This window comes from Paraburkholderia sp. BR10954 (genome assembly GCF_040965775.1).
GTDB classification, from domain to species: domain Bacteria; phylum Pseudomonadota; class Gammaproteobacteria; order Burkholderiales; family Burkholderiaceae; genus Paraburkholderia; species Paraburkholderia youngii.
The window spans coordinates 1-54658 of sequence record NZ_JBFRCK010000032.1 but is presented as its reverse complement, the minus strand read 5'-3'; the positions used below and the strand labels follow the sequence as shown (position 1 = coordinate 54658).

General features: G+C 64.3%; 57 protein-coding genes, 1 other RNA gene, 2 pseudogenes and 1 riboswitch (1 of these 61 cut by a window edge). Of the genes and pseudogenes, 24 read left to right on the top strand and 36 right to left on the bottom strand.

Annotated elements, in window-relative coordinates:
- The 20 genes and pseudogenes from AB4Y34_RS32330 to AB4Y34_RS32235 form a co-directional block, all read right to left on the bottom strand.
- On the bottom strand, positions 1-199 hold the 5' end (the start) of the coding sequence (locus AB4Y34_RS32330) for an urease accessory protein UreF (protein ID WP_368718355.1). 482 nt of this gene lie to the left of the window's left edge; the window shows 199 of its 681 coding nt (coding positions 1-199); its start codon is at positions 197-199; its stop codon lies beyond the left edge, outside the window.
- Positions 186-794, bottom strand: a complete 609-nt coding sequence (gene ureE / locus AB4Y34_RS32325; RefSeq protein WP_176379155.1) for an urease accessory protein UreE — start codon at positions 792-794, stop codon at positions 186-188. The genes AB4Y34_RS32330 and ureE overlap by 14 nt, the downstream gene beginning before the upstream one ends.
- A 2-nt stretch (positions 795-796) precedes the next feature.
- On the bottom strand, positions 797-2503 hold the full coding sequence (gene ureC, locus AB4Y34_RS32320) for an urease subunit alpha (protein ID WP_176379156.1): 1707 nt from the start codon (positions 2501-2503) through the stop codon (positions 797-799).
- A gap of 88 nt (positions 2504-2591) precedes the next feature.
- The gene (locus AB4Y34_RS32315) at positions 2592-2897 is read right to left on the bottom strand and encodes an urease subunit beta (protein WP_013088655.1); all 306 of its coding nucleotides are present in this window, start codon (positions 2895-2897) and stop codon (positions 2592-2594) included.
- 25 nt (positions 2898-2922) lie between these two features.
- Positions 2923-3225 carry an urease subunit gamma gene (gene ureA / locus AB4Y34_RS32310; protein WP_008923043.1) on the bottom strand — a complete coding sequence of 101 codons (303 nt, stop codon included), beginning with the start codon at positions 3223-3225 and terminating at the stop codon, positions 2923-2925.
- Between the two features lie 109 nt (positions 3226-3334).
- Complete coding sequence (locus tag AB4Y34_RS32305; protein WP_176109350.1) at positions 3335-4147, bottom strand: transporter substrate-binding domain-containing protein; 813 nt, start codon at positions 4145-4147, stop codon at positions 3335-3337.
- Between the two features lie 215 nt (positions 4148-4362).
- Complete coding sequence (locus AB4Y34_RS32300) at positions 4363-5232, bottom strand: urease accessory protein UreD (protein WP_368718330.1); 870 nt, start codon at positions 5230-5232, stop codon at positions 4363-4365.
- A 71-nt stretch (positions 5233-5303) separates the two neighbouring features.
- Positions 5304-5501 (bottom strand): hypothetical protein, encoded by a 198-nt coding sequence (locus AB4Y34_RS32295; protein ID WP_176109348.1) that lies wholly within the window; start codon positions 5499-5501, stop codon positions 5304-5306.
- Positions 5502-5560: 59 nt separating this feature from the next.
- Positions 5561-5920, bottom strand: a complete 360-nt coding sequence (locus AB4Y34_RS32290; protein WP_176379158.1) for a hypothetical protein — start codon at positions 5918-5920, stop codon at positions 5561-5563.
- Positions 5921-6071: 151 nt separating this feature from the next.
- Positions 6072-6764 carry an urea ABC transporter ATP-binding subunit UrtE gene (gene urtE / locus AB4Y34_RS32285; RefSeq protein WP_176379159.1) on the bottom strand — a complete coding sequence of 231 codons (693 nt, stop codon included), beginning with the start codon at positions 6762-6764 and terminating at the stop codon, positions 6072-6074.
- A gap of 50 nt (positions 6765-6814) precedes the next feature.
- Entirely contained in the window at positions 6815-7678 is an 864-nt protein-coding gene (gene urtD / locus AB4Y34_RS32280) for an urea ABC transporter ATP-binding protein UrtD (RefSeq protein WP_176379160.1), read from the bottom strand.
- 10 nt (positions 7679-7688) lie between these two features.
- Entirely contained in the window at positions 7689-8879 is a 1191-nt protein-coding gene (urtC, locus tag AB4Y34_RS32275; protein ID WP_176109345.1) for an urea ABC transporter permease subunit UrtC, read from the bottom strand.
- A 1-nt stretch (position 8880) separates the two neighbouring features.
- Positions 8881-10515 (bottom strand): urea ABC transporter permease subunit UrtB, encoded by a 1635-nt coding sequence (gene urtB / locus AB4Y34_RS32270; RefSeq protein WP_176379161.1) that lies wholly within the window; start codon positions 10513-10515, stop codon positions 8881-8883.
- Between the two features lie 189 nt (positions 10516-10704).
- Complete coding sequence (gene urtA / locus AB4Y34_RS32265; RefSeq protein ID WP_176109344.1) at positions 10705-12003, bottom strand: urea ABC transporter substrate-binding protein; 1299 nt, start codon at positions 12001-12003, stop codon at positions 10705-10707.
- 1012 nt (positions 12004-13015) lie between these two features.
- A complete protein-coding gene (locus tag AB4Y34_RS32260) occupies positions 13016-13753 on the bottom strand; it encodes a LysM domain-containing protein (protein WP_368718329.1) in 738 nt (245 codons plus the stop codon).
- A gap of 456 nt (positions 13754-14209) precedes the next feature.
- Positions 14210-14290: pseudogene (locus AB4Y34_RS32255) on the bottom strand (sulfurtransferase); the annotation flags it as partial.
- Positions 14291-14306: 16 nt separating this feature from the next.
- Positions 14307-14732 carry an STY0301 family protein gene (locus tag AB4Y34_RS32250; RefSeq protein ID WP_368718328.1) on the bottom strand — a complete coding sequence of 142 codons (426 nt, stop codon included), beginning with the start codon at positions 14730-14732 and terminating at the stop codon, positions 14307-14309.
- Entirely contained in the window at positions 14726-14980 is a 255-nt protein-coding gene (locus AB4Y34_RS32245) for a BPSL0067 family protein (protein ID WP_368718354.1), read from the bottom strand. The genes AB4Y34_RS32250 and AB4Y34_RS32245 overlap by 7 nt, the downstream gene beginning before the upstream one ends.
- A 177-nt stretch (positions 14981-15157) precedes the next feature.
- Complete coding sequence (locus tag AB4Y34_RS32240) at positions 15158-15481, bottom strand: rhodanese-like domain-containing protein (RefSeq protein WP_018431735.1); 324 nt, start codon at positions 15479-15481, stop codon at positions 15158-15160.
- 89 nt (positions 15482-15570) lie between these two features.
- Positions 15571-16224, bottom strand: a complete 654-nt coding sequence (locus AB4Y34_RS32235) for a protein-L-isoaspartate O-methyltransferase (RefSeq protein ID WP_368718327.1) — start codon at positions 16222-16224, stop codon at positions 15571-15573.
- 287 nt (positions 16225-16511) lie between these two features.
- Here AB4Y34_RS32235 and AB4Y34_RS32230 point away from each other — a divergent pair, with 287 nt between their 5' ends.
- The 6 genes from AB4Y34_RS32230 (at position 16512) to AB4Y34_RS32205 (ending at position 23434) form a co-directional block, all read left to right on the top strand.
- The gene (locus AB4Y34_RS32230; protein WP_176379164.1) at positions 16512-17600 is read left to right on the top strand and encodes a LacI family DNA-binding transcriptional regulator; all 1089 of its coding nucleotides are present in this window, start codon (positions 16512-16514) and stop codon (positions 17598-17600) included.
- Positions 17601-17603: 3 nt separating this feature from the next.
- Positions 17604-19091 (top strand): sugar ABC transporter ATP-binding protein, encoded by a 1488-nt coding sequence (locus AB4Y34_RS32225; protein ID WP_176379165.1) that lies wholly within the window; start codon positions 17604-17606, stop codon positions 19089-19091.
- Positions 19072-20085, top strand: coding sequence for an ABC transporter permease (locus AB4Y34_RS32220; protein ID WP_013088671.1), 1014 nt, complete (start codon positions 19072-19074; stop codon positions 20083-20085). The genes AB4Y34_RS32225 and AB4Y34_RS32220 overlap by 20 nt, the downstream gene beginning before the upstream one ends.
- A gap of 100 nt (positions 20086-20185) precedes the next feature.
- Positions 20186-21148 (top strand): substrate-binding domain-containing protein, encoded by a 963-nt coding sequence (locus tag AB4Y34_RS32215; RefSeq protein WP_368718326.1) that lies wholly within the window; start codon positions 20186-20188, stop codon positions 21146-21148.
- Positions 21149-21216: 68 nt separating this feature from the next.
- Positions 21217-22266, top strand: coding sequence for a sugar phosphate isomerase/epimerase (locus AB4Y34_RS32210; protein ID WP_176379167.1), 1050 nt, complete (start codon positions 21217-21219; stop codon positions 22264-22266).
- 16 nt (positions 22267-22282) lie between these two features.
- Positions 22283-23434 carry a Gfo/Idh/MocA family protein gene (locus AB4Y34_RS32205; RefSeq protein ID WP_176379168.1) on the top strand — a complete coding sequence of 384 codons (1152 nt, stop codon included), beginning with the start codon at positions 22283-22285 and terminating at the stop codon, positions 23432-23434.
- Between the two features lie 39 nt (positions 23435-23473).
- Here AB4Y34_RS32205 and AB4Y34_RS32200 read toward each other — a convergent pair whose 3' ends face one another.
- Positions 23474-23734 (bottom strand): hypothetical protein, encoded by a 261-nt coding sequence (locus tag AB4Y34_RS32200; protein ID WP_176109336.1) that lies wholly within the window; start codon positions 23732-23734, stop codon positions 23474-23476.
- 157 nt (positions 23735-23891) lie between these two features.
- Here AB4Y34_RS32200 and AB4Y34_RS32195 point away from each other — a divergent pair, with 157 nt between their 5' ends.
- Positions 23892-24656, top strand: coding sequence for a hypothetical protein (locus tag AB4Y34_RS32195; protein WP_176379169.1), 765 nt, complete (start codon positions 23892-23894; stop codon positions 24654-24656).
- 12 nt (positions 24657-24668) lie between these two features.
- On the opposite strand, the gene AB4Y34_RS32190 is transcribed toward AB4Y34_RS32195, so the two are convergent.
- The 4 genes from AB4Y34_RS32190 to AB4Y34_RS32175 all read right to left on the bottom strand — a co-directional run bounded on the left by AB4Y34_RS32190 (position 24669) and on the right by AB4Y34_RS32175 (position 28160).
- A complete protein-coding gene (locus AB4Y34_RS32190; protein WP_176109334.1) occupies positions 24669-25433 on the bottom strand; it encodes a ParA family protein in 765 nt (254 codons plus the stop codon).
- A gap of 97 nt (positions 25434-25530) precedes the next feature.
- Entirely contained in the window at positions 25531-25941 is a 411-nt protein-coding gene (locus tag AB4Y34_RS32185) for a DUF302 domain-containing protein (protein WP_176379170.1), read from the bottom strand.
- 56 nt (positions 25942-25997) lie between these two features.
- Positions 25998-27167, bottom strand: coding sequence for an ABC transporter substrate-binding protein (locus AB4Y34_RS32180; RefSeq protein WP_176379171.1), 1170 nt, complete (start codon positions 27165-27167; stop codon positions 25998-26000).
- Between the two features lie 51 nt (positions 27168-27218).
- Complete coding sequence (locus AB4Y34_RS32175; protein WP_176109331.1) at positions 27219-28160, bottom strand: CysB family HTH-type transcriptional regulator; 942 nt, start codon at positions 28158-28160, stop codon at positions 27219-27221.
- Between the two features lie 228 nt (positions 28161-28388).
- Here AB4Y34_RS32175 and AB4Y34_RS32170 point away from each other — a divergent pair, with 228 nt between their 5' ends.
- From AB4Y34_RS32170 to cobA, 6 genes are all read left to right on the top strand, one after another.
- The gene (locus AB4Y34_RS32170) at positions 28389-30068 is read left to right on the top strand and encodes a nitrite/sulfite reductase (protein ID WP_368718325.1); all 1680 of its coding nucleotides are present in this window, start codon (positions 28389-28391) and stop codon (positions 30066-30068) included.
- 22 nt (positions 30069-30090) lie between these two features.
- Positions 30091-30636 (top strand): DUF934 domain-containing protein, encoded by a 546-nt coding sequence (locus tag AB4Y34_RS32165; RefSeq protein WP_368718324.1) that lies wholly within the window; start codon positions 30091-30093, stop codon positions 30634-30636.
- Positions 30633-31379, top strand: coding sequence for a phosphoadenylyl-sulfate reductase (locus tag AB4Y34_RS32160; RefSeq protein ID WP_368718323.1), 747 nt, complete (start codon positions 30633-30635; stop codon positions 31377-31379). Before AB4Y34_RS32165 ends, AB4Y34_RS32160 begins: the two co-directional genes overlap by 4 nt.
- Positions 31380-31478: 99 nt before the next feature.
- A complete protein-coding gene (cysD, locus tag AB4Y34_RS32155; RefSeq protein ID WP_176121134.1) occupies positions 31479-32441 on the top strand; it encodes a sulfate adenylyltransferase subunit CysD in 963 nt (320 codons plus the stop codon).
- A 24-nt stretch (positions 32442-32465) separates the two neighbouring features.
- On the top strand, positions 32466-33782 hold the full coding sequence (locus tag AB4Y34_RS32150; protein ID WP_368718322.1) for a sulfate adenylyltransferase subunit 1: 1317 nt from the start codon (positions 32466-32468) through the stop codon (positions 33780-33782).
- Between the two features lie 84 nt (positions 33783-33866).
- Positions 33867-34622 (top strand): uroporphyrinogen-III C-methyltransferase, encoded by a 756-nt coding sequence (gene cobA, locus AB4Y34_RS32145; protein ID WP_368718321.1) that lies wholly within the window; start codon positions 33867-33869, stop codon positions 34620-34622.
- Between the two features lie 59 nt (positions 34623-34681).
- Here cobA and AB4Y34_RS32140 read toward each other — a convergent pair whose 3' ends face one another.
- The 3 genes from AB4Y34_RS32140 to lptF are packed head-to-tail and all read right to left on the bottom strand — an operon-like array spanning position 34682 to position 37359.
- Positions 34682-35062 carry a sirohydrochlorin chelatase gene (locus tag AB4Y34_RS32140; RefSeq protein ID WP_368718320.1) on the bottom strand — a complete coding sequence of 127 codons (381 nt, stop codon included), beginning with the start codon at positions 35060-35062 and terminating at the stop codon, positions 34682-34684.
- A gap of 47 nt (positions 35063-35109) precedes the next feature.
- Positions 35110-36258: an LPS export ABC transporter permease LptG gene (gene lptG, locus AB4Y34_RS32135; RefSeq protein ID WP_176121137.1), complete on the bottom strand. Its 1149-nt coding sequence runs from the start codon at positions 36256-36258 to the stop codon at positions 35110-35112.
- Between the two features lie 3 nt (positions 36259-36261).
- Complete coding sequence (gene lptF, locus AB4Y34_RS32130; protein WP_176379179.1) at positions 36262-37359, bottom strand: LPS export ABC transporter permease LptF; 1098 nt, start codon at positions 37357-37359, stop codon at positions 36262-36264.
- A gap of 137 nt (positions 37360-37496) precedes the next feature.
- Between lptF and AB4Y34_RS32125 the strand changes: the two genes are divergently transcribed.
- From AB4Y34_RS32125 to AB4Y34_RS32115, 3 genes are all read left to right on the top strand, one after another.
- Positions 37497-39008, top strand: a complete 1512-nt coding sequence (locus AB4Y34_RS32125; RefSeq protein ID WP_368718319.1) for a leucyl aminopeptidase — start codon at positions 37497-37499, stop codon at positions 39006-39008.
- A gap of 52 nt (positions 39009-39060) precedes the next feature.
- Positions 39061-39477 carry a DNA polymerase III subunit chi gene (locus AB4Y34_RS32120; RefSeq protein ID WP_368718318.1) on the top strand — a complete coding sequence of 139 codons (417 nt, stop codon included), beginning with the start codon at positions 39061-39063 and terminating at the stop codon, positions 39475-39477.
- Positions 39478-39562: 85 nt separating this feature from the next.
- Entirely contained in the window at positions 39563-40381 is an 819-nt protein-coding gene (locus tag AB4Y34_RS32115; RefSeq protein WP_368718317.1) for a DUF2486 family protein, read from the top strand.
- A gap of 24 nt (positions 40382-40405) precedes the next feature.
- On the opposite strand, the gene AB4Y34_RS32110 is transcribed toward AB4Y34_RS32115, so the two are convergent.
- Both AB4Y34_RS32110 and ilvD read right to left on the bottom strand, forming a co-directional pair.
- On the bottom strand, positions 40406-40744 hold the full coding sequence (locus AB4Y34_RS32110; protein ID WP_176379182.1) for a c-type cytochrome: 339 nt from the start codon (positions 40742-40744) through the stop codon (positions 40406-40408).
- A 147-nt stretch (positions 40745-40891) separates the two neighbouring features.
- Positions 40892-42565, bottom strand: a complete 1674-nt coding sequence (gene ilvD, locus AB4Y34_RS32105; RefSeq protein ID WP_176379183.1) for a dihydroxy-acid dehydratase — start codon at positions 42563-42565, stop codon at positions 40892-40894.
- Between the two features lie 157 nt (positions 42566-42722).
- On the opposite strand from ilvD, the gene AB4Y34_RS32100 reads away from it, so the two are divergent.
- A complete protein-coding gene (locus tag AB4Y34_RS32100; protein WP_368718316.1) occupies positions 42723-43709 on the top strand; it encodes a LysR family transcriptional regulator in 987 nt (328 codons plus the stop codon).
- A gap of 58 nt (positions 43710-43767) precedes the next feature.
- On the top strand, positions 43768-44673 hold the full coding sequence (lgt, locus tag AB4Y34_RS32095; protein ID WP_176109317.1) for a prolipoprotein diacylglyceryl transferase: 906 nt from the start codon (positions 43768-43770) through the stop codon (positions 44671-44673).
- 102 nt (positions 44674-44775) lie between these two features.
- On the opposite strand, the gene AB4Y34_RS32090 is transcribed toward lgt, so the two are convergent.
- The 5 genes from AB4Y34_RS32090 to AB4Y34_RS32070 all read right to left on the bottom strand — a co-directional run bounded on the left by AB4Y34_RS32090 (position 44776) and on the right by AB4Y34_RS32070 (position 47281).
- The gene (locus AB4Y34_RS32090) at positions 44776-45498 is read right to left on the bottom strand and encodes an SIMPL domain-containing protein (protein ID WP_368718315.1); all 723 of its coding nucleotides are present in this window, start codon (positions 45496-45498) and stop codon (positions 44776-44778) included.
- A gap of 256 nt (positions 45499-45754) precedes the next feature.
- Positions 45755-46213, bottom strand: coding sequence for an EVE domain-containing protein (locus AB4Y34_RS32085; protein WP_368718314.1), 459 nt, complete (start codon positions 46211-46213; stop codon positions 45755-45757).
- 138 nt (positions 46214-46351) lie between these two features.
- Positions 46352-46533: non-coding RNA, 6S RNA (gene ssrS, locus AB4Y34_RS32080), on the bottom strand.
- Between the two features lie 77 nt (positions 46534-46610).
- On the bottom strand, positions 46611-46925 hold the full coding sequence (locus AB4Y34_RS32075; protein ID WP_013088698.1) for a cell division protein ZapA: 315 nt from the start codon (positions 46923-46925) through the stop codon (positions 46611-46613).
- On the bottom strand, positions 46922-47281 hold the full coding sequence (locus tag AB4Y34_RS32070) for an ATPase (protein ID WP_368718313.1): 360 nt from the start codon (positions 47279-47281) through the stop codon (positions 46922-46924). Before AB4Y34_RS32070 ends, AB4Y34_RS32075 begins: the two co-directional genes overlap by 4 nt.
- Before the next feature lie 220 nt (positions 47282-47501).
- Positions 47502-47766: riboswitch (cobalamin riboswitch) on the top strand.
- 91 nt (positions 47767-47857) lie between these two features.
- Here AB4Y34_RS32070 and AB4Y34_RS32065 point away from each other — a divergent pair.
- The 6 genes from AB4Y34_RS32065 (at position 47858) to cobC (ending at position 54266) form a co-directional block, all read left to right on the top strand.
- The gene (locus tag AB4Y34_RS32065; protein WP_368718312.1) at positions 47858-49789 is read left to right on the top strand and encodes a TonB-dependent receptor; all 1932 of its coding nucleotides are present in this window, start codon (positions 47858-47860) and stop codon (positions 49787-49789) included.
- Positions 49790-49828: 39 nt separating this feature from the next.
- On the top strand, positions 49829-50893 hold the full coding sequence (locus AB4Y34_RS32060; protein WP_176379924.1) for an iron ABC transporter permease: 1065 nt from the start codon (positions 49829-49831) through the stop codon (positions 50891-50893).
- Entirely contained in the window at positions 50890-51744 is an 855-nt protein-coding gene (locus tag AB4Y34_RS32055) for an ABC transporter ATP-binding protein (RefSeq protein ID WP_368718353.1), read from the top strand. Before AB4Y34_RS32060 ends, AB4Y34_RS32055 begins: the two co-directional genes overlap by 4 nt.
- 35 nt (positions 51745-51779) lie before the next feature.
- Positions 51780-52841, top strand: coding sequence for a nicotinate-nucleotide--dimethylbenzimidazole phosphoribosyltransferase (cobT, locus tag AB4Y34_RS32050; protein ID WP_368718311.1), 1062 nt, complete (start codon positions 51780-51782; stop codon positions 52839-52841).
- Between the two features lie 73 nt (positions 52842-52914).
- Positions 52915-53691 (top strand): adenosylcobinamide-GDP ribazoletransferase, encoded by a 777-nt coding sequence (locus tag AB4Y34_RS32045; protein ID WP_368718310.1) that lies wholly within the window; start codon positions 52915-52917, stop codon positions 53689-53691.
- Positions 53676-54266 carry an alpha-ribazole phosphatase gene (gene cobC, locus AB4Y34_RS32040; RefSeq protein ID WP_368718309.1) on the top strand — a complete coding sequence of 197 codons (591 nt, stop codon included), beginning with the start codon at positions 53676-53678 and terminating at the stop codon, positions 54264-54266. Before AB4Y34_RS32045 ends, cobC begins: the two co-directional genes overlap by 16 nt.
- Before the next feature lie 51 nt (positions 54267-54317).
- Here cobC and AB4Y34_RS32035 read toward each other — a convergent pair.
- Positions 54318-54658: pseudogene (locus tag AB4Y34_RS32035) on the bottom strand (cobalamin-binding protein); the annotation flags it as partial.

Sequence of the window (54658 nt, the reverse complement as noted above, 5' to 3'; positions counted from 1 at the left end):
TCTGCTGCGCAACGAACGGCAACTCGCCGCGCGCGAGCACGTCAGTCAGCCCGCACTCGATCCACGTGCGCGCGGAGTCGGCGTCGGTGACGAGTTGCGCTTCGATCGCCGCTTCGAGACCCTGCGAATAGCTGAACGCGCCGATCGGCAGCGCCGGCGACGCGAGATGCAGCAGCGCGGTGAGTTCAGCGATGCGCATGGTCATGCGAGTGGTGCCCATGTCCGCACGATTCGTCGTGCACGTGGTCATGGTCGTGGTCGTGCGAGTGCTCATGCCCATGATGTTCACCAAACACCTGCTGCGCGATCGCATAGTCCTCGGCGAACGTCTCGTCGTGCCCATGCTTGTGCCCGCCGCCATATGCACCGGCCTCAGGGTGGAACGGCAGCGACACCTGCTCGAGCGTCGCGCCGATGCGCTCGAGCATGTCGGCGAGCACCGGATCGTCTTCGAGCTTCAGATAATCGGCGCCCACTTCGACCGGCGTATGACGATTGCCGAGGTGATACGCGGCGCGCGTCAACGTCAACGCGTCCGAAGCGCGTACCACAAGCACGGCTTCGTCAGCAGCGACGACACGCACGAGCCCGCCATCATCGGCGACGAGCACGTCGCCATCGCGCAGCACGGTGCCGCGCGGCAACAGCAAGGCGATTTCCTCGCCGTTATCGAGCGTCGCGGCAAGACGGCTCTTGCGACGTTCATCGAACGCGAGCGTCAATGTCGGCGCTCGCTTGACGAGTACGGGCGCAATCTTCAGATGCGGCGCGAGAAGTTTGTTCAGTGTACGCATGGTCAGAACAGGAAATAGCGTTGCGCCATCGGCAGCACGGTGGCCGGATCGCAGGTCAGCAGCTGGCCGTCGGCGATCACCTGATAGGTTTCCGGATCGACGCTGATGTTCGGGCGCCACGCGTTGTGAATCATGTCGGCCTTCGTCACGCTGCGGCAGTTCTTCACCGCGACGATGCGCTTTTCCAAACCATAGCGTTCGGCGACGTTCGCATCGGCGGCGAGTTGCGACACGAAGGTCAGCGACGTGCGACCCAGCGCGCCACCGCGCGTCGCGAACATCTCGCGATAATGCACGGGCTGCGGCGTCGGAATCGATGCATTCGGATCTCCCATCTGCGCCATCGCGATCATGCCGCCCTTCAGGATCAGCGACGGTTTGATGCCGAAAAACGCCGGCTCCCAGAACACCAGATCGGCCCACTTGCCAGGCTCGATCGAGCCGACCTCATGCGCGATGCCGTGCGTGATCGCCGGATTGATCGTGTACTTCGCGACGTAGCGCTTCGCGCGGAAATTGTCGCGACGCGCGTTGTCCTCGGGCAGCGCGCCGCGTTGCACCTTCATCTTGTGCGCGGTCTGCCACGTGCGGATGATCACTTCGCCGACGCGGCCCATCGCCTGCGAATCCGAAGATAGCATCGAAAGCGCGCCGAGATCGTGCAGGATGTCCTCGGCCGCGATCGTCTCGCGGCGAATCCGCGATTCGGCGAACGCGATGTCTTCCGCAATCGACGGATCGAGGTGATGGCACACCATCAGCATGTCGAGATGCTCGTCGAGCGTGTTGACCGTGTACGGCCGTGTCGGATTCGTCGACGACGGCAGCACGTTCGCTTCGCCGCACACCTTGATGATGTCCGGCGCGTGGCCGCCGCCCGCGCCTTCGGTGTGATAGGTATGGATCGTGCGGCCCTTGAACGCTGCAACGGTCGTTTCGACGAAGCCGGCTTCGTTCAGCGTATCGGTGTGGATCGCGACCTGCGTGTCGGTATCGTCGGCGACGGAAAGACAGTTGTCGATCGCCGCGGGTGTCGTGCCCCAGTCCTCGTGCAGCTTCAGGCCGATCGCGCCAGCGGCGATCTGTTCGGTCAGCGGTGCCGGCTGGCTCACGTTGCCCTTGCCGAGAAAGCCGAGATTCATCGGATAACCATCGGCCGCTTGCAGCATGCGTTCGAGATGCCACGGCCCCGGCGTGCAGGTCGTCGCATTGGTGCCGGTCGCGGGGCCGGTGCCGCCGCCGAGCATCGTCGTCACGCCGCTCGCGAGCGCTTCCTCGATCTGCTGCGGGCTGATGAAGTGGATGTGCGTATCGATGCCGCCCGCGGTCACGATCAGCCCTTCGCCCGCGATCACTTCGGTGGCCGCGCCAATCGCGATCGTCACGTTGGGCTGAATGTCGGGATTGCCGGCCTTGCCGATCGCCGCGATGCGGCCGTCCTTGATGCCGATGTCGGCCTTCACGATGCCCCAGTGATCGAGGATCACCGCATTCGTCACGACGGTATCCACGACCTCGGCATGCACGCGCTGCGACTGGCCCATGCCGTCGCGAATCACCTTGCCGCCGCCGAACTTGACCTCTTCGCCGTAGGTCGTGAAGTCGCGCTCGATCTCGATCAGCAGTTCGGTGTCGGCGAGGCGCACGCGGTCGCCGGTGCTGGGGCCGAACATCTCCGCGTACGCGCGGCGGCCAATGCGTAGTGTCATGGTGTGGGTCCGGAGTGAGCTACAAGCGGGCTACAAGCAACGCATGGCGGAGCAGGGCGGTCGAAACACCAGGGGCGCGGGCAGCGCATCACAGCTTGCCCATCACCTTGCCGTTGAAGCCGTACACGACGCGCTCGCCCGCCAGCGCGACGAGTTCGACCGTGCGCTCCTGGCCGGGCTCGAAGCGCACCGCGGTACCCGCCGCGATGTTCAGCCGAAAGCCGCGCGCCGCTTCGCGATCGAATGACAGCGCGTCGTTCACTTCGTAGAAGTGGTAATGCGAGCCGATCTGCACGGGACGGTCGCCGGTATTCGACACGACCACCGTGACCGTCGCGCGGCCCGCGTTCAGTTCGTGCTCGCCGTCGTCGATGAGGAGTTCGCCGGGAATCATGGGGCCTGCCTTGACGAAGAGGACTTCAGGGAATCGGATGATGGACGGTGACGAGCTTGGTGCCGTCGGGGAACGTCGCTTCGACCTGGATGTCGGGGATCATTTCGGGGACCCCCTCCATCACGTCGGCGCGCGTGAGCAGCGTGGTGCCGTAGTGCATCACTTCGGCGACGCTCTTGCCGTCGCGCGCGGCTTCCATCAGCGCGGCGGTGATGAAGGCGACCGCTTCCGGATAGTTCAGCTTGAGGCCGCGCGCACGGCGCCGTTCGGCGAGCAGCGCGGCGGTGAAGATCAGCAGCTTGTCCTTCTCGCGAGGTGTCAGCTTCATCGGGTGTGGGTCTCGGCGTTGAGGTGTCGTGGCGGCGTGGTCGTCGCGCCATCAGCCGGTCAAGGTATCAAGCCCGGCTAACGGCGCGCTTACAACCGCGCTTGCAAGATTACAGGTCGGCGGGCAGTGGAGCGCCGAACCACTTCTTCGACATCGCACCGAGCGTGCCGTCGTGTTTGGCCTGTGCAATGGCGGCATCGACCTTCTGTTGCAGACGCGGCTCGTTTTTATTCATGCCGACGAAGCACGGCGAGTTCTTGATCACGAACTTCGGTTCCGGACGGCGCGGCGGATTTTTCGCGAGGATCGCGGCCGCGACGATGTTGCCGGCCGCGATCAGCTGCACCTGGCCGGACAGGAACGCGGCGATCGTCGCGTTGTTGTCCTCGAAGCGTTTGATCGTCGCGTTCGGCGCCATCTGCGTGAGACCGATTTCCTCGAGCGCGCCGCGCGTCGCGCCGACGGTCTTGCCCGTCAGATCGGCGGGACCGCTGACCTTGATATCGGCGGGACCGAACACGCCCTGGTAGTACGGCGCGTACGCGCTCGAGAAGTCGATCACTTTCTCGCGCTCAGGCGTTTTGCCGAGCGACGAGATCACGAGATCGACCTTGCCCGTTTGCAGATACGGAATGCGGTTCGCGCTGTTGACCGGCACCAGTTCGAGCTTCACGTTCATCGCTTTGGCGAGCAGCGCGGCCGTGTCGATGTCGTAGCCCTGCGGCTTCATGTCGGGACCGACCGAGCCAAACGGCGGATAGTCTTCGGGCACGGCGACCTTCAGCACGCCGGCCTTGGCGATGTTGTCGAGCGTGTCGGCGTGCGCGGCGCCCGCATGAAACGCGAGGTCGGCGACGATGGGCAGGGCGAGCAATGCGGCCAGCAAGGTGCGGCGCGCGGAGCGGGAGAGGGTGCGGGTCATCGGCGTGAGCGGTGGTGGTGTCGTTGGAGTCGGGTCGTCGCTGGCTTCTTCGTGTCCGGCCGCGAAGTGGCGAATCCAACGCAAACTGTGTGCCATCGCGCTGGGCTGTGGCTGGGCGGCACGCTACGCCGGTTCGCGCACATGGTTGGGGCGTGCGCGTGCGCCGGCTTGGTGCGCGAATAGGGTGATCAAGACGAAAGCGGGAAGCCGTGCGCTCAGGTCGACCAGATCCGCAACGGCACTGCCGCGACACCGTGCACGACCGGCCGCAATTGCAGCCAGCAGCGCGTGAGCGCGTGCTGCAGCGTTTCCATCGAGCGCGACACCGCGCGCACGAGCAGTACGCCGCTGGTCACGCACGAGGCTGCCGCTCGCAACGTGTCGTCGAACGGCAGTTGCGCGGTGAGCGACTCGGCGAGCGCGTCGTCGCAAGCGGCGCCTACGGCCCACAGCGTGCCGTAGGCCGGAAAGCCGGCGAGACCCTGCGGCGCGTCGCGCAGCGGATCGTCGGCGCTGAGAGTCGCGCGTTCGAACCACAGCAGCTCGCCATTCGCGCCGACGATGCGCGACACCGCCCGCAAGCTACCCGCCGACCAGCGTTCGCCGGCCGCCTGGCGTCCGAGCTGCGTCGCGTCCCAGCCGATCGCGCTCGCGCCGGCGCCGAGCGTCAGCGAAAAATCGAGTTGCGCGTTCGCGTGATCGAACACGATGTTGTTCTGCGGCAGCCAGTCGAGCTTCGCCTGTTCGCCGACCCTGAGCGCGATGCACTGCCGCGCCGCGCGGCCATTCGACTTGTACCACTTGGTTGCGCCCGGCGTCGTCAGCACCGCATGTGTGTGCGCGGCGAGCGTGATGTCGATGTCGAGCTGATCGCCACCCGCGACGCCGCCGGGGGGATGCACGATCACCGCGTGACAGATCGCCGGGCCTTCCGGATAGAGCGGCCGTTGCACGCGCAGCGGCCCATCGTGAAGCCGGTGGGCGAGCGTCGTGCGAGCGTCGCCGCCGACGAAGCCGAGCTCGAGTCGCGCGCACCACGAGGAGTGCGCGGCGGCGAGCGAGGCGTGATTTTCGTGGAGCGACATGCGGATGAAAGGGGAACCGGCGTGCGGCGAGGATAGCACGCGGTCGCGGCGCGAGAGCCGCGCGCTAGCGACTACGACGCAGTGCCTTCAGGCGAGGCCTCGGTCACCGACAGCACCTTGATGCCCTCCCACTGCGGATGCAGCAGCCGCAGCAACGCGACGATCGCGCGCGGGGTGTTTTCCTGGACGGTCAACGAGTCGCTGCCTGTCTCGATTGCTTTCTTGCCATGTCGGCAGTACTGATACTCGACGTGAACCGTCACGGACATGCTTTTCTCCCTTCTTTAACGATGTTGTGTTGCTAACGCTGGTTTTACCGCGGCAGTGACTAGCCCACGCGGGTCGGCGCGGCGTGATCGTCCACGCCGCGTTCCGCGCGATTGATGAACCCGCAGTCGAGCAAGAGCTGACAGAAGGCTTCCGGCGAACACGATGGACCGGTCGTCTCGGCCATTCTCGCGAGGACGTCGGGGAACGACGCAAGCACGTGCCAGCTGTCGTAGTACGCGTGCAGCTGGGGCGCGAGCTCGTTGCCGAGCTTCTCCCAGCGCACCGACAGCATGCCGACCGTACCGCCGCTGTGTACCTCGAATAAACCGAAGGTGACCGCCGACACCACGTTCATCACCCTGCAATAGGAGGCTGGGTTTCTGTAAAACTCGCGTCTGACCTGCTTGTTGTCGTCCATGGTGTCCACCTCGTCGAACCGTTGCGGCGCTGCCTAGCCTGTGTAACGGTTGCGCGGCGGATAACTTGAGCGGTGAGCTTCAGTCGCGTTAGATGCGGCCGACGGCGCGGGCCGCAAGCTTTCTAATGGCTGTTGCAGATTGAAAAAACGCTTACACGGCAATCAAGCCCCGCACTCCATCGGCATCCATGTTCGCCCCTTCACCGCCCGCGATGATTTCGCCGCGACTCATCACCCAGTAACGATCGGCGATCGCTTTGGCGAAATCGTAGTACTGCTCGACGAGCAGCACCGTCATGCCCATGTCCTCGACGAGCTGCCGCAGCGTGCGGCCGATGTCCTGAATGATCGACGGCTGGATGCCCTCGGTCGGCTCGTCGAGGATCAGCAGTTGCGGCTCGCTCATCAGCGCGCGGCCGATCGCGAGCTGTTGCTGCTGACCGCCGGACAGATCGCCGCCGCGCCGGTTGCGCATGTCCTCCAGCACCGGGAACAGCTCGTAGATGCGCTCGGGGATTTTCTTCGGCGACTTTCTGCTGGCGGCGCCCACCAGCAGGTTTTCCTCGACGGTCAAGCGCGGAAAAATATCGCGGCCCTGCGGCACGTAGGCGAGCCCCTGGGCGACGCGCGCATGCGTGGGTAGTTTCATCAGCGGTTCGCCGCGCCACGCGATCGCACCGCTTTTCGCGGGCACGACGCCCATCAGGCAGCGCAGCAGGGTGGTCTTGCCGACGCCGTTGCGCCCTAGCAGCACCGTCAGCTTGCGGTCGGGCACTGTGAGCTTCACATCGCGCAGAATATGGCTGCCGCCGTAGTACTGGTTCAGTCGGTCTACTTCGAGCATTGTTCAGTCATCCTGTCGGGTGGACGATGCGGTACCGCCTCGAGCTGCAATCAGCGGCCGAGATAAGACTCGATCACGGTCTCATCGCGCTTCACTTCGTCGAGCGTGCCGTGCGCGAGCACGCGGCCTTCGGCCATCACCGTCACCTTGCCCGTGTCGCCCGCGAGCGCCGCGACGAACTCCATGTCGTGCTCGACGACCATCATCGAGCAGGTGCCGCGCAGGTGGTTGAGCAATTCGGCGAGCTGCATCGTTTCGTCGTCGGTCATGCCGGCCGCGGGTTCGTCGAGCAGCAGCAGCGCTGGGCGTTGCATGAGCAGCATGCCGATTTCGAGGCGCTGCTTCTGGCCGTGCGATAGCTCGCCGGCGAGCCTGCGCGCTTCGCTTTCCAGCCCGATCAGCGCGAGCGTTTGCTCGATGCGCGCCTGCGCGTCGCGATCGAGCCGCGCGCGCAGCGACGCCCACCAGCCCTTGTCGGTTTTCATCGCGAGTTCGAGGTTTTCCCACACCGGATGCTGCTCGAACACGGTCGGCTTCTGGAACTTGCGGCCGATGCCGGCGCGCGCGATCGCCGGTTCGTTCATCCGCGTCAGATCGATCGACTGGCCGAGAAACACCTTGCCGTGATCGGGTGCGGTCTTGCCCGTGATCACGTCCATCATCGTCGTCTTGCCCGCGCCATTCGGGCCGATGATGCAGCGCAGTTCGCCCGCGTCGATCGCGAGCGACAATGCGTTGAGTGCGCGAAAGCCGTCGAAGCTGACGGTCACGTCTTCGAGGTACAGGATCGTGCCGTGCGATACGTCGATCTCGCCGGGCACGACCGTGTGCGCCATGCTCGCGACGCCGCTCAGCGAGTGTTCCGGCGGTGCTTCGGGCAAATCCAGATCGGGAACCATCGGGTTTTCGTTCATCAGCGGTTCCTCAGCGGTTTCTTTTGCGCGTCAGCAGATCGGCGAGACCCATGATGCCGTTCGGCAGCAGCAGCGGCACCAGCACGAAGATCAGGCCGAGAAAGAACAGCCAGTATTCGGGGAAGTTCGCCGTAAAGAAGCTCTTCGCGCCGTTCACCGCGAACGCGCCGATGATCGGGCCGATCAGTGTGCCGCGTCCGCCGACCGCCACCCAGATCGCCATTTCGATCGAGTTGCCCGGCGACATCTCGCCCGGATTGATGATGCCGACCTGCGGCACGTACAACGCGCCCGCGATGCCGCACAGCACCGCCGACACGGTCCATACGAACAGCTTGTACGCGAGCGGGCTGTAGCCGAGAAACATCAGCCGCGTTTCGCCGTCGCGCACCGCGGTCACGACACGGCCGAGCTTCGACGTGACGATTGCGCGCGCGCCGATGAACGCGGCGATCAGCACCGCGAACGTGATCAGCAGCAACACGGCGCGGGTGCCCTGATGCGTGATCGGAAAACCGCCGATGCGCTTGAAGTCGGTAAAGCCGTTATTGCCGCCAAAGCCCGTTTCGTTGCGATAGAACAGCAGCATCGCGGCGAAGGTCATCGCCTGCGTGATGATCGACAGATACACGCCCTTCACGCGCGAACGGAACGTGAAGAAGCCGAACACCCACGCGACCACGGCCGGCACCAGCACGACGAGCAGCAGCGCGTAGCCGAGATGCTGCGTGCCTTGCCAGTACCACGGCAACTGGTGCCAGTCGAGAAACACCATGAAGTCGGGCAGATCGCTGCCGTACTTGCCGTCGTGACCGATCGCGCGCATCAGGTACATACCGATCGCATAGCCGCCGAGCGCGAAGAACAACGCGTGACCCAGACTCAGGATGCCGCAGTAGCCCCACACCAGATCGAGCGCCAGCGCGGCGATCGCATAGCACATGAACTTGCCGGTCAGCGTCATCGCGTACGCGGACAAATGCAAGGCGCTCGTCTGCGGAATCACCAGCGCGGCGAACGGCACGCCGAGGCCGACCACGATGATCAACGCGATCAGCGCGAGCCACGCGCGACGCGACAGCAACGCGGGCCGCGGCGGCAGGCCGAGCGCAAAGCCGGTGTTGAACTCGCGCGCGGCGCCGGCACCCGCGCGCGACGACGCTGCGGAAGAGGGGTTCGCCGATGAAGTAGCCGATGCCATCTCATGCCTCCGCGCTGCGGCCCTTCAAGGCGAACATGCCCTGCGGACGCTTCTGGATGAACAGCACGATCAGCACGAGTACCGCGATCTTCGCGAGCACCGCGCCCCAGAACGGTTCAATCGCCTTGCTGACGAGCCCGAGGCCGAAGCCGCCGAGCACGGTGCCCGCAAGCTGGCCGACACCGCCTAGCACGACCGCCATGAAGGAATCGATGATGTAGCTCTGGCCGAGGTCGGGCCCGACATTGCCGATCTGCGACAGCGCGCAGCCGCCGAGCCCCGCGATACCCGCGCCGAATGCGAACGCATACGAATCGACGCGCGCGGTTTTTACGCCGACGCACGCCGCCATCCGGCGGTTCTGCGTGACCGCGCGCACGAACAGACCCAACCGAGTGCGCGTGAGCACGGCCCACGCGATCGCGACGACGATCAGCGAGAACGCGAGAATCGCGAGCCGGTTGTACGGCAGGATCAGGTTCGGCAGGACGGTGACGCCGCCGCTCATCCACGACGGATTGACGACCTGGACGTTCTGCGCGCCGAACAGCATGCGGGTCGCCTGAATCAGGATCAGGCTCACGCCGAAGGTGGTCAGCAGCGTTTCGAGCGGGCGGCCGTACAGATGCTTCAGTACGAGCCGCTCGAGCACGATGCCGATCAGCGCGGCCGCGACGAAGGAGGCCGGTATCGCGAAGAGCGGATACCAGTCGAACGCGTTGGGCGCGAAGCGCTGAACGAGGTTCTGCACGACGTAGGTCGCGTAGGCGCCGATCATCAGGAATTCGCCGTGGGCCATGTTGATCACGCCGATCAGTCCATACGTGATCGCCAGGCCGAGCGCGGCGAGCAGCAGCACGCTGCCGAGCGACAGCCCGGCGAACAGCGTGCCCGCGATCTGGCTGCGGCGCTGGATCGCATCGAGCTCGTCGATGCCGCTTTGCGCGGCCGCGCGCACGCGTTCGTCGGTTTCGACAAACGTGCCGTCGGCTTTCTTCGCGACTAGCGGGCGCAGCAACTCGTTCATTTCGAGGTCGTGGCGCGCGGCGACCAGTTGCACGGCTTCGAGACGCTTCGAAGGGTCCGGGTCGTGCAATGCGCTCATCGCCCACAGCGTGTCGAGACGCTTCTTCAGCGCGGGATCGGTTTCTTTGGCGCGCGCGGCGTCCACCAGCGGTTTGATCGATGGATCGGGGTTTTTCAGCAGCGCATCGATGGCGGCTGCGCGTGTCGCCTGGTCGGGCGACGCGAGTTGCAGACCCGACAGCGCGCCCGCTACTTTCGAGCGCAGCAGGTTGTTCAGTGTGATGGGTTGCCCGTCGTTCGCGGCGACCGGTTGGCCGGTGACGGCATCGCGGGTGGCGTCGCCGTCCTGCAGCAGTACCTCGCCTGAGTCGGTGGCGAGCGCGCTGTCGTCGGCGAGGGCCTTCAGCACCGCGAGCGACGCGGTATCGTGCGTGGCGATCAGTTTGTCGATCGCGGCGGACTTCGCCTCGAAGTCGTCGCCGGCGAGCGGCGCGACGTCGGCCTGGGTCAGCGCGAATGCGGCGCCCGGCGCGGCGGCGAGAAGGACCGCGAGCGGCAGCAGGAGCGCCGCGCCGCGTCGTCGTACGGAAGTCGGAAATGAAAACGCCATGATGGCCTTTTGCACTGGATTGAATCGATGAGCCGCTCGGGCGCGCGAGGGTGCCGCCGCCGCTTCAGCGGGGGGGCGCCGCGCGTGCGCTGCGCGTGCCGGTACGCAGGCCGCACGTCGCGGCACGCGGCTGCTGCGGCGAGACACGCGCGGTTCGCCGCGCGCCGCGATGCGACTCACGCCGACACGTCACGCAACGCGCGAGCGCCGCAGGAACGCCGGAATCGAGCTGACCACATCCGGCTTGCCCGCATTGCCGGCGATGAACGGGCTCCACGGTTGCGCGCGGATCGGCCCCTTGGTACGCCACACGACGTTGAACTGGCCATCCGCGCGTACCTCGCCGATCATCACCGGCTTGTGCAGATGGTGGTTGCCGTCCATCTCCAGCGTGAAGCCCGACGGTGCCGCGAAGGTCTGCCCGACCATCGCGACGCGCACCTTGTCGACGTCGGTGCTCTTTGCTTTCTCGACCGCCTGCTTCCACATATGGATGCCGACGAAGGTCGCCTCCATCGGATCGTTGGTCACGCGCTTCGTGCCACCCGGCAGGTTGTTGTCCTTGACCCACGTGGCCCATTGCTTCTTGAACTTCTCATTGGACGGGTTGCGCACCGACATGAAGTAGTTCCAGGCGGCAAGATTGCCGACGAGCGGCTTCGTATCGATGCCGCGCAGTTCCTCTTCGCCGACCGAGAACGCGACGACCGGCACATCCGATGCCTTCAGCCCCTGGTTGCCGAGTTCCTTGTAGAACGGCACGTTCGAATCGCCGTTCACGGTCGAGATCACCGCGGTCTTGCCGCCTTGCGAGAACGTCTTGATGTTGGCGACGATGGTCTGATAGTCGCTGTGACCGAAAGGCGTATAGACCTCCTGAATGTCGGCTTCCTGCACGCCCTTCGATTTGAGGAATGCGCGCAGGATCTTGTTGGTCGTGCGCGGATACACATAGTCGGTGCCGAGCAGGAAGAAGCGCTTCGCGCCGCCGCCTTCGGCGCTCATCAGGTATTCGGTCGCGGGAATCGCCTGCTGGTTAGGAGCTGCGCCCGTATAGAACACGTTGCGCGACATTTCCTCGCCTTCGTACTGCACCGGATAGAACAGCAGGCCGTTCAGTTCCTCGAACACCGGCAGCACCGACTTGCGCGACACCGAGGTCCAGCAGCCGAACACGACCGCGCATTTGTCCTGCGTGAGAAGCTGGCGCGCCTTCTCGGCGAACAGCGGCCAGTTCGACGCCGGGTCGACGACCACCGGCTGGATCTGACGGCCCATCACACCGCCGTTCTTGTTGATGTCGGCGATCGTCATCAACGCGGTGTCTTTCAGCGACGTCTCGGAGATCGCCATCGTGCCGGACAGCGAATGCAGGATGCCCACCTTGATCGGACCGCTATCGGACTGCGCGTGCGCGAACGGCACGCGGCCCGCGAGCGCGAGCGCGCCGGACATGGAGCCGTACTTCAACAGACTGCGACGTTTCATGTGCTTTCCCCTTGTCATTGATGGTCACTGTTTATGAGCGCCGATTTCAGCCAGCCTGGCTGAGCTCGCACGGCTTGCCGCTCGTCTACTGCAAGGCACATGCCATGTGATGCTTTCGACGCAATGCGCGTGCGATGCCTGTGGTGGCGCGGTTATGGGCGCGGGGGTGGCGACTCGGTCCATCGATGGCACGGCGCGAAACTGGTGCAGTCGCGCGCGGCGCGCCTCGTTCGGGTGCGCGTCGCGCCGCGACGAAGCGTGCTTTGACGCCAGTGAAGCGTCGCTGGCGCAGGGGGGGCGTCGGCGGTGCATCGGCGCCCCATGAGACGCCGCGCTTTTGTGCATGGCGTGGGCGCCGCCTCACACCGGAGCACCAGTGATACTGAATGCTGGTCAGGGAGACCGGACATGATCGAACGCGCCGCCGTCAGCCGACCCGATAAGTCCGCTTTCTGAATGCGCTTCACCGCGAACCGTCAGTTAGAGAGCACGCCGCGGCTGCTCGCGAGCGCGAAAGGGATGTACTACACCACGCGCGACGACCGCGCTGGACTATTCAGTTCAAAAATTTTTAGAAAGAGGTGTGTCACGCAATGACCTTAGTCTGGTCCTACCATTAAACACGACAAAACTTGCCGTTCGGGTAACGGGGAATTATTCCAGTTTGGCAAATCCCTTTTTCGAAATCCTTCCAAGGACTGGTAACCGCTCACATTCCAGTTGTGCCCACTTGCGTGCTCAACTTCCACAATCTTGAATCGACACTGCCGACCTCGATTTTTCAAGTGAAAGACAATGCGTCTTTGATCATCGCTGAAATTCTTTTCCAAGATTTCGTAGCGTGTCGGCTTACAGACGCTATACGTTGAATTCCATTCAATTGTGTTGGCTCGCACGTAGAGCGCACCGGAACACGCACGACCTGTTCCCTCAAAATCCCCTTTAAAACCGACTTCGGTGCCAATCGCTATGCTTGACATGCTGTAGAGAATGATGCACATCGCCGTCATTTTCACTGAGCACATAATGCAGCCTCCGCCTTGTGGATCAGGCTCAGCGCATAATCCAGCTTCTGGGGATAGAGGGAATCGCCGGAGTTGTAGTTTTTCGCGATGCTTGATGTCGTAATAATTTTCCAGCTAACAATGACTTTCTTCAGCGAAGCCTTCTGATATTTCAGTACTTGACCGGGTCTCAATAAATGGAAGGAAGGATTGAGTTTCTGTATCACTTCAATAGTGCTTCCATTTGTCTTGGCGATCTTGGCGATGCTGTCCCCTGACAGTACCCTGGCCTCGTAAATTGTGGCGTCTGCGTCCGGGACGTTTTTGATCGCATAATTTGCCGTCCGCATCAGTAAGTAGCCAATACCAGCAGCGATATTATGATAGGGATTCGTTATTGCACTACCAAAGGTGAGGCGATTCATCCACGTTGGGGGAATAATCAAATCTCCTCCTTCATTGCCAGCTAATAGCGCTCGCAATCCTGGATCGCCGGGATTACCTATTTGAATCGGATTCGATTCCCATTTGTTGCTTTCCGCACCGGTCTCCACCCAAATCATCGCCTTGATGAGCCGCCAATCCAACGGCCTGTACCCGGCAGTTCCCGACAAGTGCCGGTTGTACTGGTTCACGGTCATCTGGATTGCGCAATCGTAGAAGTTCCATTTAGCATTGCCCACAGCGCTATTGATACCCTCTTGCCATTTCTTATAGCCAGTCTTCTGTGGTGCTTGAACAGCCATATGACTCCTCCCTGGGGTTGAACTCAACATAGCGCCGGGATTCCGAAGCAATAGTGTCTAATAGACGACTCAGATACTGACAGCGACATACGTGTGTCGAACATCTATCCAAAGTCGCTGCCCGGATCGGCAGCGGTCAGATAATCGCCGTGCAACAAGTTGTCCGTATATGGGCGACGGCCCAAATTTCCCTTCCTTAGTGAGGGCGTGCAACAGCCGTCGCTCGGCGGGGTAGCCCCACAAGAACCGCCGGACCTTGCTCAGTGATGGGTTGAATGACGGGCCAATAAAACAGCAAAGACCCCGCAAGGCAAAGATCTTGCGGAGTCTTTGCCAGCATTTCCGGCGCAGCACAAAGAAAAACGGCGCAAGGATCATCAGCCCTTGCGCTGTTTCAACGTGCTGCCTTGGCAGTGAATCTCAGAAGGTCGGAACCGACGGACCGACCTGACGCGATCACACGTCTATCCCACCTTGAAGATTGAACACGTTGGCATGTCCGCGGGATTCGAGGAACATCGCCTCCTGCACCGTGCGCTGCTCGTGAGCCTGACTAGTCGCAGCTAATCTTCTTGACGACTCGACCCGGGCCATAAACAAGCTGGCATTCTTTATAGGAAGCGGGTAGTTGCCTTGCAAGCACGATGCCAGTGCCGTCATATCGACACCCGAGCCAGACCGGGATACCGCTTGATCTGGAGCGCCACCGGGCTATTCGGTCGCGGTCTGTCAAGGCTGTGTCGCTAGTAGGGACGATGCTTGCGTTCTTTTTAGGATCGTCATCGAAGAATGTTATCCCCTGCAAAAAGCGAGGTGACGTATCCAGCTGGGGAGTCCATTCTTGGGATATCGGTTGACTCAATGACTCATTGACTGAAATTGATGGCAAGCACGTCAATTCTGTTGCGCAAGCCTGATTCGCGAGAGCGGCGCCAAGTGACGCGATTACCGCTACCGCAAAGAGATTAGATTTCACCATTCGATCACCGAGAAAGCATTCGCATCGTTGCTCAAGCCACCGGAATGCGGGTGCCAATATATAGTTCGCTGGCGTACCTGATTCTGACTGTTCCACTGATCCATGACCTGAATACCACTAGCGTCCTGTCCGAGATAGATAGCAGCGTGCTTGCCGGTGCTTCCATGTTGCCGATACCGGCCGCTCACAAACGTGTCTCGTCGTGTCTTGAAAGCCTCGAAGGCTACGCGCGAAACTCCACCGTACATATGGGCATACTCCGAAAAGATATGGCTGAATAACGCGTCAGCAAAAAACAAAGACCCCGCAAGCCAAAACCTTGGCTTGCGGGGTCTTTGCCCCCATCCAGGCACAGTACAAAAGAAAAACGGCGCAAGGACCATCAGCCCTTGCGCCGTTTCAACGCGCTATCTTCGCGCCGAACCTCAATAAGTCGGAACCGACGGATCGACCTGACGCGACCACGCATCGATCCCACCTTGCAGATTGAACACATTGGTGTGTCCGCGCGATTCGAGGAACATCGCGACCTGCGCACTGCGCGCGCCGTGATGGCAAATGCAGACGATCTGCGCGTCGTCATCGAGTTCTTCGCTGCGCGCAGGAATCTCGCGCATCGGAATCGACACGACGCCGGCCATCGACGCGGTTTGCAGTTCCCACGGCTCGCGCACGTCGAGCAGCACGGGTGCGGGACGCGAGGTATCGGCGAGCCATTCGGCGAGTGCGGGAGCGGTCAGATTTTGCATCAGCGAGACATCCAGTTCGTGGGACGGTGGGCTTGCTCGCCGCCCGTCCAGATCAACAATACAACTCGAAGCGCAGCGAAAACCGCCGCTTAGAATCTGAACCGCGCCGGCTGCACTGCATTGGCGAGCGGCTCGACATAGGTTTCGAACACGTCGGAGATGCGGTATTGCTTCTCGTCGATGCGCGTGATGATTTGCGCCTTCATCACCGGCGCGCTGCCGACGAACGCCGCGAGACGGCCGCCGACCTTCAGCTGTTCGAGGATTTCCTGCGGCAGCACCGGCAGACCGCCCGACACGCAGATCACGTCATACGGCGCCGCGCCGCTCCAGCCGCGCGAAGCGTCGCCGGTCACGACTTCGACGTTCAGCACGCCGTTGGCGATCAGGTTGCTCTTTGCAAGCTCGGCCAGTTCCGGTTCGATGTCGACGCTCAGCACGTGTTGCGCGCGATGCGCGAGCAGCGCCGCCATGTAACCCGAACCCGCGCCGATTTCGAGCACGCTTTCGTGCTTCTTCACCGACAGCTCCTGCAGCACGCGCGCCTCGACGCGCGGCGCCAGCATGTGCTGGCCGGCCGGCAGCGGCACTTCGAAGTCGGCGAAAGCGAGGTCGCGGTAAGCGGCGGGGACGAAATTCTCACGTTTGACGATCGACAGCAGATTCAGCACGTCCTGGTCGAGCACTTCCCAGGGGCGGATCTGCTGTTCGATCATGTTGAAACGCGCTTGCTCGATGTTCATGGTGGATTCGGCGGTTTTGGTTTGGCGAGCGGGCGACGATTGCCGCTGACTTTTGTCCTGACCCGGCCACGGCGGATTGCCGACGGCCGCGGCCTCCGAAAGGCGTTCGCTTTGCAAGCCGCGTCAGGAGAACTGCGGGATTGTACCAAATGGCGGACTTGCGCCGGACGCTCGCGGGCAAGTGCCAGGCCGGCCCGCCCCCGTGTTAATCCCTAGCGATCCGGGCTTGCGATTCGCATCGCCATCGCCACAAAATGTAATCGATTACATTTTCGCTGCGAGGTCGTGTGTCCCGAACGCCGTCCCGATCGTCGCCGGCCGCGTCGTCCGGCGCGAGCAGTCAACCGCTACGTCAGACGCCGAGGCGCTCGCCGCGCACGGCCGATGAGCCGTCGATCGCCGGCGTGGCCGAGCAGGCGGGCGTGTCGGTCGCGACGGTGTCGCGCGTGCTGAACGGCCACGACAATGTGCGGCCCGCCACGCGCGACAAGGTGCTCGCGGCGATCGACGCAAGCGGCTACCGCGTCAACGAACTCGCGCGCAATCTGCGCACCGCCGAAAGCCGCCTGCTGCTGACGATGGTGCCGGACTTCGGCAATCCGTTTTACGCCGAGATCGTGCGCGGCATCGACAGCGTCGCGCGTCAGCACGGCTACTTCATGCTGCTATGTGACACCGGCGCGGACCCGGGCCGCGAGCGCAGCTACTTCGACATGCTGCGGCGTCGCCGCGCGGACGGCGCGATCTGCCTCGATCCGGCGACGATCCAGCAGGCGCTCGGCGAGGCGTCGCAGGCGCTGCCGTGGGTCGCGTGCTGCGAGTTCGATCCGGAGATGGGCGTGCCGTACGTCGGCATCGACAACTATCGCGCGGCCGGCGACGCGGTGCGCCATCTGCTCGCGCGCGGTCACCGGCGCATCGGCCTGATCAATTCCGACGTCGACTATCTGTATGCGCGCCAGCGTCAGCAAGGCTACCTCGACGCGTTGAGCGACGCGGGCATCGCGCCCGATCCGCGCTGGCGCATGAATCTGAACAGCCTCGATTACGAGGCGGGCGCGTCCGCCGCAGCCGGGTTGATGCAGCAGTCCGATGCGCCGAGCGCGATCTTCGCGGTGTCGGACACGCTCGCGATCGGCGTGATCCACGGCTTGCGCAGCGTCGGCAAGCGCGTGCCCGACGACGTCGCGGTGGCCGGCTTCGACGACATCTCGCTCGCTGCGCAGATCGATCCGCCGCTCACGACGATCGCGCAGCCGATGCGCGAACTCGGCGAGACCGCCGCGGGTCTGCTGCTGCAACGCCTCGCGAATCCGCAGGCCAACGTGCCGGGCGTGCTGCTGCCGCATCGTCTGGTGATTCGTGGGAGCGCGTGAACCATGAGCCTCGCGATCCGCTTCGACGACATCCGCAAGGACTTCGGCCCGGTGCGCGTGCTGCACGGCGTGAGCTTCGAGCTTGCACCTGGCCGCATCTACGGTCTGCTCGGCGAGAACGGCGCGGGCAAATCGACGCTGATGAAAATCCTCGCCGGTTATGAAGCGGCAACCTCGGGCAGCGTGCTGGTCGATGGTCACGCGCAGCGCTTCGCCGGTTCGCGCGACGCCGAGGCGCAGGGCATCGTGCTGATCCACCAGGAGTTCAATCTCGCCGAGCATCTGACGATCGCGCAGAACATGTACCTCGGCCACGAGAAGCGCCGCGGCTGGTTCGTCGACGATGCCGCGATGCGCAGCGACGCCGCGCGCTATCTCGCGCAGGTCGGGCTCGAGCGCGCGCCGGACACGAAAGTGCGCGAGCTGATCGTCGCGGAAAAACAGATGGTCGAGATCGCGAAGGCGCTGTCGCGCCGCGCGCGTCTGTTGATCATGGACGAGCCGACCGCGACGCTGACGCCCGCCGAAACCGAGCGGCTCTTTGCGCTGATGCTGAAGCTGAAGGCCGATGGCGTGACGATCGTCTACATCTCGCACAAGCTCGATGAAGTGGAGCGCATCACCGACGAGGTGATCGTGATGCGCGACGGCCGCTTCGTCGCGCGCGGTCAAACCTCGGGGCTCGCGCGTCAGCAGATGGCGAACCTGATGGTCGGACGCGACGTGTCCGACATGTTCCCCGACAAGCAGACGGTGGCCGCCGACACGCCGGTCGCATTGCGTGTGAGCGGCCTGACGGTGCCCGACTGGGTCGAGGATCTGAGCTTCGACGTGCGTGCGGGCGAAGTGCTCGGCTTCGCGGGCCTCGTCGGCGCGGGCCGCACCGAGGCGTTCGAGGCAATCATCGGCTTGCGCAAACGCACCGGCGGCACGATCGAAATCGCCGGCCGGGCAGTCGATCTGAAGAACCCGCGCGATGCAATGCGCCACGGTCTCACGTATCTGAGCGAGGACCGCAAGGGCAAAGGCCTTCATGTCAACATGAGCCTGCAGGACAACGTCACGCTGATGACGCTCGAACGCTACGCGCATCCGCTGCTCGATCTGAAAGCGGGGCGCGCGGCGTTGCAGAAGGCCGTTGGCGAATTCGGCATACGCACCGGCGACCTGTCGAGCCGCGCGCGCATGCTGTCGGGCGGCAACCAGCAGAAGCTCGCGCTCGCGAAGTTCCTGCAGCCCGACCCGAACGTGATCGTGCTCGACGAACCGACGCGCGGCGTCGACGTCGGCGCGAAACGCGACATCTACTTCCTGATTCATCGTCTCGCCGCGCAGGGCCGCGCGGTGATCGTCATTTCATCCGAACTGATCGAGCTGATCGGCTTGTGCCATCGCGTCGCCGTGATGCGCGCGGGACACCTGCAAGCGACGCTGACGCTCGAGCATCTGACCGAAGAGGAGTTGATCGCTCATGCGACCGGCACCCACTGAAGCCGTGCAATCACGGCGCGCGCTGCGCGTCGCGCAGCGGCTCTACACGCTCGGGCCGCTCGCCGGGCTGATCGTGCTGTGCATCGTCGGCACGCTGCTCAACCGCGACTTCGCGACGCTCGACAACCTGATGAACGTGCTCACGCGCACGTCGTTCATCGGCATCATCGCGGTCGGCATGACCTTCGTGATCATCTCGGGCGGCATCGATTTGTCGGTCGGCTCGATGGCCGCGTTGATCGCCGGAATCATGATCTGGCTGATGAACGGGCTCGCGGCCGGTGCTACCGGTCATGCGTTGCCGCCGTTGCTGATCGTGACGATCGGCATCGTCGCGGCGTTCGTGCTCGGCGCGCTGTTCGGCTGCGCGCATGGGCTGCTGATCACCAAAGGGCGCATCGAGCCGTTCATCGTCACACTCGGCACGCTGGGGATTTTCCGCGCGGTGCTGACATGGCTCGCCGATGGCGGCGCGCTGACGCTCAACGATTCTCTCTCCAATCTGTATGGTCCCGTCTATTACGCGAGCCTGTTCGGTGTACCGGTCCCGATCTGGGTGTTCCTCGTAGTCGCGGCGGGCGGCGCGCTGATCCTCAATCGCACCGCGTTCGGCCGGCACGTGCAGGCGATCGGTTCGAACGAGCAGGTCGCGCGTTACGCGGCGATTCGCGTCGATACGGTCAAGATCGTCACGTACGTGCTGCTCGGGATCTGCGTAGGCGTGGCTACCGTGCTCTACGTGCCGCGCCTCGGCTCCGCCACGCCGACCACCGGCCTGTTGTGGGAGCTTGAAGCGATCGCGTCGGTGGTGGTCGGCGGCACCGCGCTCAAGGGCGGCGAGGGACGCGTGATCGGCACCGTGATCGGCGCGATCCTGCTGTCGGTGATCGCGAACATCCTGAACCTGACCAGCATCATCAGCGTGTATCTGAACGCGGCGGTGCAGGGCGTGGTGATTATTTTCGTCGCGTTCGTGCAGCGCGGGCGGCGGTAGACGTGCGTTTCAAGCAGGTGTAGCAAGGCAGGCGCGGTAAACCAACGGCAGGTCCGAAAATTCGGGGCGAGCGAACGCCTCTTGATTGGAGACACACACCATGAAGCAAGTCATTCGAGCGATCGGCGCCGGCGTGCTGGCGTTGGGGATGCTGGGCACGAGCGGCGCGGCGCGCGCCGACGACAAGGTCACGCTGGGCGTCGCGATTCCGACGGCCGATCACGGCTTTACCGGCGGCATCGTCTGGTGGGCGAACAAGGCGAAGGAGGATCTGGAAAAGGCGCATTCCGATCTGAAAGTGATCGTGAAAACGGCGGCCAACGCGCCCGAGCAGGCGAACCAGTTGCAGGATCTGGTGACCGTCAACAAGATCAATGCGCTCGTGATCTTCCCGTACGAATCGGCGACGCTGACGCAACCGGTCGAGCAGGTGAAGCGCAAAGGCGTGTACGTGACGGTGGTCGATCGCGGTCTGACCAACACGAGCGCGCAGGATGCCTACGTGGCCGGCGACAACACCGCGTTCGGCAAGATTCCCGCCGAGTATCTGGCGAAGGCGCTCGACGGCAAGGGCAACGTCGTCGCGCTGCGCGGCATTCCGACCACGCTCGACAACGAACGCTGGACCGCCTTCACCGGCGTGCTGAAGAACTACCCGGACATCAAGATTCTCGACGCGAAGTACGCGAACTGGAATCGCGACGACGCGTTCAAGGTGATGCAGGACTACCTGACGCGCTTCAAGCACATCGACGCCGTGTGGGCCGCCGACGACGACATGGCGGTCGGCGTGCTGAAGGCGATCGATCAGGCCAAGCGCAACGATATCAAGATCGTGTTCGGCGGCGCGGGCTCGAAGGGCATGGTGAAAAACGTGATGGACGGCGCGCCGATGATCAAGGCCGACGTGTCGTACTCGCCGAAATTCATCTACGACGCGATCAAGCTGACGGCCGAAGCTCGGCTGAAGGGCGACAAGCTGCCGCCCACGACGATCATTCCGTCGGTGCTGATCACGAAGGAAAACGCCCAGCAGTTCTATTTCCCCGACTCGCCGTTCTGAGCGGCGCTCTGAGCATCGTCCAACGCGCGCGGGTGCGGCCCGCGCGCAACGTTCGAGGAACCGTAAAGATGAAAACCATCAAAGGGCCGGCGATTTTTCTCGCGCAGTTCATGGGCGACGACGTGCCGTTCGACAACCTCGCGCATCTCGCCGATTGGGCCGCGGGTCTCGGCTTCAAGGGCATCCAGGTGCCGTGCGACCCGCGCCTGATCGATCTCGAGAAAGCGGCCGCGAGCGACGCGTACTGCGACGAACTGCGCGAGACCGTCGACAACGCGGGCGTCGCGATCACCGAACTATCGACGCATCTGCAGGGCCAACTGGTCGCCGTGCATCCGGCTTACGACACGCTGTTCGACGGCTTCGCCGCGCCGCACGTGCGCGGCAAGCCGGCGGCGCGCACCGAGTGGGCGATCGCGCAGATGAAGCTCGCGGCGCAGGCGTCGCGTCGCTTGGGCCTGAGCACGCATGTGTCGTTTTCGGGGGCGCTCGCGTGGCCGTATATCTACCCTTGGCCGCAGCGGCCGGCCGGTCTCGTCGAAACTGCGTTCGACGAACTCGCGCGCCGCTGGACGCCGATTCTCGATGCGTTCGACGCGGCCGGCGTCGACGTCTGCTACGAACTGCATCCGGGCGAAGACCTGCACGACGGCGTGACGTTCGAGCGCTTTCTCGCGGCGGTCAAACAGCATTCGCGCGCGAACATCCTCTACGACCCGAGTCATTTCGTGCTGCAGCAACTCGACTATCTCGCGTTCATCGATATCTATCACGAGCGCATCAAGGCGTTTCATGTGAAGGACGCGGAGTTCCGTCCCACCGGCAAGCAGGGCGTGTACGGCGGGTATAGCGGCTGGGTCGAACGCGCGGGGCGCTTTCGTTCGCTCGGCGATGGGCAGATCGATTTCGGCGCGATCTTCTCGAAGATGGCGCAGTTCGATTTTCCGGGCTGGGCCGTGCTCGAATGGGAATGCGCGTTGAAGCATCCGCACGACGGCGCGCGCGAAGGCGCGGAGTTCATTCGTCGGCACATCATCCGCGTGGCCGAGCGTGCATTCGATGACTTCGCGGGCAGCGGTGTCGATATCGCGCAGTTGAAGAGCGTGCTGGGCATCTGACATGGGAGCGCAAACGATGCAGCGAAGAAGGCTCAGGCTGGGCATGGTCGGCGGCGGGCAGGGCGCGTTCATCGGCGCGGTGCACCGGATCGTCGCGCGGCTCGACGATCGCTTCGAACTGGTGGCGGGCGCTTTGTCGTCCGATCCTGAGCGCGCGCGGGCGAGCGCCGTCGAAGCGGGCATCGCGCGAAGCTACGCGGACTGGCGCGAGATGGCGCGCGCCGAGGCCGCGCGCGACGACGGCATCGACGCGGTCGCGATCGTCACGCCCAATCATCTGCACGCGCCGGTCGCGACGGCATTTCTCGAAGCGGGCATCCACGTGATCTGCGACAAGCCGCTCGCGGTTTCGCTCGCCGAAGGCGAAGCGCTCGCGAAGCTCGCGCAGTCAACCAAGCGGCTGTTTGCGGTGACCCATACCTATTCGGGTTACCCGCTGGTGCGGCATGCGCGCGAGCTGGTCGAAGGTGGCGAGCTGGGCGAGATACGCGTCGTGCAGGTCGAATACGCGCAGGACTGGCTCGCCGAGCCGCTCGAAACGGGCGGCGCGAACAAGCAGGCGGGCTGGCGTACCGATCCGGCGTTGGCGGGGCCGGCCGGATGCCTCGGCGATATCGGCACGCACGCGTATCAGCTGGCCGCCTTCGTGACGGGGATGATGCCGCGCGCGCTGTCGGCTGAGCTGCACACGTTCGTGCCGGGCCGTCGTATCGACGATCACGTGCAGGCGATGCTGCGCTATGCGAACGGCGCGCGCGGCATGTTGTGGGCGAGCCAGGTGGCGAGCGGCGCGGAGAACGCGCTGCGCTTGCGCGTGTATGGCACGAAGGCGGGGCTCGCGTTCGATCAGGAGGAGCCGAACGCGTTGTGGTTCACGCCGCTAGGCGGCGCTGCCGAGCGATTGACACGCGCGCGTGTGAAAAGTGCGGTTGCCGCGCATGCGACGCGCGTGCCGGCCGGGCATCCGGAAGGCTATCTGGAAGCGTTCGCGCAGTTGTACAAAGATGCGGCGTTGCAGATCGATGCACTGAACGAAGGCCGCGCACCGCCGGCGGAAAGCCTGTTGTTGACGACGGTCGATGATGGCGTCGACGGATTGCGGTTTATCGAGGCGGTGCTGAAAAGCAGTGCGGCGGACGGACGGTGGGTGGAGATCGAAGGGGCGTAAAGCATCGCAACGAAGCGCCAGGTCGGCTATGCCGGAGCGTCAACCGCCCTTGCTTTTCTTGATCTGCGCTTCGAACGCGATATCGAGCTTGCTGGCCTTGCGCGGTTTCTGCGGGCCGTAGGCGTCGACGAACTTGACGAAGTCGTCGAGCGTCAGCGGGTCGGATACCTTCTGGTCGACTCCGGTCGATTTGTCCACGAGATAGAACAGGCCGCCGGACAGGCTGATCGCGGCGAAGCGCGGGTTGCCGGTGCGCGTTTTCAGGCGCTCGACGGCGTGGATGGCTCGGGTGGTGCGCATGATGGGGACTGCGGCTGCTGATTGACGAGAGCGTTACTTTAACAAGTTTGCTGGCGGTGTGCGGATGGCGCCAACGGACGAAAACACGCGATGAACCTCGACCCGCTCAGCCCCGAGCTACCGCGTCTCACGCAGATGTCCGCAACGGAGGCATTGCATGCAGGCATTCGTCGATCATCCTGGCACGCTGTTCGTGGTACTGCTGGTCGCGTTCGTCGGCGCGATCACTTTTGGCGCATTGGCGCTGCGACGCGTTTTCGCATTGAAGAGCGAGGAGCGCGAAGATTTCACGATCGTGGAGACGTCGACGTTGACGTTGCTCGCGCTGCTGATCGGCTTCAATCTGTCGATGGCGGTCAATCGCTACGACCAGCGCAAGAACCTGGAGGAAAACGAAGCGAACGCGATCGGAACCGAGTACGCCCGGGCCGATGTGGTCGCGCCGCCCATCGGCGCGCAGATCAAGGCTGAATTGACGCATTACGCGCAATTGAGACTCACCCATTTTCAAACCCGGGATGCGCAGGAAATCGTTCGCATCGAGGCAGACACAGCGAAGTCTCAGGCCGTACTTTGGCGCCTCGCGGCACAGGTCGCGAGGGACCAGCCGACGCCGATCGGCGCCGTCGTGATGACCGGCATGAACGACGTCCTCAATTCGCAGGACTATTCCCAGGCGGCGTTGTTGAACCGGATTCCGCTGGGCGCGTGGACGCTGATGATCCTGATCGGACTATTTGCGTGCGTCGTGCAGGGTTATGGAGCGAGAGGCAGCGTCCGACGAGGCATCCTGATTATCGTGCTGCCCGTTACGGTTGCTCTGTCGCTGACGCTGATCGCGGACATCGACAGTCCGCGAGGCGGGATCATTCATATCGAGCCGCAAAACCTCGCGCGGCTGCTGAGATCGCTGGGGCAATGACGTCGCTCGGGCTTACTCGCTCAATTCGCGATGCAACGCCCGATACTCCTGCGCGAGCTTATGCCCCGGATCGAGATGAATGACGGGCGTCGCCAACTGATGCGACTCACGGATCTTCACCGACGATGACAAGCGCGACCCCAGCACCGGCAGGCCTTCGCCGATCAGTTCGTCGACGAGCTTCTGCGGCAGGCTCGCGCGCGGCTGGAACTGGTTGATGACGATGCCTTCCACCTGCAGTGCGTCGTTGTGATCCTGCTGGATCTCCTTGACGTTTTCGAGCAGCGTGTAGAGCGCGCGACGCGAGAAGTCGTCGCAGTCGAACGGAATCAGACAACGCTCGACGGCGATCAGCGCCGAGCGCGTGTAGAAGTTCAGCGCGGGCGGCGTGTCGATGTAAATCGCGTCGTACATCGCGAGTTCGTTCAGCGCGTCGCGCAGCTTGTAGATCTTGTAGCGCGATTCGAGCTTGCCGTGCAGCGTGTCGAGATCGGGATGGGCGGGCATCACGTCCAGATTCTCGAAGCGCGTCGGATGGATGTACGAGGTCGCTTCCACGGGCTTGAAGCTGAAGCCGAGCGCGGTTTCGAAGAAGCCTGCGACAGTGGGGTGGACTTCGCTCGCCTGTGGACCGAGCAGATACTGGGTCGAATTCGCCTGGGCATCGAGGTCGATCACCAGCGTGCGCAGCCCTTCGCTCGCGCTGATGGCCGCCAGGTTGCAGACGATGGTCGATTTGCCCACGCCACCTTTCTGATTGAATACAACGCGCCGCATGATCTCCCCTTGAACGGAAGCGGTTACAAAGGGCCCAGCATACCTGAGTCGCGTGACGGCGAATGTTTCGATGGGTTGTTCGTGACCGTTCGACGCTTTACCGCGCGGCCGCATCCACGAGGGCGGCCACACCGCTCACCGGCTTCATCAAGTCGTCCGGCAGACCATGACGTTCGCGAAGATAGGCCGTCGAGTTGAAGGATAGCCACGCGCGGCCGTCCGCGTCTTCCCACACGAGCACCTTCAGGGGAAGATCGAGCGCGGCGGTCGGCGCGAGTTGCATCAACGGTGTGCCGGCTTTGGGATTGCCGAAGATCAGGAGCTGGCTGAACGGCATCGTCAGTCCCGCGCGCTCAGCGTCGCCGCTGAAATCGATGCACGCGAAAACGGTCAGCCCGCGCTCCAGAATGATGGTTTGCAGACGCTCGGCCGTCGCGCTGCCCGCGTGGGCGCTTGGAACGGTGACGATGCCAGTGCTGGCGTTCTCTGCGATCGAAGCGGTGGCCATCTTGCCTCCCGTAGTTCTACCGAAAGGCGGAGCGTCATCGACGCCCCGCTGACGGATTACTGGCTCAGATAAACGAACTTGCCATTCTTGATGGTACCCATCACGCTCGCGCGCTGATCGAGACCGACGTGATCTTTCGGGCTCGTATTGACGACCCCGTTCGGCACCACCAGCTCATGCGCGTGCTCGAGTTCGTCGCGCAGCGCGACGCGAAACGCCGGCGTGCCCGGCTGCGCGGTCTTCAACGCGCGCGCGACGGCGTCCTGCAGGCGCGGGTACACGCCGGCCGCGTCGCCCGCGAACTGCGTGACGCTGCCGGGGCCGTACTTCGCTTCGTACGCGTCGACGAACGCGAGCGCCGCCTTCTTCGACGGATGATCGGCCGGCAGCGTGCGCGCAACGACGACCGGCTGCGTCGGGAACAGCGTGCCTTCCACGTCTTTACCGCCGAGCTTGATGAACTCCGGCGTCGCGATGCCATGCGTCTGATAAATCGGCCCCTTGTAGCCGCGCTCGATCAGCGTGCGCTGCGGCAGCACCGTCGGCGTGCCCGCGCCGGCGATCAGGATCGCGTCGGGCTTCGCGGCCATCAGCTTCAGGATCTGGCCGGTCACGCTCGCGTCGGTGCGGTTGTAGCGCTCGGTCGCGACCAGCTGGATGTGCCGCAGCGCCGCGAACTTGCTGAACTCGTTGAGCCAGCTTTCACCGTAGCCGTCCGCGAAACCGATGAAGCCGACCGTTTTCACGTTGTGATTCGACATGTAGCGCGTCATCACGTCGGCCATCGCGCTGTCGGTCTGCGCCATCTTATACGCCCAAACCTTCTTGCCTTCCTGCGGTTCGACGACGCTCGCCGAGCCGATCAGCGTGATCATCGGCGTCTGGCTGTCGGCGACCGGATCGAGCGCGGCCATCGCGGCCGGCGTGATGTTCGGGCCGACGACTACATCGACGTGGTCCTCGTTGATCAGCTTGCGAATGTTGCGCACCGCGTTGCCGGGGTCGGATGCGTCGTCGAGGAAGATGTAGTCGGCTTTCTGGCCAGCGATCGTCTGCGGCCACATCAGCATCGCGTTCTTGCTGGTGATGCCGATCACGGCGGCCGGCCCGGTGTTCGACAGATCGATGCCGACTTTCAGGTCGGCGTGCGCCGCGCCGGCGACGAGCAGCGCCGCGGCCGCGAGGCCGCGCAGGATGTTGCGTACTTTATTGTTGTGCAACTTCATCAGAAGTGTCTCCGTAGCGAGAGAGCGGTATGGAAGCGGTATGAAAGCGGTTCAAAGCTCATAGGTTTCGTGTTCGCCCTTCAGCGCCTGCTCGATCAGCTTGCGGTTCAGGCTCGGCGACAGCAGCTCGACGAGCGTGTACACGTAGCTGCGCAGATACGCGCCCTGTTTCAGCGCGACGCGCGTCACGTTGCTGCCGAACAGATGGCCGACCGGCATCGCGCGCAAATGGCGGTCGCGCTCGCCGTTGAACGCGATGTCGGCCATGATGCCGACGCCGAGGCCCAGCTCGACGTAGGTCTTGATCACGTCGGCGTCGATCGCCTCGAGCACGATGTCCGGATGCAGCCCGCGCAGGCGGAACGCCTCGTTGATCTTGGTGCGGCCGGCGAACGCGTTGTCGTACGTAATCAACGGGTACTGGGTCAGGTCGTCGAGCGACAGCAGCTTGCGCTCGAGCAGCGGATGGTCGGGCTGCATCACCGCGACGTGGTGCCACTGGAAGCAGGGCAGCGACACCAGATCCTTGTAGTTCGAGATCGCCTCGGTCGCGATCGCGAGGTCGGCCTGGTCGTGCAGCACCATTTCGGCGACCTGGGTCGGGCTGCCTTGCAGAATCGAAAGGTGGACCTTCGGGAAGCGCTTCTTGAACTCGGCGATCGCCGCCGGCAGCGAGTAGCGCGCCTGCGTGTGGGTCGCGGCGATCGTCAGGTTGCCCTGATCCTGCGCCGCGTAGTCCTTGCCGACCCGCTTCAGGCTTTCCACTTCCTGCAGGATTTTTTCGATCGATTGCAATATGATGCGGCCCGGCTCGGTCAGCGAACGCACGCGCTTGCCGTGGCGGGTGAAGATTTCGACGCCGAGTTCGTCCTCCAGCTCGATGATCGCCTTCGAGACCCCGGGCTGGCTCGTAAACAGCGCCTTGGCCGCTTCGGTGAGGTTGAAGTTCTGCCGCACAGCCTCGCGGACGAAGCGGAATTGGTGCAGGTTCATATATAACCTCGCCGCATATAAACAGAATTTTTTAGTCGTTTGAAATATAAGGCGAGTTTATTACGATCTGTCCATCTTTTTCAATATGGATATCTGTTTTTGTTATAAGCAAATGAGCGATGGGTCTAAACGCTTGCTTGCGACAGCTGACAAACACGGATATTCGAGCCGCGGCGGAAACCGGACCGCTGCGAGTCACGCGAAGTTTCGAATAATTGGGGTCCCCGAATGTACCAATACGATCAGTACGACCAGACCATCGTCGATGAACGGGTCGCGCAGTACGCCGATCAGGTTCGCCGCCGCTTGTCGGGCGAATTGAGCGAAGAGGAGTTCCGTCCGCTGCGTCTGCAAAACGGCCTGTACTACCAGCGTCACGCGTACATGCACCGCATCGCGATCCCGTACGGCAATCTGCGCAGCGACCAGATGCGCGTGCTCGCGCAGATCGCGCGTGAACACGACCGCGGCTACGGCCATTTCTCCACGCGCTCGAACATCCAGTACAACTGGATCAAGCTCGAAGAAACGCCGGAAATCCTGCGCAAGCTCGCCGCCGTGCAGATGCACGGCATCCAGACCTCGGGCAACTGCATTCGTAACATCACCGCCGATCAATTCGCCGGCGTCGCACCCGACGAAGTCGTCGATCCGCGTCCGTGGGCCGAAATCCTGCGTCAATGGTCGACGTTCCACCCCGAATTCGCGTGGCTGCCGCGTAAGTTCAAGATTGCCGTGTCGGGTTCGAAGGAAGACCGCGCGGCCGTGCAGATCCACGACATGGGCGTGTATCTGAAGAAGAACGCGCAAGGCGAACTGGTGGTCGACATTCTGGCGGGCGGGGGTCTCGGCCGTACGCCGATCGTCGGCGCGATCATCCGCCGCGATCTGCCGTGGCAGCATCTGCTGACCTACAGTGAAGCCGTGCTGCGTGTGTACAACCGCTACGGCCGCCGCGACAACATGTACAAGGCGCGGATCAAGATTCTGGTGAAGGCGCTGTCGCCGGAGAAGTTCTCCGCGCAGGTCGAGGAAGAGTGGCAGCACCTGAAGGACGGCCCGTCGACGCTGACGCAGGCCGAAGTGGATCGCGTGTCGCAGTACTTCGCGCCGCCCGTTTACGACAAGCTGCCGGATACCGATGCGTCGTTCGAAAAGCATCTGCTGGAAAACCGCGCGTTCGCACGCTGGGTCGAGCGTAACGTGCGTCCGCACAAGGTCGCGGGCTACGCCTCGGTCACGTTGTCGCTGAAGCCGGCCACGGTCGCGCCGGGCGACGCGACCGACGCGCAGATGGAAGCGGTCGCCGACTGGGCCGACGAATACTCGTTCGGCCAGATCCGCGTGTCGCACGAACAGAACCTGATTCTCGCCGACGTGAAGAAGCGCGACCTGTTCGCGCTGTGGGAAAAGGCCAAGGCGCAGGGTTTCGCGACGCCGAACATCGGCTTGTTGACCGACATCATCTCGTGCCCGGGCGGTGACTTCTGCTCGCTCGCGAATGCGAAGTCGATCCCGATCGCGCTCGCGATCCAGGAACGCTTCAACGATCTCGACTACGTGTACGACCTCGGCGACGTGTCGCTGAACATCTCGGGCTGCATCAACGCTTGCGGTCACCATCACGTCGGCAACATCGGCATTCTGGGCGTAGACAAGGACGGCTCCGAGTGGTACCAGGTGACGCTCGGCGGCGAGCAGGGCACGGGCGCGATCGGCGCTCACCTTGGCCGCGTGATCGGCCCGTCGTTCTCGGCCGAGGAAATGCCCGACGTGATGACGAAGGTGATCGATACGTTCGTGGACAACCGCCAGGAAGGCGAGCGTTTCATCGATACGTACACCCGCATCGGCATCACGCCGTTCAAGGAGCGCGTGTACGCCGCGCGTCAACCGGCTCACGCGTAACCGCGAAAAGGATACTGAACAGATGGCTTCTATCATCAAGAACCGCGACATCGTCAACGACGACTGGAGCGTCGTGCGTGCCACGGAAGACGGCGTTTTGCCGGCGGTGAGCGAACTGCCGCCCGGCAAGGTCATCGTGCCGCTGGTGCTGTGGCAGGCCGAGCGTGAAGCGCTGCTCGCCGCGCGCGGCGCCACCGAAATCGGCGTGTGGCTCGCGCCGGATAGCGAACCGGCGGACCTCGCCGGCGACTTCGACAAACTCGCTGTGATCGCCGTGGACTTCCCGGTGTTCCGCGACGGCCGCGGCTACAGCATCGGCCGTCTGCTGCGCGAGCGCTATGGCTACAAGGGCGAACTGCGCGCGATCGGCGACGTGCTGCGCGACCAGGTCAGGCTGATGTTCCGCTGCGGCTTCGACGCGTTCGCGGTGCGCGCGGACAAGGACATCAACGACGCGCTGAAGGCGTTCGACGACTTCACCGTGCAGTACCAGGGCGCCGTCGATGACCCGTCGCCGCTGTTCCGCCGCCGTGCCGCACAGGCTGGCGTCGACAAGGTGCCGGCATGAACACCGCCCAATCGTTGAGCCCGGAGCTGGCAGCGAAGGTCGAGAGACTCGACGCGCTGCTCGACTCGATCGCCGCGCGGCACGCGAACGTGAAGCTCGCGAGCAGCCTCGCCGCCGAAGACATGCTGCTCACGCACGCGATCCTGTCGCGCGGCGTGAAGATCGGCATCTTCTCGCTGAACACGGGCCGTCTGCATGCGGAAACGCTCGGCATGCTGGACCGCGTGAAAGAGCGCTACGGTTACGACATCGAGCAGTTTCATCCGCAGGCGGCGGCGATCGAGCAGTACGTGGGCGAACACGGCCTGAACGCGTTTTACGAAAGCGTCGAGCTGCGCAAGCGCTGCTGCGAGATCCGCAAGGTCGAGCCGCTCAATCGCGCGCTCGCCGACGTCAGCGCCTGGGTGACCGGGCAGCGCCGCGAGCAGTCGGTCACGCGTGCCGAGCTGCACGAGGAAGAGCACGACGGCGCACGCAACATCGCCAAGTTCAACCCGCTCGCGGACTGGACCGAAGCCGAAGTCTGGGATTATCTTAAGGCGTTCGATGTGCCGGTCAATCCGCTGCATGCGCGCGGTTATCCGAGCATCGGCTGCGAGCCGTGTACGCGTGCGATCCGCCCCGGCGAAGACAGCCGGGCGGGGCGCTGGTGGTGGGAGTCGCGCGATACGAAGGAATGCGGCTTGCATATCACGGCGATTACCCCGATTGCGGTCGAGCGCAACGAAAACGCGCCGGCCTGAATGCCGCGCACGAGCTTGCGGTCGACCGCCGCCGAAACCGATCTGAATACTTCCGCCCGCACGCATGCGCTTGCCGGGCGAATCAACGAAGGACCCGCTATGAGCACCACGCTCGATTCCACTGTCAACGCTCCGCTTGCCAACACGGTCAACCGGATGGATCACCTCGATTGGCTCGAAGCCGAGTCGATTCATATCCTGCGCGAACTGGTCGCCGAATGCAGCAAGCCGGCGCTGCTGTTTTCGGGCGGCAAGGATTCCGTCGTGGTGCTCGCGCTTGCACTGAAGGCGTTCGGCCTCGGCGCGAACCGCAAGACGCAGCTGCCGTTCCCGCTCGTGCATATCGACACCGGTCACAACTACGACGAAGTGATCGACTTCCGCGATCGTCGCGCGCAAGAAATCGGCGCGCAACTGGTGGTCGGTCATGTCGAAGATTCGATCAAGCGCGGCACCGTGCGTCTGCGTCGCGAAACGGATTCGCGCAATGCCGCGCAAGCGGTCACACTGCTCGAAACGATCGAGCAATACGGCTATACCGCGATGATCGGCGGCGCGCGCCGCGACGAAGAAAAGGCCCGCGCGAAGGAGCGCATCTTCTCGTTCCGCGACGAATTCGGCCAGTGGGACCCGAAGGCGCAGCGCCCGGAACTTTGGAGCCTGTACAACGCGCGTCTGCACAACGGCGAACATATGCGCGTGTTCCCGATCTCGAACTGGACCGAGCTCGACGTGTGGCAGTACATCGCGCGTGAGCAGCTCGAACTGCCGTCGATCTACTACGCGCATCAGCGCGAGATCGTGCGCCGCAACGGGCTGCTGGTGCCGGTCACGCCGCTCACGCCGATGCGCGAAGGCGAGACGAGCGAACAGGCACTGGTGCGTTTCCGCACGGTGGGCGACATCAGCTGCACGTGCCCGGTCGAAAGCGACGCGGACGACATCGAGAAGATCATCGCCGAGACCGCCGTTACCGAGATCACGGAACGCGGCGCGACGCGGATGGACGATCAGGTCTCTGAAGCTGCGATGGAACAACGCAAGAAGCAAGGCTATTTCTAAGCACACGACGAGGGCAATGCAATCATGAGCAGTATTCATCAACCAGAAGACCTCGGCGTGCTGCGTTTCATCACCGCGGGCAGCGTCGACGATGGCAAGAGCACGCTGATCGGTCGCCTGCTGTACGACAGCAAGGCGGTATTGAGCGATCAATTGTCGGCACTGTCGCGCGCGAAGAACAAGCGCACCGTCGGCGACGAAATCGATCTGTCGCTGCTGACCGACGGCCTCGAAGCCGAGCGCGAGCAGGGCATCACGATCGACGTCGCGTACCGCTACTTCGCGACCGCCAAGCGCAAATTCATCATCGCCGATACGCCGGGCCACGAGCAGTACACGCGCAACATGGTGACGGGCGCGTCGACCGCGCATGCGGCGATCATCCTCGTCGACGCGACGCGCGTGACGTTCGAAAACGGCGTCGCGCAACTGCTGCCGCAAACCAAGCGTCATAGCGCGATCGTCAAGCTGCTCGGTTTGCAGCACGCGATCGTCGCGATCAACAAGATGGACCTCGTCGACTACAGCGAAGCGCGCTTCAACGAGATCCGCGACGCGTATGTCGAACTCGCGCGCCACCTCGGACTGCAGGACGTGCGCTTCGTGCCGGTGTCGGCGCTCAAGGGCGACAACATCGTCACCGCGAGCGAGCGCATGCCGTGGTACGCGGGCCAGCCGCTGCTCGACGTGCTCGAAGCGCTGCCGGTCGAAACCGCGAGCGGTGAGGCGCTGCGCTTCCCGGTGCAGTGGGTCGCGCGTCAGGACGGCAGCCAGGCCGACGATTTCCGCGGCTACATGGGCCGCGTCGAATCGGGCGAAGTGAAGCTCGGCGACCCGATCGTCGTGCTGCCGGCCAATCGCGAAGCGACGGTGGCCGAGATCATCGCGCCGGTGGTCGGCGGCACCGCGCAGGTGGACCGCGCGTTCGCCGGTCAGACCGTGACGATCCGTCTCGCCGAAGACGTCGACGTGTCGCGCGGCGACACCTTCGTGCTGCGCGCAGCGGCGCCGGAACCGGCGAAGAAGCTCGAAGCGGACCTGTGCTGGTTCGACGACACGCCGCTGTCGACGCAGCGCAAGTATCTGCTGAAGCAGACCACCAATACGGTATTTGCGAAGATCGGTGCGATCAAGGAAGTGCTCGACGTGCATACGCTGTCGCAGGCGACCGATCGCAAGGAACTGGCGATGAACGACATCGGTCGTGTCGCGCTGACCTTGCAGAAGCCGCTCGTATGCGACGCGTACGACGCGCATCAGGGCACGGGCGCGTTCGTGCTGATCGACGAAGCGACGAACCATACCGTCGCGGCCGGCATGATCCGGGCGTTTTCCGCCTGAGCTCAGCATAGGCCGGTAGGCGACGGCAGGGCGACGCAGGCGGCGCAACGCGCCGCGTGCGCTCCAACGAACAGGTTGAGGTCAATGGGTAAGGTTTATCTGATCGGTGCGGGACCCGGTGCCGCGGACTTGGTTACGGTACGCGGCGCGCGGCTGCTCGGCGCCGCCGACGTGGTGCTGCACGACGCGCTGGTCGCGCCCGCGATGCTCGACTACGCGCCCGCGCGCGCGAAGCGCATTGCGGTCGGCAAGCGCTGCGGCCAGCTATCGACGGCCCAGCAGTTCATCAACAAGCAGATCGTCGATGCGGCTTTGGAGCACGACGTGGTCGTGCGTCTGAAGGGCGGCGATCCGATGCTGTTCGGCCGCGCCGACGAAGAGATGCGCGCGCTCGAAGCCGCGGGCATCGAGTATGAAGTGGTGCCGGGCATCACCGCCGCACTGGCAAGCGCGGCCACGCTGAAGCGTTCGCTGACGTTGCGCGGCGTGTCGCGCAGCGTCGCGCTGGCAACCTTTAGCCGCGCGCCCGGTTCCGACGAGATCCGCGAGCAGGTCAACGCCGATTCGCTGGTGTTCTACATGGGCCGCGACAGCGGCGTCGAGATCGCACAGCAACTGATCGACGCCGGCAAGCCCGCGACGACGCCCGTGGCGATCGTCGAGGCGTGCAGCACGCCGCGCGAACGCATGCTGACGCTGACACTCGAAAATCTGGCGGCGGGCGAAGCGCAGCGCTGGGTCGATGCGTCGCAGCCGAGTCTGTTGATGATCGGCGAGGCGTTCGCGGCGCGGCAGACCGAGGCGAAGCGCTCGTCGAACGGGATGCTGGTCGCGGCCTGAATGTCCCCGGCAGGACCGGCCTGAAAGAGCGGCGAATCTGGACAACTAGAACGAAAAAATCAGAGCTGCCGCAAGCAATACTGCGCGAGCGCATCGAGCACCGAATCATCCTCACCGACCGCCACCGCGCAGCGAATCTCGACACCGGGATGCGCGGCGCGGCATTGATCGACGAGCGCGGGCAAATCCGTGCGGACATGTCCGCCTTGGCCGAAGAACACCGGGACCACGGTGATCGCAGCGCAGCCTTGCGTGACGAGGTGCGCGACGGCCGCGGGCAGGTCGGGTTCCATCAGCTCCAGAAAGGCGAGCGTAACCGCCTGCGCTTCGCCCGTTGCCGCGCGCGCGGCGCGCAGCTTGTCGGCGAGTCGCTCGAACGGCTCGCGCCAGCGCGCATCGCGCGCGCCGTGGCCAAACAGAATCAGTCCGTGCATAGCCATCGCATCAGCTCCTGACGATGCCCGTCAACGCCCTCTGGCGTTGTGAGTTAGTGCCGGTCGACCCACTTCAACCCGACGAGCCCGAGCACCAGGTAGATGAGCCCCGGCGTCGCCGCAGTCAATGGCGCGGGCCACGTATTGAGCGTGCCGATGTGCGAGAACAGCGTGTTGAACAACTGGAAGCTCATGCCGAGCATGATGCCGCCGAACACCTTCATGCCGACCACGCCCGCGCGCGTATGCAGATACGCGAACGGCAGCGACAGCACCAGCATCACGAACACCGCGAACGGATACAGTACCTTTTTCCACAGCGCGATTTCATAGCGCTGCGTGTCCTGATGGTTTTCGGTCAGATGCTGGATATAGCGGAACAGATTGAACATCGACATCCGGTCCGGCGACACCAGCAGCACCGACAGAATCTGCGGCGTCAGCTCCGAGCGCAGCGAATACTCGGGCAGCGTGACCTGGTTCGCGCGATACACCGGATTGAGCGCATCGTCCGGCGTGCCGGGAACTCGGGCAACGTCGAGCAGTTGCGTGTCGGTCACGCCGGTCAGCAGCCAGTGGCCCGGTGGTTGATAACGGCCGCTCTGCGCGATGCGGATGTTCGACAGACGGAACTTCGAATCGAACTCGTAGATGCGCACGTTGCTGATCGTCGCGTCGGGTCTCAGTTCGCCGACGTTGACGAAGCGCGTGACCTGCTCGCCGTCGGCGCGCTCGGTCAGCGTGTCCTTGACCCACACGCCGGACTGGAAGTTGCTTGACACCGACGAGCCGAGCGCCTCGAGCCGCACGCGCTCGGACAGCTGATCCGTGTAGGGGCCGACCACTTCGCCGATCAGATAGGTGACGAGCACGAGCGGAATGCCGATTTTCAGCAGCGAGCGCAGCGCCCGGTTGGTGGCGAGACCGGACACGCGGAAGATCGTGTACTCGGAGTTGGCCGCCATCTGCGCGAATACGTAGATCGCGCTGATCAGCGCCGCGACCGGAATGATTTCGTAGAAGCGCGACGGCGTTTGCAGTGCGACGCGCAGCACCGCGTACTGAAACTTGTAGTTGCCGTGGCCGACCGAGTTCAGTTCGTTGATCAGGTCGAAGAAGAAGAACAGACCTGAAAATGCAAACAGGATGAAGACGAACGTGAGATAGATCTGACGCGCGAAATACCTTTCATAAATGCGCATCGGTCAGGCTCCCTGCGAACGGCTGAACATGGCGCGTGTGAACAGCGGCCGGTTGCGCACCCGCATCCAGAAGATGAACGCGACGATGCCGAGCACGATCACGTGCAGGATCACGAGCCCGATGCCGAACGACATCTTGCCCTGCTCGATCCACGCCTGCACGACGTTCAGCAGATTCGAATAGGTGAGGTAGATCAACACGGCCATCACGAGGTTGATCGTGCGGCTGCGCCGCGGGTTCTGGTGCGCGAGCGGAATCGCGAGCAGCATCAGGTTGATCGCGATCAACGGCAGACCCGCGCGCCACGCGAATTCGGCGAGGTTCTCGTTGGTCGGATTGCGCAGCAGCGTCATTGTCGGCAAGCCGGTGGTGGTCGGTGTATTGACGACCGGCTGGCTCTGGATCTTCACGCCATAGCGCTCGAACTCCATGATGCGAAAATCGGGGTGGCCCGGCTCGCCGTCGTAGCGGCGGCCGTTTTCCAGCACGACGAAGCGGTCGCCGTTCTTGTGCGTCTCGACGTGGCCGTTCTTCGACACCACGACGTTGACCTTGCCGCCCTCGGTGCTCGTCACGAACACGTTTTCCACGTGCCCCTGGTCGGGCGACATCTTCTCGATGAAGAACACGCGGTGCGTGCTCGGCGATTCGCGGAACTGCCCGGGAGCCAGCAGCGAGACTTCGTCGCGCTGCTGGAAGCGCGCGCGGATCAGCTTGCTCTGCTGGTTCGACCACGGCCAGCCGATGAACACGAAGAACATGATCAGGATGATGATCGGTGTGGCGAAGATACCGATCGGCTTGATGAATTGCGTGAGACTGACGCCCGAAGACAGCCACACGACCATCTCGGAGTCCTTGTACCAGCGCGTGAGCACGAACAGGATCGACACGAACAGCGTCGCGACGAGCATGATGGCCAGATAGCCGATCACGGTGAGGCCGATCAGGACCAGCACGTCGCGCGGGTCGATCTCACCCGAGGCCGCGAAGCCGACGATGCGGATCATCATCGTCGTCAGCACGAGCGTGAGGAGAACCATGAACACGGCGCCAGCCGTGTACGCGAGCTCGCGCTGGAGGGAGCGTTCAAAGATCATTATTGATGACGAGAGGGGGCGCTCACGGCGACGCGGGGGTTCGTTCCCGTCACGCCTCCGGTGCAGCCGCCGCGGGAAAAATAGCGGATAATTGCGGCTTTCATCCTAAGCCCAGATTTTATCCGAGGACAAGCGCGATGGACTTTAGCATAAAAGCCTGTGATTGGACCAAAGGCTCGACGAACGGTTTCCTGACCGGGAAATCCGATTGCATCGTGATCGGCGTGTTCGAGTCGCAAACGCTGTCGGGTGCCGCACTGGAGATCGACGCGGCCACCAAGGGCCTGCTCACGCGCATCATCAAGGCGGGCGACATGGACGGCAAAGCCGGTACCACGCTGTTCCTGCATGAAGTCCAGGGCATCGGCGCGTCGCGGGTGCTGCTCGTCGGCCTCGGCAAACAGGATGCTTTCAGTCAGAAAGCCTACGGCGAGGCGGTCCGCGCCGCGTGGCGCGCGCTGCTCGGCACGAAGATCGTGCAGGTCACGTTCACGCTCGCACAACTGCCGGTGCTCGAGCGCACGGCCGACTGGTGCGTGCGCGCCGCGATCCTTGCGCTGCGCGAGCTGACCTACCGCTTCACGGAGATGAAGAGCAAGCCGGACAACACGCCGCGCGCGCTCAAGCGCGTCGTGTTCAGCGTCAACACCGGCGACGACAAGGCCGCCAAGCTCGCCGCGAAGCAGGGCGCCGCGCTTGCGAACGGCATGGACCTGACGCGCGACCTCGGCAATCTGCCGAGCAACGTCTGCACGCCGACCTACATTGCGAACACCGCGAAGAAGCTCGCGAAAGACTGGAAGCTGAAGGTCGAGGTGCTCGGCGAGAAGCAGTGTGAAGCGCTGAAGATGGGCTCGTTCCTGTCGGTCACCGCGGGCGCAGTCGAGCCGGCGCAGTTCATCGTGCTGCAGTACCAGGGCGGCCCCGCGAAGGCCGCGCCGGTCGTGCTGGTCGGCAAGGGCGTCACGTTCGACACGGGCGGCATCTCGCTGAAGCCGGGCGAGGGCATGGACGAGATGAAGTACGACATGTGCGGCGCGGGCTCGGTGCTGGGCACGCTGCGCGCGGTCGCCGAAATGGGTCTGAAGATCAACGTGGTCGGCATCATTCCGGCCGTCGAGAACATGCCGTCGGGCACGGCGACCAAGCCGGGCGACATCGTCACCAGCATGAAGGGCCTCACGATCGAGGTGCTGAACACCGACGCCGAGGGCCGCCTGATTCTGTGCGACGCGCTCACCTACGCGGAGCGCTTCAAGCCGGCCGCGGTGATCGACATCGCGACGCTGACGGGCGCCTGCATCATCGCGCTCGGCCATCACAACAGCGGCCTGTTCTCGAAGGACGATGCGCTCGCGGGCGAACTGCTCGACGCGTCGCGCGAAGCGGCCGACCCGGCCTGGCGCCTGCCGCTCGACGACGAGTACCAGGATCAGCTGAAGTCGAATTTCGCCGACGTCGCGAACATCGGCGGGCGTCCGGCCGGCAGCGTGACGGCCGCTTGCTTCCTGTCGCGCTTTACGGATTCGTACCCGTGGGCGCATCTCGACATCGCCGGCACCGCGTGGAAGAGCGGCGCGGCGAAGGGTGCGACGGGTCGTCCGGTGCCGCTGCTCGCGCAGTTCCTGATCGACCGCGCCGGCCAATGACGCAGTGCGGTAAGCGCGCGTACGGCGCACGGCAAGCGGGGCGGAGCGGCCGATGACGAGAATCGACTTTCACTCGAACGTCGGCGATTCGCTGCTGTACGCGTGCCGCCTCGCGCGCAAGGCGTATCTGGCGGGCCAGCCGCTGGTCGTGCTGGCCGAGCCCGCGCGCCTGCGCGCGTTCGACGAAATGCTGTGGACCTTCTCACCGCTCGACTTCGTGCCGCACTGCATGGCGGGCACGCCGCTTGCCGCCGATACGCCCGTCGTGCTGGCCGCGAATCTCGACGACGTGCCGCATCATCAGGTGCTGCTGAATCTGGGTGCTACGGTGCCGGCGCAATTCGCGCGCTTCGAAAGATTGCTCGAAGTGGTCGGTAACGCACACGAGGAACTCGCTGCGGGCCGCGAGCGCTATCGCTTCTATCGCGATCGCGGCTATGCTTTGAACAACTACAAGCAGGGCGGCTAGTTCGTTCCGCTCTCGCGTCATGGCCGCGAGGAGCGCGGCATGCGGACCGCCTGCCCTGGCTTCGACTCAAACACGGAGAGCGCACGTGTCCGATCCCAACGACAATTCGATTCCGATCCTGAACGAGGTCATCGTGCCGGGCCGCGCGCGCGAAACGCGCGAGGCGTCGGCCGATGCCGCCGCGCCCGCGCCCCAAGGCACCAAGCCCGCAGCCCCAGCCGCCGCGCAACCGGCGGCGCGCGAGCCGGGATTGCGAACCGAGCCCGCGTTCGCGCCGCCGGCCGCGAGTCCGGCCGCGAGTCCGGCCGCGCATCCGGCCGCGCATCCGGCCGAACCGACGCTGGCGTCCGAGCCCGTGCTCGCGCCGCAGCCCGTGCCCACACCCGAGCAACTGAGTTCGCCCGAGCCGGTTCTCGCGCCGCAGCCGGCGCAGACCGAACTTCATCAGCCGCACGTGGCCGATCACACGCACGCGAGAAAGCAGGTCCGGCCGCATCACGGCATTCATGCGCGACATGGGCATGAGGAGCTGCATGAAGGCCTGCATGAGGACGTGGCCGAGGTGTCGCCCGGCGTGTTCGATCGTACCGAGCCCTTCATACCGCTCGAAGCCGGCGCGACCGTGCCGCCGGATCTCGGCCGTGAGGGCGCGCACGAAGCCGCTCCCGCTCGGCTCCCACTCGACGCCGACGCGCTCGCCGAACGTTTGCACGGACGCTTCCAGCGTTTTCTCACGGGCGAGGGGCGCGGCATCATCGAGGCGCGCTGCCGCGATGCAGTGCAGCAGCACACGAGTCTGCTCGTCAGTCAGATCACGCGCGAAGTCGCGCAGACGCTCGAAGCCGAGATGACCGATTGGGTACGTGAAGCGGTGGAAGAAGAAATCGCGCGGGGCTCGCGTTGACGCCGCGGCGACGCGAGAGGTCCGTTATTTGAGTGTCAGCACCCAGGCCGCCAGCGTGGCCGCCTGATCGGGCGTCAGTTGCGTGTTCGCGGGCATCGGCATGGTTCCCCATGCGCCGGTGCTGCCATCGAGGATCTTGTGCTTCAGATAGGTCGCGGCGTCGTCGCGACCCGCATACCGGATAGCGACGTCGTGCAGCGCCGGCCCCATGAACGGGCGGTTGACCGAATGGCAACTCATGCAGTTCTTCTGCTGGGCGAGCGCGAGGCCGGCTGCTTCGGCACGGGCTGCGGGACTCGTGGCGCTCAATGCGGCGGCGAGCGCAACAGAAGCTGCTACGGCTGCGTACGACATCGATTTCATTATGGTCTCCGCCAGTGCAGATGCCCGGCTCGTGGTGCACGCATTATAAGAGCAAAGGGGCGCACGGATTTTCGTGCGCCCCTGGCGTTTTTGCGTAGCGTGGCGGCGGGTTCGTCCAGCGGAGCGGGGCGCGCCGGCCCGTAGCAATTAACCCGTCACCGCCCCCCGATTCGCCGGCAGCGCGAGCGCGAAATACTTCGCCAGCACGCCGCGGGTGTAGCGCGGCTTCGGCGCCTGCCATGCGGCGCGGCGGCGCTGCAGCTCGGCGTCGTCGATGTTCAGTTGCAGCAGCAGCTGGTGCGCGTCGATCGTGATCGAATCGCCTTCCTGCACGAGCGCGATCGTGCCGCCGACGAACGCCTCCGGTGCGACGTGCCCGACCACCATGCCCCACGTGCCGCCCGAGAAGCGGCCGTCGGTGATGAGCCCGACCGATTCGCCGAGCCCCTTGCCAATGATCGCCGAGGTCGGCGCAAGCATTTCCGGCATGCCGGGGCCGCCCTTCGGGCCCAGATAGCGCAGCACGACGACATCGCCTGCAACTATCTTGTCGGCGAGGATCGCTTCGAGCGCGCTCTGCTCGTCGTCGAATACCCGCGCCGGACCTGTGATGACCGGGTTCTTCAGCCCGGTGATCTTGGCGACCGCGCCGTCTTCGGCGAGATTGCCCTTCAGGATCGCGAGATGGCCTTCGGCGTACAGCGCGTGGTCGATGGGGAAGATCACCTGCTGATCGCTGCGCGGTTTGCTGGGTACGTCCTTCAGCTCCTCGGCGAGCGTTTTGCCGGTGATCGTCATGCAATCGCCGTGCAGAAGCCCGGCGTCGAGCAGGATCTTCAGCACCTGCGGTATGCCGCCCGCCTTGTGCAGATCGGTGGCGACATACTGGCCCGACGGTTTCAGGTTGCAGATCACCGGCACTTTCTTGCGCATGCGCTCGAAGTCCTCGATCGTCCATTCGACCTCGGCCGCGTGCGCGATCGCCAGATAGTGCAGCACCGCGTTGGTCGAGCCGCCGGTCGCCATGATCAGAGCAACCGCGTTTTCGATCGACTGCTTCGTGATGATGTCGCGCGGCTTCAGATCCTTTTTCACCGCTTCGACGAGTACGCGCGCCGATTCGGCGGCCGAGTCGACCTTCTCCTGATCCGGATTCGCCATCGTCGACGAATACAGTAGCGACATGCCGAGCGCCTCGAACGACGAGCTCATCGTATTGGCCGTGTACATGCCGCCGCACGAACCGGTCGACGGACACGCGTTCTTCTCGATGCCCTCGAAATCCTCCTGCGACATGCGGCCCGCCGTGAATTCGCCGACCGCCTCGAACGACGACACGATCGTCAGATCGGTGCCTTTCCAGTTGCCCGGCCGGATCGTGCCGCCATACACGTAGATGCCCGGCACGTTCATGCGCGCGAGGCCGATCATGCCGCCAGGCATGTTCTTGTCGCAGCCGCCGATCACGACCACGCCGTCCATCCATTGACCCTGCACGCAGGTCTCGATGCAGTCGGCGATCACCTCGCGCGACACCAGCGAGTACTTCATGCCCTCGGTGCCCATCGACATGCCGTCCGAGATCGTCGGCGTGCCGAAGGTCTGCGGATTCGCGTCCGCGCGCTTGATCGCGGTGACGGCCGCGTCGGCGAGACGCTGCAGGCCGGCGTTGCACGGCGTGATCGTCGAGTGGCCGTTGGCGACGCCGATCATCGGTTTGTCGAAATCCTCCTTCTGGTAGCCGAGCGCGTAGTACATCGAGCGATTCGGGGAACGCGCGATGCCTTGCGTGATGTTCTTCGAACGACGGTTGTAGGCCATGGGGAGCTCCAAGTCTGGCTGTTCTGATGGATGCGCGGCCGCGTCTGCGCACGCATCCGTTCAGTGTAGTTCCGCCAGACCGCGCGAACAGGCGGTTTTGCGTGGCCGGCGTCGCATGTATTATTCGCGGCTGTTCAGGTCGTAAAATATATTAATCATGCTGCCGACGATTCCTGATCTGCGCCAGTTGCGCTATTTCGTCACCGTCGCCGAGGAAAAGCACTTCGGGCGCGCAGCCGCGCGTTTGTCGATGACGCAGCCGCCGCTGTCGCAGGCGATCCGCGCGCTCGAAGAGACGCTCGGCGTCGAGCTGTTCGCGCGCACCAAGCGCTCGGTGGAGCTGACCGCGGTCGGCGCCGATCTGCTGCCGGAGGTGCAGCGGCTGCTCGCGGCGGCGGAAGGTTTAAGGCCGCACGCGCAGAGCCTCGCGCGCGGCGAGGCGGGCGTGCTGTCGCTCGCGTTCGTGTCGACCGCGGATTACGGCCTGCTGCCGCTGCTGCTGCGCGATTTCGGCGCGCGGCATCCGCGCGTGCGGCTCGAGCTGACCGAGGCGACCAGCGACGTGCAGGTCGAGGAACTGGTGGCCGGGCGTATCGACGCGGGTCTGGTGATCGCGCCGCTGCCGTCGCGGCATGCATCGCAGCTGTCGTGGCTGCCGATCGCGCGCGAGCCGCTCGTGATCGCGATGTCGACGGAGATGGCGCGAGGCTTGCAAGGCAGCGTGAACAAAAACGGCAAGGGCAAGCCAAATGAAGACCCCGCCGCCGAATGGCTCGACACGCCCGTCAGCTTGCGCGATCTCGGCGACGCGCCGCTCGTGATCTTCCCGAGACGTCTCGCGCCAGGCTTTTATGACATCATTATGGATTGCTACGGCGTCGCGGGCCTCGCGCCGCGGATCGGCCAGGAGGCGATCCAGATGCAGACCATCGTGAGTCTCGTGTCGGCCGGCATGGGCGTCGCATTGGTGCCGCAATCGTTGCGTAACCTGCGGCGCACGGGCGTCGTGTACCGGCCGTTGTCCGAGTCGGTGCCCGCGATCGAAACGGGGCTCGTCTGGCGCACCGACGAGGTCAGCCCGGTGCTGGCGGGCTTCATCGACATCGTGCGCGCGCATGCGGCGAGCGTGGCGTCGCGCGTCTAGATCCCGCTTCTGATCCCTGTAAAACTGCTTTCGAACCTGAACTGCCCATAACTACACGATGCTCATTCACCCGAATTTCGACCCTGTCGCCATCCATCTGGGGCCGCTCGCCGTGCGCTGGTATGGCTTGATGTACCTCGTCGCGTTCGTCGCGGCGATCGTGGTCGCCCGGCTGCGGCTGCGGCTGCCGTACGTCGCCGCGCAAGGCTGGACCGCGAAGGACATCGACGACATGCTGTTCTTCGGCGTGCTGGGCACGATCCTCGGCGGCCGGCTCGGCTATGTGCTGTTCTACAAGGCCAGTTTCTATTTCGCGCATCCGCTCGACATCTTCAAGGTGTGGGAAGGCGGTATGTCGTTTCACGGCGGCTTTCTCGGCGTCACCATTGCGATGATGCTGTTCGCGTATCAGCGCAAGCGCTCGTGGCTGCAGGTCACCGACTTCGTCGCGCCGATGGTGCCCACAGGCCTCGCGGCGGGGCGGCTCGGCAACTTCATCAACGGCGAGCTGTGGGGCCGCGTGACCGATCCGGCCGCGCCGTGGGCGATGCTGTTCCCCGGCGCCGCGCCCGACGACGCCAGCTGGCTCGCCGCGCATCCGCAATTGGCCGCGCAATGGCATCTGAACGAAGTGTTTGCGCAATATCACATGCTGCCGCGGCATCCGTCGGAGCTGTACGAAATCGCGCTCGAAGGCGTGGCGCTGTTTTTCGTGCTGATCTTCTTCTCGCGCAAGCCGAAGCCGCTCGGCGCGATTTCCGCGATGTTCCTGATCGGCTACGGCCTCGCGCGCTTCACGGTCGAATTCGCGCGCGAGCCGGACGATTTCCTCGGCCTGCTCGCGATGGGGCTGTCAATGGGTCAATGGCTGTCGCTGCCGATGATCCTCGCGGGCATCGGCCTGATGGTGTGGGCGTATCGCCGGGGGCGGCGCGAGCCGGCGCAGGCGGTTGGCGCGAACTGAGCTGCGCCCGGCCAGCATAGCGAACGCTGCATGAAAAAACGCCACGGCATCGATGGATGCCGTGGCGTTTCTCTTTGATGCGCCGGCGTTCGCGCTTGCGCGTCATTTCATCTGCACCGACCCCGACACGTTGACCGTCACCGTCGAGGTGCCGCCTTCGAGCGGCATCGGCGCGCTCTTCGCATCGGCGCCCATCGCGCGTGCGCTCATCATCATCGGACGCGGCATCACGCCGCTGTGATTCACGTTGACCTCGCGGATCGAATAGCCGCTAAAGCCGAACGCCTGCGATGATGCCGCGGCCTGCTCGCGAAACGATTTGATCGCCTCGCCGCTGAGCCGCTGTTCGGCGGCGCGCTGCGCTTCCGGCGACAGCGAGAAACGCACGTTACCCACCTGCATGATCGATGCCATCTGTCCGGCGAGCTTCGAAGCCGCGGCGAAGTCGCGCGATTCGAGCACGACTTCCGTGCGGCCGCGCCACGCCGAGATGCGTCCGTCGCGGTCCGTCGACGGGAAGATCGAGAACGCACCCGAGCGCGCGGTTACGCCGGCGACGCCGCGCGCTTTCTGCAATGCCGCGTCGGCACGTTGGTTCAGCGTCGACGTCAACGCCGACGGCTCGCTCGCTTCCTGCTCGTAAAACAGCGTGATTTCGACTTCGTCCTGCGGGACTTCCGCGCTCGCCTGCGCATTCAGCGACAGCACGCCCGAGGGCTGCGGCATCATGGTCTGCGCGCGAGCGGGCGCCGGGTTCAGCGCGAGCGCCACAGGCGCGCCAAAGGCGAGCGCGAGTGCGAGGGCCCGTGCGGTTTTTGTCGTCATGGCTGGAATCCTTGTTTCAACAGGTTGTGCACGTTCGACGCGTGCGCCGCGTGATGACGCGATGGTGGCGCGTGCTTTGACGGATGCGCTGGCGAATCAATCGGAATGCCGTTGAGCGGTTGATTCGAGCTTGCGCTTTCGTCGACCGATTAGGCGCGTCTTACCGACGCTTGGTTCCCCAATTAGTGCTTCGCCGCCGTTTTGGGAATCATGGCCTGGACGCGCTCACCGCACGTACCGCGTCGCGCATTTGCCCTTAAACCAGCCGTTTAGTGATGAAGCGCCATTCGGCGTCGGTCACCGGTGTGATCGACAGACGGTTGCCTTTGGCGAGCACGCGCATGTCCTGCAATTCGGCATGCTCGCGCAGCGCGGCCAGCGGAATCAGCGCGATTTTCTTCTTGAACACGACGTCGACGAGCATCCAGCGCGGCGTTTCCGGCGACGATTTCGCGTCGTAGTACGGACTCTTTTTATCGAACTGCGTCGGGTCCGGATATGCGGTCGACGAGACTTCCGCGATGCCCGCGATGCCGGGCTCCGGACAGCTCGAATGATAGAAGAGCACGCCGTCGCCGACCTGCATCACGTCGCGCATGAAGTTGCGCGCCTGATAATTGCGCACGCCGGTCCACGGCAAGGTGCGATGCGGTGCGTTGGCGAGGTCGTCGATGCTTGCTTCGTCCGGTTCGGACTTCATCAGCCAGTAGCGCATGAATCGGAGTGAGCGTGTGAGATTGAACGAGGCGCCAACAACAGGCGCGTGCGGAAAGCCCCTGAAACAGGCACTCAAACAAAAGAACGACGACCAAAGAAAAACGGCATCGAACCGAAGTCCGATGCCGTTCCAGATAAGGTCCCCGCCTTAGCCGCTAGGCCGGCATCCTGAACCGAGGGTTCAGAATTGGTCGCAGTTAGCAACACTTCGGGTACATCAGACAGAGTGACGCGCACACCCGTGCTACAAATTTCCGCAACCGTGCACATGGCATTGGTTCAAGGAATATATGACCTTGGCGAACCAGGCAGGGAAGCTAAACGATGAAGCTACAACACAAACAGTTGAACAGGTGACCGGTTCGAAACCGGCCCGCTATTGAGTCAACTACTGCTTACTGCATGCTGTACTGCTCGATCACAGTACCTAGTTGTTCGTTCATTTGCTGCATTGTACGCCGGATTTCTTCAGCAGGAAATGCTTCTCCGTGTCGCACGCTGCTTTGCAGCTTAAGCAGTTCCGATGCCAGCGAGAGCGCCGCCATCACCGCGATGCGATCGGTGCCGCGCACGTTGCTGCCGCTGCGGATTTTCTTCATCTCGGCATCGACGCGCGCGACCGCCTCGAGCAGCGCGCCTTCCGTTTCAGGCGAACAGGCGAGACGGTAGGGTACTTCGAGAATCGATACTTCGATCTGCTTGGTGGTCATGCGCTTTCTCCGTGTCGGCTCACGTCGCCTTCCGCTTCCTCGTGTTCGGGCTGGGCGGATTCGAGCAGATCGAGCTGGTTATCCGGTTCGCTGCTTGCGCGTGCGCGCGGCAATTTTTCGAGAATCGCATTCAGGCGCACCTGAGCGTCGTCGATCTTGGCGGACAGCGCGTCGCGTTCAGCTTGCAGTGCGTCTCGCTCGGCACGCAATTGCGCGAGTTCGGTGTGCGTGGCTTGTACTTCGGCACGCGTTTGCGCGAGCTGCTCTTCGAGCGCGATCCGCGCTTCGTTGTGGCGCTGGCTGATCGCAATCAGCTTGCCGATGTTCTGGGAGAGTGATTCGAGTTCGGTGAGCATGTGCTGCGTCCTCTAAAGACATCGCATTTTAGCGCGGAATATTACAGGTTCCGACAATTGTCTCGTTTCGAGACGTAACAGCATCGCTTCGTGCAGGTACGTTGCGACTCGTGTCGTCGACCATAAGATCAAAGACCGGCAATCCATCGGACAATAACCTGCATTCGACAGAACGGATCGCGCTCCGGTTGGCCTTTCTTGACGCCCCGCGAAGCCGCTCCTACACTTCCCGCACTCTGGTGCCCGCGCGCGCTTTTCGGCGCGCGCAGTTAAACGGGAAGCAGGGCGCGCGCGGTGCCAAACCGGATGCGCGAACCTGCGCTGCCCCCGCAACGGTAAGCGACCGCATGTGATGTGCTCATGCAGGTCGGTCCTTGTCGCACGGTTGGAAGTTCAATCTGCGAGTGTGCCACTGCGCGTCACGCGTGGGAAGGCGGGATCGATGTGTCGTAGCCCGGATACCGGCCAGAAAAGAGGGACGTCCCCCGCGAAAACGTTAAACATGGGGGGACGCCTCGTGACGCGTCGGCCTGCGGGGAAGCAGGCCGCGCATGCCATCCACAGGAATGTCATCCCATGTTGTCCCCCATCGCCCGCGCGACGCTGCTCGCGTTCGCGAGCCTGCCGCTCGTCGCGCATGCGCAAAGCGCCGAGCCTGTGCCTTCATCGTCCGCTGCGGATGCAAGCACCGCGAACGCCCCAAACCTTGCCGATGCGGCCAATCCCGCTTCCGCCGATGCATCGGGCAACGTGCTGTCGCCGATCGTCGTGACCGCACTACGCGGAGCGCAAGCGTTGCGCGACGCGATCCCGCAGACCACGCAGTTCGATCAGCAGGACATAGCCGACACGACCGCGACCGATCTGCCCGGCCTGCTGCGACTCGCGCCCGGCGCGCAAATCTCGCGCACGGGTGGCCCCGGTTCGACCACGAGCCTCTTTCTGCGCGGCGCGTCGTCGACGCAATCGCTGCTGCTGATCGACGGCGTGCGCGTCGATTCGGTGAGTCTCGGCTCCGCTCAGCTCGCACAGATTCCGCTCGACCAGGTCGATCACGTCGAAGTCGTGAACGGCAACGTGTCGGCGTTGTACGGCTCGGGCGCGATCGGCGGCGTCGTGCAGGTGTTCACGAAAGACGGCGGCGATCATCCACCGCGCTTCAATTTTTCGGTCGGCTACGGCAGCTATCACACGCAGACGCAAACGGCCGGCGTGAACGGCGCGCTCGACGAGGACGGCCGCACGACCTTCAACATCTCGCTCGCGCGCACGAAGAGCGACGGCTTTTCGTCGCTCGATCCGCTCGAGGCGCCGGGCGCGAATCCGAACGCCAACGGCAATCTGAACGAGAGCATCAGCGCGTCGCTGCGCCACAAGTTCACCGACAAGTGGGATGCGGGCATCAGCTACTTCCAGTCGAACAACAACAACAGCTACGACAATGCGTACGGCGTGCCAACCGATCTGAACAACCTCTATAGCAAGGTGCGTCAGGTATCGGTGTTTGCGAACGGCAAGCTGACCGACTGGTGGACCACCCACTTCACGCTCGCCGAGGGCGACGACCGCAGCGTATCGAACACCAATGGCATCTACAACGGCCGCTTCGATACCGACAATCGCCAGTACACGTGGCAGAACGATTTCGCGCTCGCAGCGAACCAGAAGCTGCAATTCGGCTACGAGCATCTCGACCAGACTCTCGACTCCGACACGTTCGCCGCGCCCGACCGTCACGTCGATTCGGTCTTCGCCGGCTACAGCGCACGCTTCGGCCGCAACCAGATTCAGGCGAACGTACGCCGCGACCAGTACTCCGATTTCGGCGGAGCGAACAGTTACTATCTCGGCTACGGTTTCGACATCACGTCGCACTGGAAGGTAACCGCAAGCTATTCCGATGCATTCCGCGCGCCGAGCTTCGACGATCTGTACTATCCGATCAGCGGCAACCCGTCGATCCAACCCGAGCGCAGTCACTCGGTCGAAGCCGGTTTGCAGTACGCGACCGACGCGCTCGGCGTGATGCGTCTGAACGCATTCCAGACGCGCTATACGAATCTGATCGACTATGTGCAGACGATCCCCGGCATCTATCTCGCGGAGAACGTCGGCCATGCGAAGGTGCAGGGACTCGAAGGATCGTGGAGCGGTCATGTCGGCAAGACCGACGTACGCGCGACATTGACGCTGCAGAACCCGGTCGATCTCGACAGCGGTACCGACCTCGTGCGACGCGCGCGACGCTTCGGGTCGTTCGCGGCGAATCGCAGCATCGGTGGATGGCGGGTTGGGGGCGAGTGGATCGTCAGCGGTCCGCGTCCAGACAGCACCGGCAAGCTCGGCGGTTATGGCATCGTGAATCTATCGGCCCGCTACAACATCACGAAGGCGTGGTACGTCAGCGCGCAAATCGACAATCTGTTCAACAAGGACTATGAGACGGCCTACTCGTATAACTCTCCGCGACGCGGTGCGTATGTCACGCTCGGCTGGCAGCAGCAGTGACGCCCGCGCCGGGTTGGCCGCATGCATGAGCGCACGCGGATGAGTCGCGCGTCCGGTTCGCTGTCCGCCGCGATGGCAACGCCGCGCCCGATGAACGCGAAACGCGCGGCCGCGATCTGGCTCGGACTCGCGCTCGCCGCCGTCGCGCTGCTCGGCGCGTCGCTGGTGCTCGGCAGCGTGCCGCTCGCGCCGTCGCGCGTGCTTGCGGCGCTCGTGCCAACGCACACGTTCGGCGCCGCGGGCAGCGACGATCTCGCCGGCGAAATCGTGCGCACGTTGCGATTGCCGCGCGCGCTCGCGGGCTTCGCGTGCGGCGCGTTGCTCGCGCTCGCCGGCGCGCTGCTGCAGGTGCTGCTGCGCAATCCGCTGGCCGAGCCGTACGTGCTCGGCGTGTCGGGCGGCGCGGCCAGCTTCGCGCTGGTCGCGATGATCGCGGGCGGCGCATGGTGGATCGTCGATGCGAGCGCGTTCGCGGGTGCGTTCGTGTCGATCCTGCTGGTGCTCGGACTCGCGCGTCGCGAACTGTGGCGCGGCGAGCCGCAGGACACGTCGCCGCGTTTGCTGCTGACCGGCGCGGTGATCGCGGCCGGGTGGGGCGCGATGATTACGCTGCTGCTCAATCTCGCGCCCGATAGCCGTCTGCGCGGCATGCTGTTCTGGCTGACCGGCGACCTCAATGGCGGCGCGCTGCCGTGGACCGCGCTGATCGCGCTCGCGCTCGTGTTGCTCGCGATCGTGCCAGCCGCGCCGCGTCTGAACGTGCTGCTGCGCGGCGACGCAGCCGCGCAAGCGCTCGGCGTCGCGGTAATGCCACTGCGTTTGCGCGTGTACCTGGTCGCGTCGCTGGCGGCGGCCGCGGCGGTGACGACCGCGGGCACGATCGGCTTCGTCGGTCTCGTCGTGCCGCATATGCTGCGGCTCGCGTTCGGCAACGACCAGCGCATGCTGCTGCCGGCGGCCGCGCTTGGCGGCGGTGTCGCGGTGATGGGCGCGGATCTGCTCGCGCGGACCGTGATTGCGCCCGCGCAATTGCCGGTCGGCGTGATCACGTCGCTGGTCGGCGTGCCGGTGTTCCTGTGGATGTTGCTCAAACGCCGCCGATGATGCAAGCCGAACCCAGCCCCACCTCTTCGATACTGAGCACGCAGCGCCTGACACTGCGCGCCGGCGCGCGCACCTTGCTCGACGCGTTCACGCACACCTTCAATGCGGGCGAAGTCTGGTGTATCGCCGGGCCGAACGGCGCGGGCAAGACCACCTTGCTGTCGACGCTGGCGGGCCTGTTGCATCCGGCGGCGGGCCATGTCGAACTCGATGGCGTGCGCGTGGCCGACTGGCAGCCGCTGCCGCTCGCACGGCGCCGCGCGCTGATGCCGCAAAGCGCGGCCGATGCGTTCAATGCCAGCGTGCTCGACATCGTGCTGCTGAATCGCTTCCCGCATCTGGGCGGCTGGGGCTGGGAGCGCGATGAAGATCGCGCGGCTGCACAGGCGGCGCTCGAATCGCTCGGCCTTGCGGGCTTTGCGGCGCGCGACGTGCTGTCGCTATCGGGCGGCGAGCGTCAGCGCGTCGCGCTCGCGGCAGTGCTGTGCCAGGACGCGCCGCTGTTGCTGCTCGACGAACCGTTGTCGCATCTCGACCTGCATCACCAGATCGACTGCCTCGAAGCGCTCGTTGCATGGACGGGCAAGCCGGGACGCAGCATGCCGCGCAGTGTGCTGTTCTCCTGCCACGACCTGAACCACGCGCGCCGCTTCGCGACGCACGCGTTGCTGCTCGACGGCGCGGGCGGCGCGTATGCGGGCCCGGTGCGCGACGTGCTGACGCCCGCGTTGACGAGCCGCGCGTTCGGCTATCCGCTGATTCTGATTCGCGATGGCGAGCACGAGGCGCTGATTCCCGCGCCGCGCGCGCGTCATGAATCGCCTACCGGTCATGACGAACAGTCAGGCTGACTATTAATTCCCTATACCTTGTTTCGATCACAACTATGACTCGCATCCCACTCCCGGGCGGTTTGCCCGAAGTCGCGCCGCTCGATCAGACGCTGCGCGCCGAGCTGCAACGGATCATCGATACGCGCACCAAACCGCCCGGCAGCCTCGGCCGGCTCGAAACGCTCGCGCGCCAGATGGGCCTGATCCAGCGCAGTACGCGTCCCAGCGTGCAGCGTCCCGCGATGATCGTGTTCGCGGGCGATCACGGTATCGCCGCCGAAGGCGTGAGCCCGTATCCGCAAGCGGTGACCGCGCAGATGGTCGCGAACTTCATCGCGGGCGGCGCGGCGATCAATGCGCTCAGCCGCGTCGCCGGTCTCGAACTCGAAGTGGTCAACGCGGGCATCGCGACGCCGCTGCCGTCCACCGACGGAGTCGTCGACATTCCGGTCGGGCCCGGCACGCGCAACTTCGCGCACGAAGCCGCGATGACGCAGGCCGAAACGCTCGCCGCGATGCAGGCAGGCGCCGCGCGCGTGCGTCATCACGCGGCGCTCGGCTCGAACGTGATCGGCTTCGGCGAGATGGGCATCGCGAACACGTCGGCGGCCGCGTGTCTGATGAGCCGCCTGTGCGGCGTGCCGATCGACGACTGCGTCGGCCGTGGCACCGGTCTCGACAATGCCGGGCTCGCGAAGAAGCGCAACGTGCTCGCGGCGGCGCTCGCGCGTCATCCCGACGCTTGCGCGCCGCTCGACGTGCTCGCGACCTTCGGCGGCTTCGAAATCGCGATGATGACGGGCGCATTTATGGCGGCCGCCGAGGCGCGCATGACGATCCTCGTGGATGGCTTCATTGCGACGTCCGCGCTGCTGGTCGCCGATGCGCTGGCGCCCGCCGTGCGCGAGTACTGCGTGTTCGCGCATGCGTCGAACGAGGCCGGCCATCGGCGCATGCTCGATCATTTCGGCGCGCAGCCGCTGCTGTCGCTCGACATGCGGCTCGGCGAGGGCACGGGCGCCGCGCTCGCGGTGCCGCTGTTGCGCGCGGCGGCGGCTTTCGTCAACGAGATGGCCAGCTTCGATTCCGCGGGCGTCGCGGATCGCGAACCGTGACGCGCTCGAACCCACGCTTCGCGGCAACGCGAAGCTCGGCCCGCATCGCAGCGAACAGGCGCTCGACACGTCCATGAACCCGCTCGCGGAACTGCGCTATTTCTTCACGGCGCTCGGTTACTTCACGCGCGTGCCGGTGCCGCGCTGGGTCGGCTACGAGCCGCATTATCTGAATGCGGCGGCGCGCTATTTTCCGCTCGTCGGCGTGCTGGTCGGCGGCTTCAGCGCGCTCGTCTATCTGGCCGCGCTGCGCGTGTTTCCGGCAGGCGTCGCGGTGCTGCTGTCGATGGCCGCGTCGCTGCTCGTGACGGGCGCGTTCCACGAGGACGGTCTAGCCGATTGCGTCGATGCGTTCGGTGGCGCCTATATGCGCGACGATGCATTGCGCATCATGCACGACTCGCGCATCGGTGCTTTCGGTGCCATCGCGCTCGTGATCGCGTTGGCGATCAAGTGGCAAACGCTCGCCGCGTTGCCGCCGCTTTCCGCCGCAAGTCTGATGGTTGCGGCGCATGGCGCGAGCCGCGCGTGCGCGATCAGTTATCTGGCCACGCTCGACTATGTGCGCGCCGCGGGCAAAGCGAAGCCGGTCGCGCAGCGTCTGAGCGGGCTGGCGCTGCTGTGCGCCGCGCTGTTCGGGCTGCCGTGGCTGCTGTGGCCGAACGGCCCCGGCGCGCCCGACTTTCGTTTCGCCGCGCTCACGTGTGTCGTGCTGTTGGCGCTGCGCTTCGCGATGGGCCGTTATTTCGTCAGACGCATCGGCGGCTATACCGGTGACTGTCTCGGCTTCGCGCAGCAAATCTTCGAATTGAGCATCTATCTGGTGGGGCTTGCATGGATATCGTCCTGATTCGACATCCCGCTGTCGCGCTCGAGGCGGGGGTTTGTTACGGCCATAGTGATGTCGCGTTGGCGGAAAGCGCCGAGGTCACGTCCAATGCGTTGGCGGTCAAGCTCGCGAGCTTGCAGGTGCCGGCGCCGCGCGTGCTGATCACGAGTCCGCTCACGCGCTGCGCCGCGCTCGCGAATGAGATCGCCAACGACTTCGGCTGCGTGGTCAGCCACGACGAGCGTCTGAAGGAGATGGACTTCGGCGAATGGGAAGCGCAGCGCTGGTATACGATCGATCGCGCCCAGCTCGACGACTGGGCCGCCAATTTCGAGCATGCGCGCGCGCATGGCGGCGAGAGCGTCGCGCAATTCGTCGCGCGTGTGCGAGCGTGGTTCGATGCATTCGCGCTGACGCGCGAGCTCTCGCCCGCCTACGTGGTCACGCACGCGGGGGTGATGCGCGCGATCGCGTCGTGGGTGCTGGAGGTGCCGCTCGCGCGTTGCCTGCAGTGGTCGCTCGATATGGCCGGGATCGTCTGGTTGCGGCGTAACGACGAGACGCTGCAGTGGTCGCTGGTGCGATGGAATGCGTGACCCGCGTGGTCATGCGGAGAACTGAGCGTTTTTTGCGCGACCCGCGGCGCGTCATGGCGCGGGTTTGTTTGCGCGCGAGCGCGCCAGTTCGAGGTCCTCGCACAGTTGCCGCGCGCCTTGCGCGATGCGCGGCGCGGGGCGATTGATCAGATCGCCGTCGATCGCGAACAGGTTGTCGTTCGCGACGGCCGCGAGACGCGGCCACGCGCGCCATGCGTCGAGTTGCGGCAGCGTCGTGTCGGGCTGCGTCGCGCCGGGCGCCGCCGTGACGATCGCCTGCGGATTCGCCGCGAGCACCGCTTCGGTCGATACGGTCGGCACGAGCGGCTGCAAGTCCGCGAACACGTTGCGGCCGCCGCATAGCGTGATCACGTCGCTGATCATGTGCTCGC

Excerpts from the sequence above, each read along its gene's own strand:
- AB4Y34_RS32245 (WP_368718354.1), bottom strand. The coding sequence starts at position 14,980 with ATGTACGGTGGAGTTTCGCGCGTAGCCTTCGAGGCTTTCAAGACACGA.
- AB4Y34_RS32260 (WP_368718329.1), bottom strand. The coding sequence starts at position 13,753 with ATGGCTGTTCAAGCACCACAGAAGACTGGCTATAAGAAATGGCAAGAG.
- AB4Y34_RS32195 (WP_176379169.1), top strand. The coding sequence starts at position 23,892 with ATGCAGGCATTCGTCGATCATCCTGGCACGCTGTTCGTGGTACTGCTG.
- AB4Y34_RS32205 (WP_176379168.1), top strand. The coding sequence starts at position 22,283 with ATGCAGCGAAGAAGGCTCAGGCTGGGCATGGTCGGCGGCGGGCAGGGC.
- lptF (WP_176379179.1), bottom strand. The coding sequence starts at position 37,359 with ATGATCTTTGAACGCTCCCTCCAGCGCGAGCTCGCGTACACGGCTGGC.
- ureC (WP_176379156.1), bottom strand. The coding sequence starts at position 2,503 with ATGACACTACGCATTGGCCGCCGCGCGTACGCGGAGATGTTCGGCCCC.
- urtB (WP_176379161.1), bottom strand. The coding sequence starts at position 10,515 with ATGGCGTTTTCATTTCCGACTTCCGTACGACGACGCGGCGCGGCGCTC.
- AB4Y34_RS32250 (WP_368718328.1), bottom strand. The coding sequence starts at position 14,732 with ATGGTGAAATCTAATCTCTTTGCGGTAGCGGTAATCGCGTCACTTGGC.
- AB4Y34_RS32045 (WP_368718310.1), top strand. The coding sequence starts at position 52,915 with ATGAACCCGCTCGCGGAACTGCGCTATTTCTTCACGGCGCTCGGTTAC.
- AB4Y34_RS32055 (WP_368718353.1), top strand. The coding sequence starts at position 50,890 with ATGATGCAAGCCGAACCCAGCCCCACCTCTTCGATACTGAGCACGCAG.
- AB4Y34_RS32160 (WP_368718323.1), top strand. The coding sequence starts at position 30,633 with ATGAACACCGCCCAATCGTTGAGCCCGGAGCTGGCAGCGAAGGTCGAG.
- lgt (WP_176109317.1), top strand. The coding sequence starts at position 43,768 with ATGCTCATTCACCCGAATTTCGACCCTGTCGCCATCCATCTGGGGCCG.
- AB4Y34_RS32300 (WP_368718330.1), bottom strand. The coding sequence starts at position 5,232 with ATGTCGCTCCACGAAAATCACGCCTCGCTCGCCGCCGCGCACTCCTCG.
- AB4Y34_RS32290 (WP_176379158.1), bottom strand. The coding sequence starts at position 5,920 with ATGGACGACAACAAGCAGGTCAGACGCGAGTTTTACAGAAACCCAGCC.
- AB4Y34_RS32065 (WP_368718312.1), top strand. The coding sequence starts at position 47,858 with ATGTTGTCCCCCATCGCCCGCGCGACGCTGCTCGCGTTCGCGAGCCTG.
- AB4Y34_RS32060 (WP_176379924.1), top strand. The coding sequence starts at position 49,829 with ATGAGTCGCGCGTCCGGTTCGCTGTCCGCCGCGATGGCAACGCCGCGC.
- cysD (WP_176121134.1), top strand. The coding sequence starts at position 31,479 with ATGAGCACCACGCTCGATTCCACTGTCAACGCTCCGCTTGCCAACACG.
- AB4Y34_RS32150 (WP_368718322.1), top strand. The coding sequence starts at position 32,466 with ATGAGCAGTATTCATCAACCAGAAGACCTCGGCGTGCTGCGTTTCATC.
- cobC (WP_368718309.1), top strand. The coding sequence starts at position 53,676 with ATGGATATCGTCCTGATTCGACATCCCGCTGTCGCGCTCGAGGCGGGG.
- urtA (WP_176109344.1), bottom strand. The coding sequence starts at position 12,003 with ATGAAACGTCGCAGTCTGTTGAAGTACGGCTCCATGTCCGGCGCGCTC.
- AB4Y34_RS32315 (WP_013088655.1), bottom strand. The coding sequence starts at position 2,897 with ATGATTCCCGGCGAACTCCTCATCGACGACGGCGAGCACGAACTGAAC.
- AB4Y34_RS32075 (WP_013088698.1), bottom strand. The coding sequence starts at position 46,925 with ATGACCACCAAGCAGATCGAAGTATCGATTCTCGAAGTACCCTACCGT.
- ureE (WP_176379155.1), bottom strand. The coding sequence starts at position 794 with ATGCGTACACTGAACAAACTTCTCGCGCCGCATCTGAAGATTGCGCCC.
- lptG (WP_176121137.1), bottom strand. The coding sequence starts at position 36,258 with ATGCGCATTTATGAAAGGTATTTCGCGCGTCAGATCTATCTCACGTTC.
- AB4Y34_RS32305 (WP_176109350.1), bottom strand. The coding sequence starts at position 4,147 with ATGACCCGCACCCTCTCCCGCTCCGCGCGCCGCACCTTGCTGGCCGCA.
- urtD (WP_176379160.1), bottom strand. The coding sequence starts at position 7,678 with ATGAACGAAAACCCGATGGTTCCCGATCTGGATTTGCCCGAAGCACCG.
- cobT (WP_368718311.1), top strand. The coding sequence starts at position 51,780 with ATGACTCGCATCCCACTCCCGGGCGGTTTGCCCGAAGTCGCGCCGCTC.
- AB4Y34_RS32120 (WP_368718318.1), top strand. The coding sequence starts at position 39,061 with ATGACGAGAATCGACTTTCACTCGAACGTCGGCGATTCGCTGCTGTAC.
- AB4Y34_RS32235 (WP_368718327.1), bottom strand. The coding sequence starts at position 16,224 with ATGAACATCGAGCAAGCGCGTTTCAACATGATCGAACAGCAGATCCGC.
- AB4Y34_RS32100 (WP_368718316.1), top strand. The coding sequence starts at position 42,723 with ATGCTGCCGACGATTCCTGATCTGCGCCAGTTGCGCTATTTCGTCACC.
- AB4Y34_RS32085 (WP_368718314.1), bottom strand. The coding sequence starts at position 46,213 with ATGCGCTACTGGCTGATGAAGTCCGAACCGGACGAAGCAAGCATCGAC.
- urtE (WP_176379159.1), bottom strand. The coding sequence starts at position 6,764 with ATGCTCGAAGTAGACCGACTGAACCAGTACTACGGCGGCAGCCATATT.
- ureA (WP_008923043.1), bottom strand. The coding sequence starts at position 3,225 with ATGAAGCTGACACCTCGCGAGAAGGACAAGCTGCTGATCTTCACCGCC.
- cobA (WP_368718321.1), top strand. The coding sequence starts at position 33,867 with ATGGGTAAGGTTTATCTGATCGGTGCGGGACCCGGTGCCGCGGACTTG.
- AB4Y34_RS32110 (WP_176379182.1), bottom strand. The coding sequence starts at position 40,744 with ATGAAATCGATGTCGTACGCAGCCGTAGCAGCTTCTGTTGCGCTCGCC.
- AB4Y34_RS32220 (WP_013088671.1), top strand. The coding sequence starts at position 19,072 with ATGCGACCGGCACCCACTGAAGCCGTGCAATCACGGCGCGCGCTGCGC.
- AB4Y34_RS32170 (WP_368718325.1), top strand. The coding sequence starts at position 28,389 with ATGTACCAATACGATCAGTACGACCAGACCATCGTCGATGAACGGGTC.
- AB4Y34_RS32240 (WP_018431735.1), bottom strand. The coding sequence starts at position 15,481 with ATGCAAAATCTGACCGCTCCCGCACTCGCCGAATGGCTCGCCGATACC.
- AB4Y34_RS32190 (WP_176109334.1), bottom strand. The coding sequence starts at position 25,433 with ATGCGGCGCGTTGTATTCAATCAGAAAGGTGGCGTGGGCAAATCGACC.
- AB4Y34_RS32180 (WP_176379171.1), bottom strand. The coding sequence starts at position 27,167 with ATGAAGTTGCACAACAATAAAGTACGCAACATCCTGCGCGGCCTCGCG.
- AB4Y34_RS32185 (WP_176379170.1), bottom strand. The coding sequence starts at position 25,941 with ATGGCCACCGCTTCGATCGCAGAGAACGCCAGCACTGGCATCGTCACC.
- AB4Y34_RS32090 (WP_368718315.1), bottom strand. The coding sequence starts at position 45,498 with ATGACGACAAAAACCGCACGGGCCCTCGCACTCGCGCTCGCCTTTGGC.
- AB4Y34_RS32165 (WP_368718324.1), top strand. The coding sequence starts at position 30,091 with ATGGCTTCTATCATCAAGAACCGCGACATCGTCAACGACGACTGGAGC.
- AB4Y34_RS32125 (WP_368718319.1), top strand. The coding sequence starts at position 37,497 with ATGGACTTTAGCATAAAAGCCTGTGATTGGACCAAAGGCTCGACGAAC.
- ilvD (WP_176379183.1), bottom strand. The coding sequence starts at position 42,565 with ATGGCCTACAACCGTCGTTCGAAGAACATCACGCAAGGCATCGCGCGT.
- AB4Y34_RS32225 (WP_176379165.1), top strand. The coding sequence starts at position 17,604 with ATGAGCCTCGCGATCCGCTTCGACGACATCCGCAAGGACTTCGGCCCG.
- AB4Y34_RS32210 (WP_176379167.1), top strand. The coding sequence starts at position 21,217 with ATGAAAACCATCAAAGGGCCGGCGATTTTTCTCGCGCAGTTCATGGGC.
- AB4Y34_RS32295 (WP_176109348.1), bottom strand. The coding sequence starts at position 5,501 with ATGTCCGTGACGGTTCACGTCGAGTATCAGTACTGCCGACATGGCAAG.
- AB4Y34_RS32200 (WP_176109336.1), bottom strand. The coding sequence starts at position 23,734 with ATGCGCACCACCCGAGCCATCCACGCCGTCGAGCGCCTGAAAACGCGC.
- urtC (WP_176109345.1), bottom strand. The coding sequence starts at position 8,879 with ATGGCATCGGCTACTTCATCGGCGAACCCCTCTTCCGCAGCGTCGTCG.
- AB4Y34_RS32070 (WP_368718313.1), bottom strand. The coding sequence starts at position 47,281 with ATGCTCACCGAACTCGAATCACTCTCCCAGAACATCGGCAAGCTGATT.
- AB4Y34_RS32215 (WP_368718326.1), top strand. The coding sequence starts at position 20,186 with ATGAAGCAAGTCATTCGAGCGATCGGCGCCGGCGTGCTGGCGTTGGGG.
- AB4Y34_RS32140 (WP_368718320.1), bottom strand. The coding sequence starts at position 35,062 with ATGGCTATGCACGGACTGATTCTGTTTGGCCACGGCGCGCGCGATGCG.
- AB4Y34_RS32175 (WP_176109331.1), bottom strand. The coding sequence starts at position 28,160 with ATGAACCTGCACCAATTCCGCTTCGTCCGCGAGGCTGTGCGGCAGAAC.